Source organism: Neolewinella aurantiaca, assembly GCF_008014675.1.
GTDB lineage: Bacteria > Bacteroidota > Bacteroidia > Chitinophagales > Saprospiraceae > Neolewinella > Neolewinella aurantiaca.
Genome location: NZ_VOXD01000020.1, coordinates 57,672 through 115,342 on the forward strand (window position 1 = coordinate 57,672; position 57,671 = coordinate 115,342).

The 57,671-nt window shown below is 53.6% G+C and carries 36 protein-coding genes (2 of these 36 cut by a window edge); 18 read left to right on the plus strand and 18 right to left on the minus strand.

Translation table 11 applies throughout. From position 1 onward, the window contains the following. The 6 genes from FUA23_RS13665 to FUA23_RS13690 form a co-directional block, all read left to right on the plus strand. A protein-coding gene (locus FUA23_RS13665) for a hypothetical protein (RefSeq protein WP_147931311.1) crosses the window boundary here: on the plus strand, positions 1-600 show its 3' portion. 60 nt of this gene lie to the left of the window's left edge; 600 of the gene's 660 nt are visible here — the last part of the coding sequence; its start codon lies beyond the left edge, outside the window; it ends in the stop codon at positions 598-600. Between the two features lie 104 nt (positions 601-704). Further along, the gene (locus tag FUA23_RS13670) at positions 705-1,616 is read left to right on the plus strand and encodes a nucleotidyltransferase family protein (protein ID WP_147931312.1); all 912 of its coding nucleotides are present in this window, start codon (positions 705-707) and stop codon (positions 1,614-1,616) included. Between the two features lie 331 nt (positions 1,617-1,947). Beyond that, the gene (locus FUA23_RS13675; RefSeq protein WP_147931313.1) at positions 1,948-2,526 is read left to right on the plus strand and encodes an SH3 domain-containing protein; all 579 of its coding nucleotides are present in this window, start codon (positions 1,948-1,950) and stop codon (positions 2,524-2,526) included. A 73-nt stretch (positions 2,527-2,599) separates the two neighbouring features. After that, positions 2,600-3,514, plus strand: a complete 915-nt coding sequence (locus tag FUA23_RS13680) for a UDP-3-O-(3-hydroxymyristoyl)glucosamine N-acyltransferase (protein WP_147931314.1) — start codon at positions 2,600-2,602, stop codon at positions 3,512-3,514. Between the two features lie 190 nt (positions 3,515-3,704). Then, complete coding sequence (locus FUA23_RS13685; RefSeq protein ID WP_147931315.1) at positions 3,705-4,706, plus strand: rhomboid family protein; 1,002 nt, start codon at positions 3,705-3,707, stop codon at positions 4,704-4,706. Positions 4,707-4,712: 6 nt separating this feature from the next. Continuing rightward, positions 4,713-5,762, plus strand: a complete 1,050-nt coding sequence (locus tag FUA23_RS13690) for an endonuclease/exonuclease/phosphatase family protein (protein WP_187271025.1) — start codon at positions 4,713-4,715, stop codon at positions 5,760-5,762. A 45-nt stretch (positions 5,763-5,807) separates the two neighbouring features. Here the strand turns inward: FUA23_RS13690 and lpdA are convergent, their stop codons facing one another. The 3 genes from lpdA to FUA23_RS13705 all read right to left on the minus strand — a co-directional run bounded on the left by lpdA (position 5,808) and on the right by FUA23_RS13705 (position 10,086). Beyond that, positions 5,808-7,226 (minus strand): dihydrolipoyl dehydrogenase, encoded by a 1,419-nt coding sequence (lpdA, locus tag FUA23_RS13695; RefSeq protein ID WP_147931317.1) that lies wholly within the window; start codon positions 7,224-7,226, stop codon positions 5,808-5,810. Positions 7,227-7,381: 155 nt separating this feature from the next. Next, positions 7,382-8,866 (minus strand): PSP1 domain-containing protein, encoded by a 1,485-nt coding sequence (locus tag FUA23_RS13700; RefSeq protein WP_147931318.1) that lies wholly within the window; start codon positions 8,864-8,866, stop codon positions 7,382-7,384. 77 nt (positions 8,867-8,943) lie between these two features. After that, positions 8,944-10,086 (minus strand): DNA polymerase III subunit, encoded by a 1,143-nt coding sequence (locus FUA23_RS13705; protein WP_147931319.1) that lies wholly within the window; start codon positions 10,084-10,086, stop codon positions 8,944-8,946. A gap of 415 nt (positions 10,087-10,501) precedes the next feature. Here FUA23_RS13705 and pnuC point away from each other — a divergent pair, with 415 nt between their 5' ends. The 4 genes from pnuC (at position 10,502) to FUA23_RS13725 (ending at position 13,638) form a co-directional block, all read left to right on the plus strand. Next, complete coding sequence (pnuC, locus tag FUA23_RS13710) at positions 10,502-11,158, plus strand: nicotinamide riboside transporter PnuC (RefSeq protein WP_147931320.1); 657 nt, start codon at positions 10,502-10,504, stop codon at positions 11,156-11,158. A 31-nt stretch (positions 11,159-11,189) separates the two neighbouring features. After that, positions 11,190-12,245 (plus strand): AI-2E family transporter, encoded by a 1,056-nt coding sequence (locus FUA23_RS13715; RefSeq protein WP_147931321.1) that lies wholly within the window; start codon positions 11,190-11,192, stop codon positions 12,243-12,245. A gap of 120 nt (positions 12,246-12,365) precedes the next feature. Continuing rightward, positions 12,366-12,815, plus strand: coding sequence for a cytochrome B (locus FUA23_RS22325; protein WP_187271027.1), 450 nt, complete (start codon positions 12,366-12,368; stop codon positions 12,813-12,815). Between the two features lie 106 nt (positions 12,816-12,921). Continuing rightward, on the plus strand, positions 12,922-13,638 hold the full coding sequence (locus FUA23_RS13725; protein ID WP_147931322.1) for a class I SAM-dependent methyltransferase: 717 nt from the start codon (positions 12,922-12,924) through the stop codon (positions 13,636-13,638). A 44-nt stretch (positions 13,639-13,682) separates the two neighbouring features. Here FUA23_RS13725 and FUA23_RS13730 read toward each other — a convergent pair whose 3' ends face one another. The 4 genes from FUA23_RS13730 to FUA23_RS13745 form a co-directional block, all read right to left on the minus strand. Then, positions 13,683-14,045 carry a hypothetical protein gene (locus tag FUA23_RS13730; protein WP_147931323.1) on the minus strand — a complete coding sequence of 121 codons (363 nt, stop codon included), beginning with the start codon at positions 14,043-14,045 and terminating at the stop codon, positions 13,683-13,685. A 74-nt stretch (positions 14,046-14,119) separates the two neighbouring features. Beyond that, entirely contained in the window at positions 14,120-14,761 is a 642-nt protein-coding gene (gene pdxH, locus FUA23_RS13735; protein WP_147931347.1) for a pyridoxamine 5'-phosphate oxidase, read from the minus strand. Between the two features lie 299 nt (positions 14,762-15,060). Then, the gene (locus FUA23_RS13740; RefSeq protein ID WP_147931324.1) at positions 15,061-15,969 is read right to left on the minus strand and encodes a DUF3108 domain-containing protein; all 909 of its coding nucleotides are present in this window, start codon (positions 15,967-15,969) and stop codon (positions 15,061-15,063) included. After that, complete coding sequence (locus FUA23_RS13745) at positions 15,966-16,940, minus strand: lysylphosphatidylglycerol synthase domain-containing protein (RefSeq protein WP_187271028.1); 975 nt, start codon at positions 16,938-16,940, stop codon at positions 15,966-15,968. Before FUA23_RS13745 ends, FUA23_RS13740 begins: the two co-directional genes overlap by 4 nt. Positions 16,941-17,014: 74 nt before the next feature. Here FUA23_RS13745 and ruvC point away from each other — a divergent pair, with 74 nt between their 5' ends. Next, positions 17,015-17,602 carry a crossover junction endodeoxyribonuclease RuvC gene (gene ruvC, locus FUA23_RS13750; protein WP_147931326.1) on the plus strand — a complete coding sequence of 196 codons (588 nt, stop codon included), beginning with the start codon at positions 17,015-17,017 and terminating at the stop codon, positions 17,600-17,602. An 81-nt stretch (positions 17,603-17,683) separates the two neighbouring features. Here the strand turns inward: ruvC and FUA23_RS13755 are convergent, their stop codons facing one another. The 6 genes from FUA23_RS13755 to gltX all read right to left on the minus strand — a co-directional run bounded on the left by FUA23_RS13755 (position 17,684) and on the right by gltX (position 34,164). After that, entirely contained in the window at positions 17,684-18,082 is a 399-nt protein-coding gene (locus FUA23_RS13755; RefSeq protein WP_147931327.1) for a hypothetical protein, read from the minus strand. Between the two features lie 73 nt (positions 18,083-18,155). Next, positions 18,156-23,213, minus strand: coding sequence for a DUF4132 domain-containing protein (locus FUA23_RS13760; RefSeq protein ID WP_147931328.1), 5,058 nt, complete (start codon positions 23,211-23,213; stop codon positions 18,156-18,158). A gap of 109 nt (positions 23,214-23,322) precedes the next feature. Then, positions 23,323-23,739, minus strand: a complete 417-nt coding sequence (locus FUA23_RS13765; protein WP_147931329.1) for a hypothetical protein — start codon at positions 23,737-23,739, stop codon at positions 23,323-23,325. Positions 23,740-24,083: 344 nt separating this feature from the next. After that, positions 24,084-25,031 carry a PorP/SprF family type IX secretion system membrane protein gene (locus FUA23_RS13770; RefSeq protein WP_147931330.1) on the minus strand — a complete coding sequence of 316 codons (948 nt, stop codon included), beginning with the start codon at positions 25,029-25,031 and terminating at the stop codon, positions 24,084-24,086. A 5-nt stretch (positions 25,032-25,036) separates the two neighbouring features. Next, on the minus strand, positions 25,037-32,185 hold the full coding sequence (locus tag FUA23_RS13775) for a T9SS type B sorting domain-containing protein (RefSeq protein WP_147931331.1): 7,149 nt from the start codon (positions 32,183-32,185) through the stop codon (positions 25,037-25,039). Between the two features lie 440 nt (positions 32,186-32,625). Further along, the gene (gene gltX / locus FUA23_RS13780; protein ID WP_147931332.1) at positions 32,626-34,164 is read right to left on the minus strand and encodes a glutamate--tRNA ligase; all 1,539 of its coding nucleotides are present in this window, start codon (positions 34,162-34,164) and stop codon (positions 32,626-32,628) included. 348 nt (positions 34,165-34,512) lie between these two features. Here gltX and FUA23_RS13785 point away from each other — a divergent pair, with 348 nt between their 5' ends. Next, complete coding sequence (locus tag FUA23_RS13785; RefSeq protein WP_147931333.1) at positions 34,513-35,184, plus strand: polysaccharide deacetylase family protein; 672 nt, start codon at positions 34,513-34,515, stop codon at positions 35,182-35,184. A 123-nt stretch (positions 35,185-35,307) separates the two neighbouring features. Here FUA23_RS13785 and FUA23_RS13790 read toward each other — a convergent pair whose 3' ends face one another. The 5 genes from FUA23_RS13790 to rho form a co-directional block, all read right to left on the minus strand. Continuing rightward, positions 35,308-36,396, minus strand: coding sequence for a murein hydrolase activator EnvC family protein (locus tag FUA23_RS13790; protein WP_147931334.1), 1,089 nt, complete (start codon positions 36,394-36,396; stop codon positions 35,308-35,310). Positions 36,397-36,625: 229 nt separating this feature from the next. After that, positions 36,626-37,327: an MBL fold metallo-hydrolase gene (locus FUA23_RS13795; protein WP_246144221.1), complete on the minus strand. Its 702-nt coding sequence runs from the start codon at positions 37,325-37,327 to the stop codon at positions 36,626-36,628. A 280-nt stretch (positions 37,328-37,607) separates the two neighbouring features. Next, the gene (rimK, locus tag FUA23_RS13800) at positions 37,608-38,480 is read right to left on the minus strand and encodes a 30S ribosomal protein S6--L-glutamate ligase (RefSeq protein WP_147931335.1); all 873 of its coding nucleotides are present in this window, start codon (positions 38,478-38,480) and stop codon (positions 37,608-37,610) included. Further along, a complete protein-coding gene (locus FUA23_RS13805) occupies positions 38,477-38,932 on the minus strand; it encodes an ATP-dependent zinc protease family protein (protein WP_246144223.1) in 456 nt (151 codons plus the stop codon). Before FUA23_RS13805 ends, rimK begins: the two co-directional genes overlap by 4 nt. Positions 38,933-39,028: 96 nt before the next feature. Next, complete coding sequence (gene rho / locus FUA23_RS13810; protein WP_147931337.1) at positions 39,029-41,191, minus strand: transcription termination factor Rho; 2,163 nt, start codon at positions 41,189-41,191, stop codon at positions 39,029-39,031. A 928-nt stretch (positions 41,192-42,119) separates the two neighbouring features. Between rho and serS the strand changes: the two genes are divergently transcribed. The 6 genes from serS to ligA form a co-directional block, all read left to right on the plus strand. Then, a complete protein-coding gene (gene serS / locus FUA23_RS13815; protein WP_147931338.1) occupies positions 42,120-43,409 on the plus strand; it encodes a serine--tRNA ligase in 1,290 nt (429 codons plus the stop codon). A gap of 160 nt (positions 43,410-43,569) precedes the next feature. After that, positions 43,570-44,271: a zinc metallopeptidase gene (locus FUA23_RS13820; protein ID WP_147931339.1), complete on the plus strand. Its 702-nt coding sequence runs from the start codon at positions 43,570-43,572 to the stop codon at positions 44,269-44,271. Between the two features lie 187 nt (positions 44,272-44,458). Then, positions 44,459-45,025, plus strand: coding sequence for a ribosome recycling factor (gene frr / locus FUA23_RS13825; RefSeq protein WP_147931340.1), 567 nt, complete (start codon positions 44,459-44,461; stop codon positions 45,023-45,025). Between the two features lie 689 nt (positions 45,026-45,714). Next, positions 45,715-55,668 (plus strand): PKD-like domain-containing protein, encoded by a 9,954-nt coding sequence (locus tag FUA23_RS13830; protein ID WP_147931341.1) that lies wholly within the window; start codon positions 45,715-45,717, stop codon positions 55,666-55,668. 90 nt (positions 55,669-55,758) lie between these two features. Beyond that, entirely contained in the window at positions 55,759-56,811 is a 1,053-nt protein-coding gene (locus FUA23_RS13835; RefSeq protein ID WP_147931342.1) for a T9SS type A sorting domain-containing protein, read from the plus strand. A 271-nt stretch (positions 56,812-57,082) separates the two neighbouring features. Beyond that, a protein-coding gene (gene ligA / locus FUA23_RS13840) for an NAD-dependent DNA ligase LigA (protein ID WP_147931343.1) crosses the window boundary here: on the plus strand, positions 57,083-57,671 show its 5' portion. It continues 1,535 nt past the right edge of the window; only the first 589 of its 2,124 coding nucleotides appear in the window; it begins with the start codon at positions 57,083-57,085; its stop codon lies beyond the right edge, outside the window.

Here is a 57,671-nt window from a genome sequence, read left to right on the forward strand (position 1 = left end):
TACCAGAAGGTTATTCGTCGTTACGAAGAAAAAGAAACAGAGCTCGGCCGTCTTGATACGCTGGAATATTTCGAGCTTACGGTTTTCTATACGGACGCCCTGTACCAAACCGGTGCTTTCCGGCAGCACCAACTTATGGTCGATCTGGTAATCGAAACGAGTATCAGGGACAGCTTCGTGGAAGTTGAGGATTTCTGCGAAGACATCTATCAGTTCATGCTTTTCCGCAAAGCCGCCGCTGCTTATCGTTTACGCGATTTCGAAACGGCTATCCACATCGGCCGTGAGTTGATCCGGATCGATAGCGGCCGGAGATTGTATGTCCGCTTTCTCCGGACGGCCCTGTTCAAAGAGCAAATTAACATATTGCAATTCGGCCGTGCGGCGTTCATCTTTTTCACCTTGTTTGCTGCACTGCTGATTACCATCAACCTATTGTTTGTGGCCAACTTCAGCCCCGCGCATGTATCTGTTTTCAGATGGGTTATCGGCGGTGTTTTTACCTTAGGGCTTGCGTTGCTGGCGGGTAGCTACGGTTTTGCCGCATGGCGGGCCCACCGGCAGGCTTTCGGGTTTCAGCAGAACCAAGTGAACAAATAGGATAATTTGTTGCTGAATTAACAGGGGGTTAAACCCAATAAGAAAGCAGGAAGCAATTTTTTATAAAACCACCCTTACCTTTGCATTTAAACAAAGCATCGATTATGAGCAAGCCAACATTAGTAATTCTCGCAGCCGGAATGGGCTCCCGCTACGGCGGTCTGAAGCAGATTGACGGCGTAGGCCCCAGCGAGGAGGGTATCATCGAGTACTCCATTTACGACGCCATCCGTGCCGGTTTCGGTAAGGTCGTTTTCGTGATCCGCAAGGACATCGAAGCACCCTTCCGCGAAAAATTCGATGGCAAGTTCGGCGATCAGATCGAAGTTGCTTACGCCTTCCAGGGAATGGACAGCTACGTTCCTTCCGACGTGGACCACACCAAGCGCGAAAAACCATGGGGAACCACCCACGCCATGCTGGTCGCAAAAGACGTTTGCGACGAACCTTTCGCGGTAATCAACGCCGATGACTACTACGGTGTGAAGGGCTTCCAGAAAATGGCTGCTTTCCTCAACGAAGAGGCTGCCCCTGACCTGTTCTCTATGTGTGGCTACGTACTGCACCGTACCCTCTCCGACCACGGAACCGTTAACCGTGGCGTAGCGGTAGTAACGGAAGACCACATGCTCAAGGACGTAAACGAGCGCCTCAAGATTGAGCGCGGTGACGACGGTAAAGTGACTTACCTCGGCGACGACGACGGCCTGCGCCACGGCCTGGAGGACAACGACGTCGTCTCCATGAACTTCTGGGGTTTCCACCCCTCCATCTTCGCAACCATCGAGGCTGGCTTCGCTGAATTTGCCCGCGAAAATACCGGTAACCCACGCGCAGAGTACCTCATCCCTGAACTCGTCGATGGTATGATCAAAGACGGTTCCGCTAAAGTAAAGGTCCTCGTCACCGACGACAAGTGGTACGGAGTAACTTATCAGGAAGATAAGCCCCGCGTACAGGAGGCTTTCTCTAAACTGGTCGCCGATGATGTTTACCCCAGCCCGCTGTTTTCGTAAGTAAACAGTACATACAAAACACAAAGTGAATCCTCTTGAATGAGGGCAATCCACTTTCGCCGGAGCGCAGAATACAGAAGTCAGTTGCAGTTGAATATTGTACTGAAGGCTGGGTTCTGCGCTCTTTTTGTTTCCCGGGCGCGGCCGCAGGTGCAAAGGACCGGTTGAAGGAATAACGGGGATGTCACTCAGTGGCTTTTTCTGCCGAAGCAGGGTTGAAGCTGGTCAGTCTGCTTCCGCCTGAACATCTCGTTATGCGAACATAGTTTTATCCCGGGCGCACTTGAATGATTCGTCGCCTATCTTTGTGCCCGAAACCATCCCAAACCAAATGGCAACAAAAAAGACGAACAACGCCCGCCTCGTTCCCTTCATCATCATGTCGTTGCTCACCCTGATTTTTCTGATCTGGGCGATGCAGCAATGCGGACAAGACGACGGGGACTACGCTATGATTGCTGAGCGCGAAGCGCGCGAAACGTATATCGATACTATGCGTCGGGCCGAACAAGAGCGCCAAATACAGGCACAGATCAACGCGGAGGCAGAGGCTCGCGCTGCTGCGCTATTGCGTGCACGCACCCAGCCTCTACCGGGAGACAGCGTCGTCCGCATGCCTGCTGCTGAAGTCGTCGTGGAAAAAGTAACCACCCTGTATTCTACCATTAACGGCCTGAACGTCCGATCAGGACCCAGCCTCAAAAACGGAAAAATTGCCCGGCTGGGTTTATACGACGAGGTTGAGTTCGCAGGCGAAGTAACTGACTCGTTGTACACCATCGACCTGGGTGAAGTCAGCCCTACCGCCCCCTGGGTAAAAGTGAAGCTTAAGGACGGCAAAGAAGGTTGGGTTTTTGGGGCAGGAGTGTCGTACTATAAATATCAGTTGAAGGGAGTTATTACCGATTAATGTTGCTGTAACTTCTAATTATAAACTCCCGGTGGGATTGCTGATTGAGCTTCCGCCCGAAAACGACCTGGTTATGCGCTTACAAAAAACAATCACCGCTGCCGACCTTGCAGCCAAATTAGGGGCCACGCTCGTTGGAGATGGCGATCTGGTTGTGTCCGGCATTAACGAAATTCACCACGTGGAAAGGGGAGACCTGACGTTTGTCGACTTCCATAAATACTACGATGTGGCCCTTGGCTCTGCGGCGTCGGTGATCCTGATTGATCAGGTGCGGCCCTGCCCTCCGGGCAAAGCACTGCTGGTGATCGATGAGCCCTTCAGGGCGTACAACGGTCTGGTGCTGGCCGAGCGGCCGGAACGACAGATAGCGGGCAATGTGGACCCCTCGGCAGTTATTGGGGTAGGGGCCTGGGTTGCCGCCGGAGCAGTTATTGGCCCCGATGTGGTCATCGGAGCAAACTGCCGGATCAACCCCAACGCCGTTATTGGCGAAGGCGTAACAATCGAAGATAACGTTGTGGTCGGGGCCGGAGCGATCATCGGGGAAGAAGCCTTTTACTTCAAAAAAACAGCAGAAGGCTTCGTCCCCTGGCGCAGCGGAGGCAGTGTGTTGCTTTGCCGCGATGTTGAAGTCGGAGCCAATTCCACCATTGCCAGAGGAGTGTCTTCTACGACTACGATCGGGAAGGGCACGAAGCTGGACGCTCAGGTTCAGATTGGCCACGACTGCCGTATTGGCGAGCATTGTATCATTGCCGCTCAGGTAGGAATTGCTGGGAACACCACGGTAGGGGACTGGTGCATCTTTCAGGGCCAGGTAGGCATCGCCCAGAACCTCACCATTGGTGATCGTACGATCATTCTGGCGAAGAGTGGTGTTTCGAAGAGCCTCGAAGGCGGGAAGGAATACTTTGGTTATCCGGCACAGGAGGCCCGGACGGCCTTCAAGGATCTGGCGGTACTCCGCAGGTTACGCAAAAAGTAATTTGGCGCAATAAAACGAAGTGCCGGGTGTGGTCGGTTCCTGCTGTCGGGAAGTTTTGCTCATTAACTTTCTTTTGCACCTGCGACCGCGCCAGATTAAGCAGCTAAACCGGGAATCTGTAAATTTCCTTTCCTGCCGACACAACTATTCCTGCGCGAAATCTTTTCATATAAGCGCAACTATCCGATTAATGTTACAATCCATCTGGGACGATGTCCGCCGCGAATTCAGCTTTGGCAATATGATCAACAGGATCATCATTGTGAACGTAGCCGTGTTTTTATTCGTCAGCATCGTCTGGATGATTTTCACCGTTGCCGCAGGCCACACGCAGAGTCCGGCGTTCGATTCTTTGATGCATTGGTTTTATGCTTCCAGCGACTGGAAGCGTGTGCTGCTCCGGCCGTGGACGATGATTACCTACATGTTCTTACACCAGGGCTTTTTTCACCTGTTGTGGAATATGCTCTACCTCTTCTGGTTCGGCCGTATTTTCGGTGACCTGTTGGGTGATCGTCGGGTGCTGCCCCTTTATCTTCTTGGCGGCTTTGCCGGCTTCCTTTTCTATTTCATCGCGTTCAACGTGGGAAGTTTCGGCGCTGGCGGCAGCTACTTGCTGGGCGCAAGCGGAGCAGTCTACTGTATCCTGACGGCAACCGCCATCTTCGCTCCCGACTACAATATCCGGCTGTTCATCATCGGGAATGTCCGGCTGAAGTACATCGTGTTTTTCGCGATAATGATGCAGCTTATCGGCCTTGGCAGTCTGGACAATATTGGTGGCACCTTCGCTCACATAGGGGGGATAATTATGGGTATTTTGTTCGCCTTTTACCTGCGCAGGGGAACCGACCTTACCGAGCCTGTCCAGAACTTGTTGGCCTGGATCCAGAAAAAGTGGGCCAATCTGCTGGCACCAAGCAAAGAGCACAAACAGCCCGGGCCCCGCGCTGCGTACCGCAGCGGCCGCTCGGTAAAGGAAACCGCCGGGCCCAAGAAGCGCCCGTCGTTTATGCGCAAAGCAGGCGAAACCGCCCCGCGTGCCAAGCCGGCATCTAACACCTCTGCCCGCTCACAAATGACCCATCAGGAAGAACTCGATGCTATCCTGGACAAGATCAAGGAGCGGGGCTACAACAGCCTTACGAAAGAAGAGAAAGATTTCCTTTTTCGTGCCTCTAATCAGAAGTAAACCATTTTGGTCCGTAAGCTAATATCCCTTCTGGGTAACCTTCTGGCCGCCGTCACCGGAGCCGGATTGCTGGCCCGCTTCCTTCCTCCCGATTTCTGGTGGCCACCCTCCATCATCGCTTTGCTACTGCCGGGGCTTTTGCTCCTTACTCTACTCTTCGTGGTGTGGTGCTTCTACCGCAAGTGGCGCAAGGCACTCATCTTCCCGGTCTTGGTTCTGGTCGCAGCTTTGCCACTTGCCACGCGCCTTTTCTCTTTTGGTGCAGGAGGAAACAGCGGTGCTCGGGGAGATACGGTTACGCTGATTACAACGAACGTAAGGGCATTTAAGAACGACATTTGGGAGTCGGTGAGCGAAGAGTTGTCCTTCAGGTTTATCAACCAACGCAAACCGGACGTATTGTTGCTTCAGGAAACCAGAAACGATGGTTCCGATACTCCGTATTTTACGGAAATAAAGGAAGCTTCCGGACTGGCAAAAAGGCACCAGCCAACCCGTAGAACGGTAGCCACTTACGCCGACGAGCTTGACTTTGTGGCCGACAAATTTTCCGGCGCCGGTGGGTACAACGGCTTTCTGGTAACGGATGTGAAAACCAAACTGGGGACCATCCGGGTAATCAATGCCCATCTTCAATCCAACCGCATCACCAAAATGGCAGGCGAAGTAGGGACTGACGGCGACATGAAGAACGAAATAGACCGGGCGGAATCTATGTTGCGCAGCTACGGTGCTGCTGCTGCCATCCGGGCCAACCAGGCGGAGGAGATCCGGCGATACGTCCGTGAAAGCCCGCATCCGGTCATCATTGGCGGAGACTTCAACGATGTACCTTCTTCCTATACCTATCAACGGATTCTTACGCCACGGTTGCGCGATGCATGGGTAGAGAAGGGATTCGGGATGGGAACCACTTTTACCGGCCCGCTACCGGGTTTGCGGATCGATTTTCTACTGGTCGATACCAGTCTCAATCTGGTGGAAATGGAACGGTTCGATACCGGTTTCTCTGATCACCGCGGCCTCTCCGTAGAGGTGCAAAAAAGAAGGGAGTAAAGGTTGTGAAACCCTTACTCCCTTATTCACCGTTTTAGTTGTTCTTTAAACGTGCAGTGCTCGGTTACCGGTAGCTGCCAGCGCCGCCTCCTTGAAGGCTTCGGTGTAGGTTGGGTGAGCGTGGCTCATCCGGGAAGCATCTTCGGCAGACGCGCGGAACTCCATTAGAGCTACGGCTTCGGCGATCATATCGGCCGTGCGCGGGCCAACCATGTGCACGCCCAGAATTTCATCGGTTTCGGCGTCGGCAAGGACTTTAACCATACCTTCCAGATCCATGCTCGCGCGGGCGCGACCGAGGGCTTTGAAGGGGAATTTACCGGATTTGTACTTCACGCCGGCGGCTTTGAGCTCTTCCTCCGTTTTGCCGACAGCGGCAACTTCCGGCCAGGTGTAAACGACGCCGGGGATAAGGTTGTAATCTACGTGCGGCTTTTCTCCGACGATGGTTTCGGCTACAAATACACCTTCTTCTTCGGCTTTGTGCGCAAGCATAGCGCCAACAATCACATCTCCGATAGCGTAGATGTGCGGCTGAGCGGTGCGGAGGTGCTTGTCTACTACAATACGCCCACGGTCGTCAACCGGAACACCGGCAGCTTCGAGGCCGAGGTTGTCGGTATAAGGGCGGCGGCCGATAGCGATGAGGCAGTAATCAGCGTCGATTACAAATGGTTCGTCGCCCTCCTTAGCGTCCCGTTTTTCAACGGTCACTTTGGCTTTGGTCTTGGTCCCTTTAACATCGACCACCTTGTGTTTGAGGTGGAAGGTCATGCCTGTTTTCTTGAGCGCACGCATGAGTTCCTTAGAGCAATCCTTGTCCATGGTAGGGAGGATGCGATCCTGGAATTCTACTACGTCTACCTGGGTACCCAGGCGTGCGTACACGCTGCCAAGCTCGAGGCCGATTACACCGCCACCAACGATCACCATGCGCTTAGGAACTTTGGTGATGTTGAGTGCTTCTGTACTGGTGATTACCCGGTTTTTATCGTAGTTCATCATCGCCGGGGTGATCGGCTTGGAACCGGTGGCGATGATGAAGTTTTTGCCGGTAATGGTTTTGTCTTCGCCCCCATCAGATGCGGCGATATGAAGCTCGGTTGGGCTGGTAAAAGTGCCATGGCCGTAATGAACATCTACCTTGTTCTTGTTCATCAGGAACTGAACGCCTTTAACGGTCTGATCGACGACGTCGTCTTTCCGCTTAATCATCTGCGGCATATCGATGCCGAGGCTGCTCACCTTGATGCCGTGCTCCGAAAATTTATGGGCAGCGGCGTGGTAATGCTCTGAGCTGTCAAGCAGTGCTTTCGAGGGGATACAACCTACATTGAGGCAGGTGCCACCAAGGCGGTTGTTGTATTTTTCGACAATAGCAGTTTTCAGGCCGAGCTGAGCGGCACGGATAGCGGCAACGTAGCCGCCGGGGCCGGAACCGATAATAATGAGATCGTAAGACATAGCTGTTCTAAATTAGTCAGATTGGTAACGTTTCAGGTCCCGTAAGGTTATGGGGCGCAGACGCAGGTGCAAAGGTAGGATTTGAATCAAAACGGACCAGCAAAGTCCGCCGCTTTCAGGCCCGGAGGAAGATGTTTTTCCTCGCAGTGGAGGGCCTAATCCGTCTTTGGTGGCCCACCGCCCGTTTTTTTCCGGCGGGGAGTGCGCTTTTTGCGGGATGCTCCGCTGCCAGACTTATTCCCCTCTCCGCTTGCTCTGGGAGCAGAGGCTTTGGGTGAAGAAGGTTTTGCTGAAGAAGATTGTTCTCCACCCTTAGCGTTCGATGATCCCGAAGCATTGCTCTTTCCCTGCTTGTTGCGGTTGTTGGAGCGCGTTTTACGGCGCTTACTGTTGCGTGAGCCTTCTTTTTTCTCTCCGCCTCCATCGGGTTTTCCGGACGGTGCCGGTTTTTCACTTCCCGTTTTCGCTTCGCCTCCGGCGGGTTTACGCCGGGAGTTAGAGGACCGTTTGCTTTGAGTTCCTGATTTTTTCCGCCGTCTCTTCCGCTTCTCCAGCGGCTTGAGGTCTATGGCTCCGGTTACATCTTCGTACTCAAACACTTCGACCTTGCTCTCCACCACGAGCTGATGGCTGTGGAGGTCGGCGGGCAGGTCTCCTGCCCGGTTAATGGCGATTAGTTCGTGTACCTTGGCTACGGGGATAGGGTAGAGTTGGCCCCGGTTCTCTTTGTAGGTATAGAACATGATACCCTTGAAGATGTCGGTCTTGATCAGGATGGCGAGGCCGGCAGCGGTTTTGATTTTGTCGGCTTTCTTGGGGAAAGCCTCGAGCGCCTCCATGTAGGTGTCCAGCTCATAGTTGAGGCAACACTTCAGGCGACCGCACTGTCCGGAAAGCTTCTGCTGGTTGATCGCGATGTTCTGGTAGCGGGCGGCGGCGGTGTTTACGGCCGAGAAGTCACTCAGCCAGGTGGAGCAACAAAGCTCCCGGCCGCAACTGCCGATACCTCCCAAACGGGCGGTCTCCTGCCGCGGTCCAATCTGCCTCATCTCGATCTTCACCCGAAACTGATGGCTGAACTGGCGGACAAGCTCCCGAAAATCTACCCGCTCGTCGGCGGTGTAGTAAATGGTTGCTTTGCGGCCATCTCCCTGGTACTCGACGTCGGAGATCTTCATCTTCACGTGGTTCTGGCGGGCGATAGCGCGGGCCTTAACCAGGGTTGACTTTTCGAGCTCACGGCACTCGGCTACCTTTTCCATATCCCGCAGGTTGGCCCGGCGGATAATCGATCGGGTTACTTTAGTTTCGGGAACCTTCTTCTTTTTCATCTGAAGGCGAACGAGCTCTCCACTCAGGGTGATCCGGCCGACGTTGAAACCATTGTCGGTTTCTACGGCTACGTTGTCTCCGGTGAACACCTCCAGGTCGGCGGCGGCGTGGTAAAAGTCTTGTGACGCTCCATCTTTAAAGGATACTTCAACGATGTTGTTGGCGTAAGGATCGTCGATGCCGAGGTCGGCCAGCCAGTCGTAAGAGCTGCGTTTATTGCACGAGCTGGTTCCGCAGGAGCCCTTACTGCCACACCCCTTCGGGGTTCCGTCCTCGTTTGTTCCTGTTCCGCATGATTTGCAGGCCATTTCTTAGAGTATTTAGCGTTCAGTGTTCGGCCTTCAGTGCTGCACCTAAATGTGAGCGTTGAGGGCCGAAGGCTGAACTATGACGCCGTCCGAGCGCTGGGCTGTGGTTGGCGGAGTATTTGGTGAATACGGATGCCCGCATCGAGGAACAGAATCTTAGGATTCGCATTTCGCTCAACGTACTCGGTGCATTCGCTTATGATGTTGGTAATATCTGCTAACTGATCATGGTTAATGATCGGCAGCATTTTGCGAGCGCTCTTCAGCTCGTTTTCGGGCAGGCGAACGTTGCCGTCCGCATTGTCCGTTACGCTGAGCAGGAGGAATTCCCGCCAGAAGTGAAGAGCGTAGCGCAGGAAGTGTTTTTGATTTTCGCGACCAATCTTGGAGAACTCGTCGGTCCAGGAGGTCAGTTCGGCAGCGCTGCCTTTAAAGCAGGCACGCATCCAGGTGAGGAAGCGGGGGCCGTGGTCCATCGCTTCGTTGTCGGCCAGTGCGCCGGCCAGGTTGTAGTTGCCGTCGGCCAGCCGCGCAGCGGCTGTTGCTGCAGCCATTGGCATCCCCTGGGCTTTAAGGCCCTCGGTCATTTCAGCGGCAGTGGGTGGGCCCAGCTTGGTGAGCTGACAGCGGCTCAGGATGGTGTTCAGGATGAGCTCCAGCCGTTCGGAGACGAGCAGAAAGATGGTTCGTTCCGGAGGCTCTTCGATCATCTTGAGGAGTCGGTTACCCTCGTTACCCAGGTATTCTGGCAGCCAGATCAGCATGATCTTGTAGTTGCCCTCAAAAATTTTGAGGTTCAGCTTTTTGATGATGTTGGCGCAGGAGTCTCGGGTGATATTACCTTGCTTGTTTTCAGCGCCAATTCGTTGCAGCCAGTCGTTGGCTTCCAGGTAAGGGACCTCGGCCAGTGCTTGTCTCCATTGGGGCAAAAACGGGTCGGAGGTAACTTTGGAACCAACGGTAGGAAAAGCGAAATGCAGATCGGGGTGGACGTACTTTTCGGTTTTACGACAGGCCCGACAACTACCACAGGGTGTGTCTTTTGCTTCACCTTGTCGGTTTTCGCAGAGCAGCAGGGTGGCAACGGCCAGGGCTGCGGGCAAGCCTCCGCCGCCCGGAGGAGCCAGGATGATGTTGGCGTGGGGAAGACGATCGGCTGCGGCCATTTGCCGCAACTGTGCCAAGCCCGGCGGATGATGAATAAGTTGATTAAAACGCATTATCTGGTACCTGATGCTACTGCATTAAACAGAACCTCAGACCCGCACATAACTCTCTGGAACCGGTAGGTAACGGTGTTTCGATATCCAGCCGGAGGTGGAAAGAAACAACGCGAAACACTGCTCTTTTTCATCCTTTTATTGCATCCTGCGGCCGCGCATAGTGAAGAGGGCAGGAGTAAAGGTTTGATCTTCAGGTGTTTGCTAGGTACCTGTAAGAGCTATTTTTATATGTAGAACTCCCGAAGGAGGGCTAGATTAATTGATTGGCCCGAAGGCCACTACCGGAACCGGCCGCTGCGCATGCCTGATTTCCTGAGGAGTACAACGCGGATTGCTAGGCCCGGCGTATACTCCGTTGGCCAAAGGTAACAAGAAAATATGAGCTTGCTCAGCGTTCCGTAACTTGCCGCCGATGACCGAACTCTACGACCAGATTTTAGCCTCCGGCCCCCTGGATTGGCTGGCCCTGATTGCCTCTCTTGCTTACGTATGGCTGGCGGCCCGCGACAACAATTGGTGCTGGCTTTTTGCTGCCATCAGTACCTCCGTTTGGGCCTGGCAGTCGTTTGTGGTGTATCAGCTGATTTCCGATGGCTTTTTGCAGTTGTTCTATCTCGTCATGGCGGGGGTGGGAATATGGCGCTGGCGCAGGTCCAAAGTCGGGTTGAAGGAGCAAGGGACGTTGCGGAAAGACTTGCTCGACGACGAAGTGATCAAAAAGCCCCTTACCGCCATCGTAAGAATGACTGCTGCCGAACATGTGTACACAATCCTCTTCGGCCTCATCGGTGGCGGAGCCATGTACCTGTTTGTGAGCGGGGTATTCACTTCCGCAGCAACTCTGCCCGATGCACTGACGACCGCCTTTAGTATCGCCACCACTTTCCTGCTCGTGTGGCGCCGGGTGGAGAACTGGCTTTATTGGTTGGTGATCGATGCGGTCTATGTTTGGATCTACCTCAACACCGGCGCTGTCCTTTTCGCATTAATGATGGTAATAAATATCGGAATGGCCCTGTACGGGTACATTCACTGGCGGCAGGAAATGCGGTCAGCGAACACGGCTTAAGTCTGCGGGGTTGCATTTGTAACTATTTAACATGCAGGTAACTCAAAATTCAAAGCTCTACTCCGTCGTCCTCCGTCTGGCACTTCTCATCTTTCTGGTTGTAGTACTCTACTACGGCAAAAATCTGTTATTACCGCTGGTCGTTGCCGCGTTGTTGGCAATGCTCCTTAACCCCGTTCAGGAAAAACTGAAGAGCTGGGGAGCAAACAACGGAGTTTCGATTGCCGGCGCAATGCTGGTGCTGGTGCTTTTCTTTGGCGGGATATTCGCAGCCATTGGCCAGCAGGCAGTATCCTTCGGGGAGAACTGGCCGGAAACCCAGGAAAAACTCTCCACCAAGCTGAACGACATGAGGACAGAATACGGCTTGCAGGGCATCATTCCCAAAATGAGCAGCAGCAAGTCTGGCGAATCCGGTAGTGGAGAACTGATCGAGAAAATTCCGGTTTCCGGAGATAACGTAATGTCTTTTCTTTCGGGGAGCTTCGGCGTACTGGGAGATTTCCTGTTGATGCTGATCTACGTTATTTTGCTGCTCTCGCAAAAAGACAGGTTACGGGAGTTCGTCCTTCGGGTGAGCCCGGATGAAAAACGCGGGGTCACGCACAGGACCCTGAACGAAAGCAGAGACGTAGTGCAAAAGTACCTGCGGGGGTACGTGATTCTTATCGGAATTCTTTCTACCCTCTATTCGATCGGCTTCTTGATTGTGGGTATGGATTATGCCGTGCTGATTGCACTGCTCGTAGCCGTTATGGCTCTCATCCCGTACATCGGTAATATTATTGGCGGCACTTTTGCCGTTGCCCTGGCTTTTTCCAGCGGCGGGGATATGTCGGCCGTATGGGGCGTGATTATAACCATCAGCGCGGCGCAACTGCTCGAGAGTTACGTTCTGACTCCGATGATCGTCGGCGACGAGGTCAGCCTCAACCCGCTGGCCACAATAATCTGTGTGGTGGGGATGAGCATCCTCTGGGGACCGGTAGGGGCGATCATTGCAATTCCGCTCTTTGCCATCCTCCGTATCATCTTCAGCCACATCCCCGCACTGCACGATTACGCCTATCTCATCGGGCAGGAATAAACCGCTGAAAGCTGCTGTTTAGTTGGCAGAATAAAAAGGCCTCGTACAACATGGACAGGGATTACCAGCCACATTCTACCCACCAGATACTATCTTGCGGCTTCACACAAGTAAGCAACCATGGATATTCTTTACACTGCCCTTAAACATGCTCACTCCGGTCTTCGCTGGGTGGTGCTGATTCTGCTCGTTGCAGCTATTGTCAATGCTTTCGGTAAGCGAAGCGGAGGCACTGTTTATCCTGCTAAAAACAAGCTGGGGTTATTTGCACTTATCTCCGTCCACGTACAGTTGCTGCTCGGCCTGGTACTTTACCTTTTCCTGAGTCCGCTGGCCAATTTTGAGGGAGACATCATGGGTAATGCCGTTACCCGCTTCTATACAGTAGAGCACCTCGTGGGGATGGTCATCGGTATCGTCCTCGTCACCATGGGTTACTCTAAGGCTAAGCGTCAGGCGGGCATCAATAAGGGCTGGAAAACGATTGGCGTTTTCTATCTGATCGGCCTGATCGTAATTCTGGCTTCTATCCCCTGGCCGTTCCGCAACCTGGGAGCAGGTTGGTTCTAGGAATTAGGAAACTAGGAATTAGGAAACTAGAAACTAGGAAACTAGGAACTAGTTCCTAGTTTCTAGTTTCCTAATTCCTAGTTCCTACCCCCTAGTTCTACCCTCCATGGAGGAATACGACGACATAACTGCCCACCACTACGCCGCTTATCGTCCGCCGCTGCATTCTGTTATCCTGAAGCAACTGCTCGGAACCAACCGTTATGACGGGGCCGGGCTGGACGTAGGTTGCGGCACGGGCCACTCTGCCGTCGCCCTCTCAGGATTCTGTAGCTCCGTTCTTGCGCTCGAACCTTCAGCGTTTATGCTGAACGTTGCACCAGAGCATCCCTCGGTAAGTTACCGCAGGCAAACCATGGCGGAATGGGCAAATGAGGCACCTGCCCAGCGGTTCGAATTACTCTCTTTTGCGGGATCACTCTTCTATCAGGACGTCAAGGAGGCCGTTAACAGTTTCCCGAAATTGCTGAAAAAAGAAGCTTCTATTCTTGTCTATGACTTCAACCTCGAGCTCAGTCAGGTTCTTGGTCTCCTGGGCTACGAGCCTCCGGTCGGAGTGTACGACCACCAACGTGGACTCGACGATCACCTGAACAACAGCCTTACGCTCAAAACGAACTGGTCCGACAAACTGACTTTTAGTGCGTCCGGAACTGAAGTTGCCCACCTTGTATGCTCGGTAAAAGAGTGGCGGGAGGCGCTGATGCCAGAGAGCTCTTTCTCCGCACTATCCGATAAACTCCGTCGCTTGCTGCCGAACGACTCCTGTGAGTTGTCGGCCCGGTGCTACGGTAGGCGGTACGAATTCAGAGGAGCGTTGTAGCCGGCCGCGGCAGGTGAAAAACCATACTCATTGCTCGTGGGGAACTACTCTTTGGCTACAAACCCGAACCTGGCCCCCTCGGGGTCCACGATCAAAAAGCAAAGCGATTCGCTGTTCTTTTTATAAACTTCCCGGAAAGGGTCAATCTTCTCCGGCGGGATGATCGTTTTAGCGACCAGCTCTTCCAGAGTGGTGATGTTCAGTTGCCAGACGGTCCCACGATTGGTACCGATCTCAGTCACAAAAATCCCGGGAACCTGCTCGTTTGCCGTTCCGTTGAAAGCGAAGAAGATGGGGTAGTTACTTACACCTTCATCCACAACGGTTTCGGCAGCTTCGGCGAGTTGATCGCGGAAGGGCTGTACGTCGGTTTGTAACTGGACCCAGTCGTTTTTTAGTTCTGCCATTTTTTGTTGTCGGTTATCAGTTAGTTGCAAGGGCTTTGGCCGGTTACAGCCGGGGTCCTTCTTTCGGGCAAATTTTAAGGCGCTAAACGGACCCGCGTCCAGGTTCCATCTTCGTTCCGATCGTATACGAGCCGGTCGTGGAGGCGGCTGCGACGACCCTGCCAGAATTCGATGAGCGAAGGTACGATCACATAACCGCCCCAGTGTTCGGGGCGTGGCAGTTTTTCCTCATCGGCGTACTTGTCTTCTATTTTCTGTTGAGCTGCTTCCAGCACCTCCCGACCGGGGATGACCTCACTCTGGTTGCTTACCCACGCGCCGATCTGGCTCTTGCGCGGGCGGGACTCGAAGTAGTCAATCGAAACCTGTTCTTCAACTTTTTCCACGCGTCCTTCTATCCGGACCTGCCGTTGAAGTTTAAGCCAGTTGAACACGGCAGCGGCCTGCGGCCGCTCGGCCAGTTCATGGCCTTTGCGGCTGTTGTAGTTGGTGAAAAAGACGAAACCTTCATCGTTCATCTGCTTCAGTAGTACCACCCGTGCGGCAGGGGTGTTCTGGTCGGTAATGGTAGCCAGAACCATGGCATTGGGCTCGGGAATTTTGCTCTCCTGAGCCGTCTTGAACCATTCGTGAAACAGTTCGAAAGGATCGTGGGAAGCTTCGGATTCGAGTAGCTCGCCAGCCTGATAGTCTTCTCTTAAGTTGGTTGCGTCTATTGCCATGTCTTATTTGGTAGTGGGTAGAAAGTAGTGGGTAGGGCTCCGCTCAATGGAAGTGTTGCAGGAGATACTACATTGGGAAAACGTTGGAGGTGGCAAACCGTTCACAGAGATGTTTTCCCTTTTTCCGTCTGGTGCCACCTCTGTTGGGCAAAGATCTCAAATGAAAGAACCTGCACCGCCCAGGTGACAAAGAATTGCAAAGAAGAATCCAATGATTTGGGGAGGACGAGAGAAGCGAAGCGAGTGGTAAGTGCGGCAGCACTACCCTCTATATTCTGCCATCTACGAACAACCTACTCCACCTTAGCCGTCATCGGGTAGCGCAGGCCCTCGTAGCTTTGCAGCACAGCCTTTACGCTTCCTACACTAACGGGAGATTCGATCAGGACGGGCAGGCGGTTCTGATCATCGGAGACGTAGATTTTCATCTCGTCACCTTCTTTGAACACCTCGCCGGCGATGAGCTGAGGACTGAATTTCTGGGTATTGTACCGGCCACCGTTTCGGACCTTCAGTTTGGGCTCCGGACCAAGGTATTTGAGGGAAAGGGGATGGATTTCGCGGTCCATCAGAATTTTGATGGGGATTTCCTCTCCCTGCTTCATGTCCTTGTAGTCGAGGTTACGGGCGTAGTAGACGATCGAAATCAGGTCGTGCATACACTCGTCGAGGTCAATTTCTTGGTCTTCCAGATCATCGCGTGTACGGCCGCGCGAGCTGATGGCTTTACCGGCTGCCTGGTCAAAAGAAGTACGGTCGTAGCGGGTGTAGCCGCCTTCGTTCACGTCTTTGATGTGAATGCGTGGCAGTAGGGTTTTCTTGTCGAGGTAGCTCTCGTAATTATCGCGTACTTTATAAAACCACTCGTAGCTTTCGTAGGTCCGGCCACGGACCATGATGTGGTAAAAGTCGGGTAGTTCGTGCACCAGGAAAGTTACCTCTCCGGCAGCAAGCCACACAAAGTTCCAGTTGTAATAGAGCTTATAGACGACCTTTTCGCCGGGCATGAAAACCTCATTTTCCGTTTCGCAGATATCGGGCAACGCCATTGGCGGATGAAAATCCGGCGCGGCCGCAGGTGCAGAGAAGGGGTTTGAAGGGGCAAGGTAGGGCTCCGCAGAAAAATCAGCCGGCAGGGCGTTCGTCAGTAACAACGCCGGCAGGGCGAGCAGTAAAGTCAGGCGGGTAAGGAATTTTTTCATAAAGCTTCGTGTTTTCTGTAACGTCGGACGACTAAAAAATACCCGGGTAGGGCGGGTAGTAGAACATTGATGGCGAACAGGCTCGTGAATGCAGCCAGTGTAGCCACGGCTGCTTCGGGAGAATCGTTCCAGAGCAGCAACCCGAGTTCAGTGCGGGTGACCAGGTTTACACCCGGCGGCATCGGGATGCCCGCCTGAACGAGGTAAATGCCCGCAATACCTGCTATTCCTTTCAGTAGCGGCAGTTCTAAACCGAAGAACCAGAGCAAGAGGTATAACTGTGTACAATAAACGATAAATCGGAGGCAAGCGTACGATCCGGCACGCGCCATTAAGCCGATTTTAACTTCCCCGAGCCCTTTACTCAGCTCCTCTGTCCTCACCCTGAACCTGCTTTCGAGCCACCTGAGTACCCTCAGGAGTAGTGGCATCCCGCCCCACCAGCCGATAGCCAGGAGTAGTGGCCCGACCGGCCACAACCACGCTACGGGAAAAGGCAGGCGTTCGCGGAGCAGGGTATCGGCGGTCCACATCAGCCCCGGCCAGGCCAACAACAAAAAGGCGACCCACTGGCAAACACTGCCCAGTACACTGGAGGTAATAACGCCGGGCCATTCCGAACGGTCGGCTACCAGTAAGCGGCCGCCAATTTCACCAATTCGGTTCGGAGTTGCGGCACTCAGGCTTACCCCGGCCAGCATCGTCCGCCACGTCCGCGCGAACGGCCACGGCAGAAAAACACGCAGCAAAATATACCACTTACGTGCCTCCAGCCACCAGTTCAGGGGCATGAGTACAACCGCCAGTACCAGAAATTTCCACTGCCCTGGTCGCCCGAGCGCGGCCCGAAAGGCCGCCCAGTCCAACTCCGCACTTAACCGCCGGAATTGCCAGGCAAATGCCGCCAAAACGGCTACACTCAGCAGGCGAAGCAGCCATTTACGAAGGGTTTTATTCTTAGCTTTGGTCAAATTATTTGTTGGGGATGGTGATTTAAACTGTACTTTGTGGTTTGTTTGCCGCTCCACCGCTCAAAACTACAACATTGCCACTACCACCGAAGAAGAAAAAGGCCGAAGCCGCCCCTTACCGCATCCTCGGCGTCGATCCGGGTACGGTCGCCCTCGGCTTCGCCGTAGTGGAAATCCATCCGAAGTCGCGCCGGGTCATGGAACTCGGGGTCCTGAAACTGGGCAAAATGCCCGACCACGCCGAGCGTCTGGCTACTATTTACCGTCGCCTGACCCAGGTGATCGGTACCCACAAGGTATCCGTGATGGCCATCGAGGCGCCGTTCTTCGGCAAAAACGTGCAGTCGATGCTCAAGCTCGGCCGCGCCCAGGGCGTCTGTATGGCCGCCGCGATGGGGCAGGACGTAGCGGTGACTGAGTACTCCCCCCGCAAGATCAAGCAGTCCGTTACCGGCAACGGCAACGCCAGCAAGGAACAGGTGGCCGCTATGCTCGCCAATGAGTTCGAGCTTGATAACTCCCGCTACATGGAAGACGCCACCGACGCGCTCGGCGTCGCGATGTGCCACTACTACCAGACGCGGGGCGTGCTCGGCGGGGGCAAGAAATTCTCGGGGTGGGAAGGGTTTATTAAGGCGAATGAGAAGCGGGTGAAGAAGTGAATCCCCGGATTGGGTTGAGCGCCTCTGGCGCGATTCAATAATGTGAAAATCGCGCCAGAAGCGCTCAATCCAGCAAATAATCTACCCACACTCCTCCACTAACTTATACCGTTTAGGCGCATCCTCATCCACCAGCACCATCACGGTGTCACCAGCAACAACACCATCAGCAAAGTATTTGTAGACTTCTCCGTCGTTGAAGATCTTAATGACCGACGTTGACTTTCCCGCCACGGTGTACCCAAGCTCGACGTTGTAAATTTTGATACTCCGACCGTAATGACTGTCTTCCGATACCGTTGAGGTAACGCCCAGCACCTTTGCCTGTACTTCAATGCCATCTTCACACACGTCGGGATCACTCAGGAACTGGTAGAAGGCCAGGGCCAGAAGCCCCAGGAAGACAAACCACAGCCACGGAATACCGGCTTTCTCCTCCGGTGGGGGAGTCTTTTTTCTCTTCTTCTTTCCTTTACTCATCAGGTATTTGTTTGACTAATCTCAGGCTCAGGCTGAAGCCTGAGAAACCGCAGCCTGAAGGCTGCCGAACGGGTCACCCCAGTATCTGCCCCAGCACCGTAGGGTCTTTGATCCGGTCATCCTCCGCCAGCAGCTTCATCTTCGAGATGATTTCCGCGGATTTCGGATCGTCGTCCAGGAAGGGGAGGAACATACGGCCACGGTGCTGGCTCTGCACCGCAATGATGTTGAGCTGCAAGCCGCTCTTGCTCACCATGCCGCTGCCGAGGTGGATGTTGTAGCTGCCGTGTTTGCCGTCGATCACGATGTGCCGTTCCTTGACTTCCACGTTGTCGGCTTTGAAGAGGCGGGCCGTCTCGCGGGCCAGCGCGCCGCGCATCTGTAGGGTAGAGTGGCTCGCCTCGGGGTCGACACCGCCGACGTGCGCGACGCTCACCACCAGGTCGATGTCGCGCATCACCTCGCTGAAGAGGACGGGGTCGAGGTCTTCGAGTTTCAGGGTTTGTCCCTTGCGGCTGTGGAAAGTGACGCCTTCGATGACGGGTACTTCCACGTCCGAGGGGGAGAACCAGTCGGCCATTGCGTACATCGTAGCGATCACATTTTGCTTGTGGTAGACTTTTTGGAGACCTTCGGAATCGCTGATCGTCCAGCCGCGCCCGCGGAGCAGGGCGGTTGCTTTGCGCGGCTGAATCTGATGTCCCTGGTAACGCAAAGACTGAATTTTGGCTTCCTTCTCATCTTTCGTGATGAGGTACAACTCCCGGAATATCTGTTTGAAGGGCTGAACGAGTTGCTGGTCGAAGGCAAGTTTTTGGTACAGGTCCCATTCTATCAGTTGGTAGAGGTGCGCAGGGTGCGCAATGACTATTTTTTCGTCCGGCGTGGGGAGGTGGCTTTTCCCCTGAAGGCCGACAAGTTGGTTTTCGCGCCAGAAGCCAGTCGCGCCGGTTTCCTCAGAGTAAAGAACCAACTTGGACAGCAGCGGACGAACGACGGGGTGGAGACTGATGCGTATCAGGTCTTCAACGGTAAAGGTGGTGCCGTTCAGCATCGCGTTTTCTAACGATGTCCGGGTCCGGCTGAACTGTTTGCGCAGGTACGTTTTGTGCTCCTTCAACTCCACGATCGCTTTATGCTTGCGCAGTTTGGCGGGAATGGTTTTTTGGGGTTTGCCGTCTTTAGCGACCAAAATATCGGGCCTGCCGTCTTCGTCGATGATGAGTTGAACGGTTACCTTATCGATCCCGATCAGGCTGCGCTCCATGATGCGGCGGGTGGTTTCGGCCTCCATGATCCAGCCGAAGCGGACGGTATCTTCGTGGCCCGCGTTGCGGGCCAGGTTATCGAGCCCGATGCGGGCAGCGGTTTTTTCACTCTCCTGGCGCTGCGCGCCAAACTGCTTACTGTCCTGAATAAATTGCTGGAGCAATTTGTAGCGGTTCAGAACGTCTTTTTCCGGATTGGTGCGGCTGAACGGAATCAGGCCAAGCGCCTTCACGTACACCTTGTCGCGCTTCTCTTTTATCTTCTTCAGCGTTTCGGTGATCTTCACTTCGCCCAGCATCACGGCGCTGTATGTTTTTACCTGGCGGTGGCCGTTACCGTCCGAAATATACTTCGAGGCTTCGTGCAGAAGTCGCCAGTTTTTGCGGCCAACGGATTGGTAAGCGGTGTGAAACCAATCGATATCAATTGCTCCTTCCCGGAAGTCTGCTTTCTCGATCGGGCTGAACTGCGAAATGATCGTTTCTTTATGCGCGTTCATATAACCCGAAGCGTGGGCATGAAACCACCACACGGCAATCTCCAGATCGGGGATGTTGAGGTATTCACCGATCCAGGGGCACCACTGGGGCGCGTACATGGCCACTTCGAGCCAGCGTGCGGTGGTTACCGGACTCTTTTTGGCGCGGGCGCTGAACGCGGGTGCAGTATCGGTTTCCAGGGCAAAACTCTTCTTCAGGATGGCACTGAAACTCTCTTTTTTGGAGGTCTCGCTGCCGTAGGAGTAACCACGGTGGAGGGTTTCTTTACCGAGTCTTTCTATCGTTTCGAACAGGTAGTTCATGCCTTCCACCATGGTGATCTGGTTGACGTAGCGGGTCGCGTCGGTCGGAAGGTCTCCCCGTTGAAGTTCCAGTTCGAGCAAGTTGTCGCGCAGCGGTGGCATGATGTGCTCGGGAACGACGAGGTCGTCGAGCTTGTCGCGGCGCAGGTAATTGCGGTTGCCGTTCAGGAGCTGGAAGATGGCATTGAGGTGCAGGCTCTGCAGCAGCAGGTCTTCGTCCGTAATCAATCCCTTTTCGTGAAGGAAAAGGTTGATCCAGATTCCCGGTTTGGGGTAGTTGTTGTTGCGGCCAGGGTTAACGAGCGCGAGCGCCTTGATGCTAACTTCCAACTTTGTTTGCACCAGCGTGCGCGCCATCAAATACATTTTTAGGTCCCACAACCGCTTTACTACCGCAGGGTCTTGCTGCTCGAGCCGTAATAGGGTGGGGTTGGAGATGTTGCCGGGTACGGCTTCCTGAATGTGGTTGGCCCAGAAGACGGTTGTTTCCCCTCCCCATCTGGTTTTTACGGAAACGGGGTGTTGCAGGTCGGCGGGTATGCGGGCAATCATGTCCTCCAGCAGGTCTACCTGAAAGCGGAATATCGTTGGCTTGTCGCCGAAGGCCTCCAGGAACCAACCGAGCATATTTGCCAGGCGATTCATGCTGTTTCTTTTCTCGGCGGCTTTTGCGGGCAGGCCCTCTTCGGGAATCCGGATAGCATACTGGTTCAGAAACGGCTCAAACGGTCCGGTAAGGGAACGGTAGTCGTCCTGTCGCAACGCCTCGATGCCGAAGAGCAATTCGAAATCGTTGAGGTTGGAGCGCTGGTACCACTCCAGCCAGACTTCGGCCAGGGGCAGGTAGTTCAGCTTTTCCCGGGCAGACATACCGAAGGCTTTGGAATCCGTAAGCCCCAGGGCATTCTCCAGCAGGACCAGGTCGCAGTGTTGCTGGTTGTACCACATCTCGTATTCCAGCTTACCGTGCTTTTGCAGGAGGCCGAAGAGCTCCTGAAACGCAGCAAACATTTTCTGAGGGTTCACCAGCTCGGGCAACAGGAAGGAGTTTCCGCCGGTTACCTGGTTTACAATGCTTCGCGCGGCCGATTTCAGTTTGTTGGCCAGGCCTCCGGCAGCGTCTTTTTTGAACTGTATTTTTGGCTCGACCAACGGGCTGAGTTTATCATGGTCGATCACCCCGAAACCATTGGCGAAAGAGATTTCGTTCTCCAGCGGAGCATCGAATTTTGCCAATAGTACCTCCTCGTTTTTATTGAATTTGGTCCGCTCGCGGTACAATCCGTTTTGGGCCAGCACGAAAGTGGTCAGCTTATTCGCGTCGTAAAGGACGGTCAGGATCTCCAGGGCGGCCAGGCGCTGGTCTACGCTCCTGGCTACGATGAGCTCGGAAACGATTGCTTTGAGCGTTGCCTCTTCCTGGCCCAGAATAACTTTTATGAGTTCGCTGCGCAGTTCTTTGCCTTTTCGGCGAAGTAGGTCAATGATGAGTTTTCGGTCTTCATCTTCCAGCTCCAGTGCGCCCAGAAAGCGAATGCCGGTAGCCATCACTCCGCTGTTACGATCAGAAGACGCCTGCCGTATCAGTTCGCGTTTCCAGTCTTCGGCGGCTGCAGCCTTTGCCTTCTTTTTATCGATCGGGGTTCCGTAGCTCAACGACCAGCTGTAGTTGTCCGGGAAGATTTTGCGCATCAGCCGTTCGCGGGCTTCGGACGGTACCTTGGTGATGTCTTCGCACAGGCGGCGGAGCTGCTCCGGGCCGGCGCTGCCAATGAGCCAGTTGTAGAAGTACATTGGTGTAGCGGACACAGAACTCCAGCTGAATACTGTGCCGGCAAATGTTTTGCCTTCTTTGGGGAGGTTGTCTCCGTAGCTTACGATGCGGTCGTAGAGGCTGGTGGTCAGCTCCATTTTTTTGGGAGCATTGAAGAGCAGCCAGTAATCGGTTTCGAGGTCTTCGCCGAAGTGATCCTGGATGTAGGCCCCAACATTTTTGTGGGAGAGCCCGGTCTGGTGTAAAAACATTAGCGCAACCAGGCGGCGGGTCTTGCTTTCACCGCCGATGATTTCTACGGCCTGTTCTATTGCCTCGTCCACATTGACAACACCGATGCTCCAAAGGGCGATGCTCAGCTCCAGATTGTCCTGGCTGTTGGTGATGGCTGCTGAGGCAGCGGCCGGGTCGGAGAGGAGGCTGTCGGCAAGAGTCAATGCCCGTTCTATTGTTTTCTTTTTAGGTGCTTCCCAGCCAAAGCCGAACCATGTGTCGACGGCCCGGATGACGGAACTGAAGCGCCCCAGGTCGTTAGCGAGAATTAACCTGACGAAGTGCTGAAGTGCACCAATAGACGTTTCGTCAAGGCTTTCCAGGACGGTTTGCCGCAGGCCCTCCTGCCGCTGGGCGGCAAGGAGAAGGTCTTCGACGAGCTTCCAGTTTTGCGGATCGTTCGTTGTGAGCAAACCCATGATTATGCCTTTGTTGACAATGCCTGTTTCGTCTTCGCCGGCTATGATGTCGGCGAGAACTTCACGCAGGGAGTCTGCAGTAGACGGAGTATTCAAGGCTGCGGTAAACCAGAGTGCGAGATTAGGAGCCTGCCACTGTTGGTAGCCTCCGTACCGGGCGGTCTGGAGGATATCGAGTTGGGCGAAGCCGATTTTGCCGACCAGGTACAACTGGCGCATTCGTTCGAGCCGACGTTCGAGCGGATTAACCTCCGGCTTACGGCGGAAGGGGCGGCGGGAATACCCCGACTGGTAGGGTAGTGTTTTGGTTATTTCCCAAACAACCGGTACGAGGTGCGCCTTAGGCGCACCGTATAGAATCACAGCCAGCTTTTTGCCGTCATCAGATAGCCAGGGGTTGAACGAGGGGTCTTCTCCGAAGGCCGTCACAAAAACTTCGTGATCTGGCTTGCGGTTGGAGTCGTGGTGTACCCTGGAGATTAGGATGTTCGCTAACTGACGATGGGCCTGACTCAGATGGCTGAAGTGTTCCGGTTTGAGTTCCGGTGACTGGTGTTGGGTCAGGAACTTAGATGCTTTTTCTGCAGGAATCATTTGGTGTGGTTCTGTGGCTCCCGGCCGGAGGCCGGGTTCCGCAAAGGAATGATCTCTTCACGATAGCCAGTATTACAGGTGTTGTGTTGAATGGGGCAAAATAAGAGGGCTACCAGAGCAGGCCCGTAAGAAAAGTGAGGCGTATGAAAGTAACTTCGGACCCTTCGGAAAGAATGATCTCCTGCTCCAGGTCACGAATCTCGTCGTCGTTCAGGAAAACGAGGAATACTCCATCGGCATGGGCCTGAAGGGCAACGGAGATGGCCTGGTCGAGATCGGCTTCTTCGGTATTCGCTACTTCTCCGAAACCGACTTTTCCGTCCTGAGACTGTTCCTGAATTTCAGCCGGACTCAAAAAAGCAAAGAGCTTGGGCTCGGTGCGGGAGGCATTGGAACGCTCAACTTCGTTGGTGACGGTTACGCGAATCAGATCAGAAAGTGTCTTAACCTCCGTTGGGATTCGGTAAGGAACGGTATGGACGCGCTTTTTGCCAAGCCGTTTTAGCCGAAGGCTTATTTCAGTCATAAACAAGGGTATTGTTGAGGAATCAACCGGAGGTGTAAATATATAACTTTATTGTGAATTGTGTGAAATTATGTAATCAATATTGTGCATAAATATGGTGCTTTTAGGCAATAGTAGGTCTGTTGCACGCCGCGGAGGGACACATGCTTGGAATTGTACCGTAACCATACGTCGTTGAAGCCTGTGATTTATCGTGCATGCCAACCGGACGAACGATGGGGCAAAGAACTGCGTCTTCTGAGAAACTCCCCTTGCACCTGCGACCGCGCCCTTATACTTCTTTTCGGCCGTTCAGACGAATGGTGAAATCCCTGACAGGAGTTCCACAATTGCTTGATGGGGCACTAAAGGTTGCGCGGGTCTACTACTGTGCCTGCAGCACTTCTACCCCCGATAGAGTAACCCACTACGAGTTCGATACTGCCACTTTGGGAAGTGTTGAGTTCGCTGAGGCCGAGGTCGTAAGCGAGGCACATTGATAGTTTTTCGGACAGGTAGAGTCCGCCCAAAAGACTGGCGCTTTCCCCTCCTCCGTTACCGCCGAGACGGTAAGAAAGTCCCGTAAAAAGGTTTTGGCCAATATGAGCGGTGAGGTTGAAATCTGCATCGAATGGTGCACCATTGACAAATTTGGCCAACATTTGAGGTTCAAGGGCGAGTTTTTCGGACAAAGCGAATTTGATGCCGCCCATGAAGTAGTAGTGTCTGGCTTCGCGGGAAATAATCGTGGCTTCATCGCCCAGGTCAATGTTGCTTTCCAGCAGCCGGGGCAGGCTGAAGCCAACATAATAATTCGGGCCATCTACGTACAAACCGGCCCCGAAGTTGGGGACGATCTTGGACTCAGTAGCGCCGGGGATGGCAACATCAACTCCTCCGCCCTGGGTAGGGCGGGCGTTCTGGTAGTCGATATTGAAGTAGCGGGCGGAAGCTGAAATGCCGATGCCCAGCCTGGTTCCCCGCCCGATGGCGAAGCGATAAGCGTAGCTGCCTTCAACATTATACTGTTGCTCAAGACCGATGGTCACCCGGCTGAGCCGGGCGGCAACGCCCGTACCGGATGCTGTAAGCGGAGTGTTGAAACTGGCCACCTGACTGCTGGGTGCCTCATCGAGGCCCAACCATTGCTGCCTGGCGGCAACCTGAAAGAGCGTTGATTCCGGAGAACCGGCCACGGCGGGGTTGAATCCCAGTTTGTTGTACATGAACTGCGTATACTGGGCGTCTTGCTGGGCGCAAAGAACAACGGAAAAGAACAGCAGTGCGGTAAGTAATTGGTAAGCTCTAGTCATGGCTCTTAGCGTTCAATTCTGACAGAACCGGTGTCGCCGTCGCGGACACCGCCAAAGTCAATGGTGTAAAAATAAGTAGCTACCGGAAGCTGACTTCCCTGATAAGTGCCGTCCCAGTCACTCTGGTAGGGTTTGCCACTACGGAAAACTTCGTCTCCCCACTGATTGTAGATCGTAACCTGACTCTCCGGGTATTGGTCTGTGTTCAGCAGGCAGGGAATGATGAACCGGTCGTTCATGCCATCTCCGTTAGGAGTGAAAATATTGGGAACTTCACACTCGGCATCGTCACCGATCTGAAAAAATACTGTTGCGGTTGCTGATGAACAACCCAAGCTGTTCACGGTGTAGTCAACTGCCAATTCGCCGGCGAAATTAGGTGGTGCATTGAAGGTGAAGGTTCCGTCGCCGTTGGAGATGAGGCTGGCTCCCATCGGTAGTTCTCCGAAGACGATACTTGTACCGTCGGGGAGTTCGTCGTTCTCCATCGGGTCGAAGGTTACGCTGCCCTGGAAGGCAACATCGTAGCCGTCGTCTCGGGGGCGGGGTGGCTCAGCGTAAGTGATTATTATGGTGTCCCGCGAGCGGTCGCCGCAGAAGCCTTCGTCCATTTCCCAAATGAAGGTATTGGGGCCGGGTGTCAATCCGATTACCGATGTGATGGGGGATTCGGGATCGACAATGGTAATATCGGTTGCAGGAGAATACCAACGGCCCGTTGATCCTACGGTCGGTGCATCGGCAGAGAGCACGGTGGTACGGTCATCATTACAAACGGTTTCGTCGCTTCCGGCAAAAGGAGTGGGGTCGCTTACGTTTACAACAACTACGTCTTCTTTTACGCCACAGTTGCTGGTGACGGTCCAGGTGAAAGAGTAGACATTATCTGGCTGGAGACCACGGATAACGGTATTCGGATCGGTAGGAGAAACGATGACCACGCCGAGGATGTCCTGAGCCAGGGCCTGGCTCCAAACTCCGCCGCTGCCGGGCATAGTAACGGCCGTAGCGTTGAGCTGAACATCTTCCCGAATGCACGCCAGCACGTTGTCTCCTGCATTTGCTTCCTCGCCGTCGGTGACGGTAAGCGTGATTGTGTCTGCAGCGTAGTTGATACAGCTGCCGTTAGAAAGCGTCCACGCAAACTGGTACGGCCCGCCAAATTGAGTGAGGCCTTGCACCGCGGTGGTCCGGGAAGCAGGGTTGATGATCGTGACATCTCCTGATCCGCTGACCATAGACCAACGACCTGAGCCTGCGCCACCGGGAGCGGCTTCGAGCAGAAAAATTCCTTCACATATCAACGTGTCCCTACCGGCATCCGGTTGGAAATCATCGGTGTCGTCCAGCCGGATGTTGACCGGGGCGGAGAGCGCGCTGCTACAACCGTTCAGACTGGAACGAACGCTGAAGCCGAACAGGCCTCCGCCTTCGAAGAGACCGAAATCGGTAATTTCCAGTTGCAGTGAACTGGTGGGCTGCCCCACCTGAACCTGTCCGTCTTGAATGAACCAGGTGTACATCGCGCCTTCCGTTGCGGTGTTAGGGTTCACGCTTAGAGTGAGTGATGCATCAGGGTCACCCAAACAAATCGGATCGGCGGGTTGGGCCACCGGTACCCCGGGAGTGGGAAGTACAGAAACCTCAACGAACACCGTATCCGATGAACAGCCATTCTGGGTTGCGACTACACTGTAGGTCCCCGCATGCACTGCGGCGTCAGCACTAACGATTGTTGGGTTGGGTAGGCTGGAACTGAAGTTGTTCGGTCCCCGCCAGGCGTATGTTGCTCCCGCCAGATCGGTAGCCTGGAAGTTGATCGGCTGTCCACTACATGCTGGATCGTTGGCGGTAACGGTAATGGCAGGGAAGGGGGTAATAGTAATCGTCCTCCCTTCGGAAGGCAGAGAAGTACAGCCTCCGCGCAGTACCCGAACGGTGTACACGCCGGAGATGTCTGCTTCCACATCCTGCAGAGATAAGCTGTTGGTCGAGGTCGGAATAACGGTTCCGTCACCAAGTCGCCAGAGGTAAGTTACCCCCGCACCGAAATCGTTTGTCATGAGGTCGAGATCCGCTCCTTCACACACAGAAGTAACTCCGGATGGGGTAAAGGGGGTAGCGGGTTGCGCGGGAGCAAAGTCGAATTCTACGTTCATGCTGAACCGACGTGAAACACAACCGTCTCCGTTCTCTACCTGCAGGGTATAAGTACCGTTAGAGGATAAGCTCACGTTCGGGATAATCAGGGTGTCGTTACTGCTAGTGCCTTCCGGACCAGACCAGCGGTAAATGTACTCGCCCCCTGCAGGAAGAGCAGGGGTAATGGAGGCTGATAAACTGACGAGTTCGCCACCCGTAAGGCAGGTGCCCGAAGAAACGTTGATCGAGTCGATCGTGATGCCGGGAAGCACCTCTACGTTGAGGGTGTCGCGCGCAAAACAACCGGCAGGAGAAGTTACGGTAAGAACATAAGCTCCGTTGGCAGAAGTGTCGACGTCAGGGATGTTGACCGCAATCCCCTCGGCGGTAAAACCATCGGGGCCGGTCCAGCTGTAGCTACTGCCGGCAACGTTGCTGCCACCCTGTAGAATCAGATCGTTGCCCGTACACACCGGGTCAGGGATGGTGAAGACCATAGGAGTGGGGCTGGCCCCAAGGTTGACTAAAACCGGAGCGCTGGGCGCGGAAGGGCAGCCGTCACGCTGGATGCGCACCGTCCACTCGCCGGCAACCGAAGAGGAAACCGGAGCAATTCTCAGGACCGGATCTGCTGTTTCGAACAGCAAACCATTGGGCCCGGCGAAGATGTAATTCGTTCCGTCTGTATCCTCAGCTTCCAGAATAAGGGTATCGGAAGGGCAGACAGGGCTAACGGGCAGCAGACTGGTTCCTGCTCCGGCGGGGAGGACGGTGAGCTCGAAGGTCGCTGGCTCACTGAAGCAACCTTCTGAGCGGACAGAGCGCACGCTGTAAACACCAGCATCATCCATTTGTACGTTTTCGAGCGAGATGGTACGCCCCTCGAAGCTGAAGTCGTTCGGTCCGGTCCATACGTAGTCGAGCGAGGCCATTCCCTCTGCTGAAATGGTAAAGTTGCTCAGTTCGCAGGCTTCTGCGGCGGTGGTGGCGAGGCTTACGGTTGGTTGTGTAGCCGTGCCAACCGTTTCTACATTGGACGGAGCCGAAGCACAGCCGTTCACGTAAGCGATGGCGTAGAAATCTCCGGAAGTGGCACCGTCGGGGAAAGGTGCAGCAAAGGTGGCAACCGTACTTTCGCCAAGGTAAGTGCCAGCCCCCGGCTGGCCACCAAACCACTCGTAACGGACCTGGCCCGAATAACTGGAAACTGACGTAAGTACAGCGTCGTCGCCGATACAAACACGCAACGGAGCTTCGATCACGGGAGCAGGAGGAATGTTGCCAATGTCTATATTCACAACGGCTTCGGAGCTACAACCGGTTAGCCCTCGGATGGTTACTCTGTACGCTCCTTCCTGACTTTCGTCCACACCCGGGATCACGGGGTTTTCCTGAGTGCTGATCAGGTTGCCTTCGGGAGAGAACCACTGGAAGGTATAAATAGTCTGTCCGGGTTCCGCTATAGTCGGAGGGTTAGCAAACAGCCGCAGGGTGTCTCCGCCACATATCGAAGTACTGGCAGTAGGCGCCGGTGGCAATGGCGCAATGCTCACAATGGTGGAGCAGGAGCTCTGGTTGCCCGATGCATCGGTAAGATCGAGGGTCACGTTTACGGTCTCGCCGTACTGCTCGCAGGAAAATACATCAGGGCTCAGCCTCATGCTGTCGATCGAACAATTGTCGGTGCTGTTACTCCCGATGGTGGCGGGATCTACGGTGATGGGGATAAGCCCCGAAGGATCAACAAAAACAGTAGTTGGTGTACAAACTGCAATAGGGGGGGTCGTGTCCTGAACCATAACGGTGAAGGAACAGGTGTCGGCATTACCGCTCATGTCCGTAACTATGTAGGAGAAGTCGGTAACCCCCTGGTTGAAAGCGACGTTGGGGCGGGGAGTGCCCGGGTTGGTCGGTTGGGTTTGAATGACGGTAGCACCGGTTGTGAAGTATTGTGGGAACAGCGTGCGATAGCTTGCCGTTACGGCAACGCCTGAGAGGCCATCGTCGCCTCCTTCTGAGGAGATAGCGGCCGGGTCACAGGGAGTTACCCCGTCGCCTTCCTGTCCGGGCGGAACGGTCACAACCGTAGGACGCAGTTCGAGGCGGAGGTTGCCGTTGGCATCGGTTTGTGCAAGAATCATGTGGGCGGCGGCGCGCAGGTGCAAGGTTCCTTCTTCGGAACAGCTGGCATCGCCCCGGGCGGTAGAGCCAAGGACGGTTCCGTCAGGCAAGAGCACCGAAAGGCTGGCCCGCGGGTTGCCGAAGTTGCCGAGGAAGCGTACGTCGAGATCAACGCTGTCTGTCAGCGTTGAAGGGATGTCGGTCAGGTCCGCGAAAATAGAGCCGGCCTGAAAGCTGTTGAGGTTAGGATCGTAATTAAACGGGAAGAGAGCCAGCTGACCATTGGCCGGGAAGGTTTCCGTTGTAACGGTGTAAGGCGTACAGTTGTCCATTACACTTACTGGCAGCGGAACTTCCAACAGGTACTGGCAGCTATCAGGACTAAGGATCACCTCAATGTCGTCGGGGCAGGAAACGACGGGCGGCTCCTGGTCTTCTACAGTAACCGTAAAGCTGCATTCGTCTACGCTGCCACCACAGTCGGTTCCCCGGTAAGTAATCTGATGAAGGCCCGCGTCGAGCCGGGTCACCACGGTTTCAATGGGGTCTACTACGTTGAAACCATTTCCGTCGATATCTACTTCGTAAACGATTTCAGTGAGGCGGAAGGCGGCTTGCTGAAGGTGGATGTAAGCCCGGCTGCCACCGTCGCAAAGATTGTTGATGGCAAATGTACCCGGCTGCCCTTCGGGGATGTTCGGTTCAAGGCGGAAGCTTATTACTCCGTCACGGGCAAAGCGGGTAAACTGAAATGGTGTGATACTATCCAGCGTAACCACTGTTTCACACTGTACCGTTCCCTGTTCCGTAGTACCCAGGAGGGTGCCGTCTTCAGCGTAGATGAAGAAGAACTCGTCGTCTCCTTCGGCGTCTACGTTTTCGAGGGTGATGGTGTACCGGCCCGTAGTGAATCCATTAACGGGCAGGCCGGTTGGGATAACAAGGTTGAACTCCAACGGGTCAACCGGTACGGAGCCCAGCTCCGCCTGATTCGTCGCTGCACTGGTAATCTCTACCGTGTCGCGCAGGTTCAGCTGAAAGGGTGTTCCGCTGGAACACTGGTCCTGAATCGTAGGTGCAGGCAGCACCACTTCCGCAGAACAGAGCCCGGGCTCCGTCGGGATAACCTGACTCTCCGGACAGTCGAAAATGTTGATCGGCTGTTCGTCGATCTGACGATACTGCATGGTCGTGGTCGTTGTGTTACCACAACTGTCGGTAACAATGATGTCGACCGAAATCCGGCGGACGGTTCCGTCCGCTTCCATACAGTTGATCTCGGGGAGCAGGGGGAATTCATTTGTGCCTGACTCAACGAGGGTGATGGCCAGCCCGTCTTCACCGGTACAGTTGTCGGCAAAACGGGCCCCTCCGAGCTCGCTCAGCCAGGTGTTGAAGCGGAACTCCTGGGTCACAATACTATTACAACTCGTGATGAGATCAGAAGGGGCTGTGATGATCACCGGTGCACTGGTGTCAGTTACTGTGATCATTTGGGTGAAAAACCCGTCGTTACCACAATCGTCGAAAATCCGCCACTCCCGGGAAACCATGAAGTTGCCGGGGCAGTCGCCGGGGATGATTTCATCTTCGTAAGAGAGGTTGACAGTTGGGTCGCAGTTGTCGAGGAGGTTAAAGGGCATTCCCGTTACGGCGGTATTCTCGTAATCGGAACAACTAACGGAAACCTGAGACGGTGGTGCGTCGAAGCTCGGAGCCAGTTCATCTCTCACTCTGATCTGTTGTACCCGGATACGGCTGTTTCCGCAGAGGTCGGTCACCCTCCATGTTCTGTTTACATTGAAGCGGGCGGAGCAGGTCCCAATCGGAATAATTTCGTCGGAGAAGGTTACCTCCAGTTCGTCTACTGGTGTGCAGTTGTCGCTGAGGTCAGTCGGCCTGCCCGTAAGGTCGAGGTCGTTTGGGTCCTGGTTGCAGCGGAGCGTTACAAGGTTAGGCCGGACGAAATCCGGTACTTCATTGTCCCGGATTTCGATCAGCTGGCGAACAATGGTCGTCATGCCGCAACGATCGGTTGCGATCCAGGACCGACGAAGGTCGTAGTTGTACTCGCGGCAGGAGCCATCGGTCAGTTGCGTAGTAGTTTCGGTAAACATCAGGGTGGCTGATGTGTCGCAGTCTTCAACGGTCACTTCGGGGATGACGGGTATTTGATCTGAGCAACTGATCTGGAAGGAATCGTTGATGGCACCGATAATAACCGGTGCTACCGTATCGACGGTGAAATACTTGAAGGCCACCGTAGCGGTATCGCCGCAGAGGTCCGTAACGGTAAAGGTGACTTCGAGGGAGTCGTTGCAGGAGAAGTCAATTAAGCTGGCGGGGGCATCATCAATCAGAGAAACGATCGGAGCGCAATCGTCCAGAACGGCAGCCGCTGTTGCAACGCGGCGATCGCCAAGCCAGCGGTCATAACTGTCAGGGTCTCCGGCAGCATTCACCGATCTGCAGTCTACAGTATCCCTGAAAGAAGGCAGAAGTGAATAATCGAAAGACGGAGCGTTGTCTCCCGGAGCGGGTCCGAAAGCAATCACCTGCTCCTGGCGGATGGTGTTGACTTCACCTTCTTCTTCCCATATCCTGAGGACGCTGCCTCCGCTACAGGGAGCATCGGGAGTACTCAATTCGTCGTATGACTGAACAAGGATGGTGTCGAAGGCACCCGGCCCTAAGACGACGGCAGCGCGTAGCTTGGAGGAGACGGGTATGTCCCCAAAGCAAGATACTGAGGTGTCATCCGGAGCATCATCAATGAAGATGAGTGCACCGGTCTGTGCACTGAGTGCCTGGGTAGATATGGTGAAGAAAAAGATGGTGACAAACTGCAGCAAATGCCACCTGTTGGTTGTGCAAACGGGATTACGGTTCATGCCGTGGAGGAGATTACGATGGGATAATACGGGGGGAAAGGAATGGTAGGAAGCCTGAGACACGGCTACGTGCTCAATTCCCCCGCATGGTGCGGAGCGAGTAAATAGTCATTGGGATTGAAAGCTTAAAAATCGGTTTGTAGATAGCGGTTGGGGATTGGCCGCGTAGAGTTACGCAAATATACGAGTGATTTGCTTATCTAGTTTCCAGGATTCACAGGAGTTACACCGACTGTTCCGATGCAGGAGGGGGTAAACCAGGATTAAGGGGCGGTGCGGACCGTCTATCCGGCGAGGGGACTCCTGCTACAAGTCATTTTCTGCTGAGGTTTTCCGCATAAGGGCTGGCACGGGAGGGGTTAAGAAGCGGAGACATCTCCGTTTCTTAACCCGCCATGCACCTGCGGCCGCGCCCACAATTTTAATGCTGGGAAAAAAGCTTAGCCTTCCTTGATGGACGTAAACAGGTCGTAGCTGTCGCTTAAACGCTGTACGGCAGTTTCCTGACCGATCGCTTCGAGCATGTCAAAAGCATCGGGCCCTTGTACTGATCCACTGAGCGCAATCCGGATGATCGGAAGCACGGCGCCAAAACCAAGTTCGTTGGCCTCCATGAATGCAACCACGGCAGCTTTGATGGAAGAGGCGGTCCAGTCGTCGTGCTCTGCGAGCACGTTCGCCAGGATGTCGAACTTAGCGCGATTGTCTGGTTTCCATTTTTTGCGAATGGTCTTTTCGTCGTAGGCTGAAACGGGGGCGACAAAATAGCTGCCGTTACTGAAAAATTCGGGCAACAAATGGACGCGTTCTTTCAGTAAGCCTGCAATCTGTGCTGCTTTTTCGGAGGAGAGCTCAAAATCGTGTTTGCTGAATTCGGACTGTACAAGAGGGGCGAGTTCAGCTTCGCTTTTTGCGATGAGGTACTGTTGGTTAAACCATCTTCCTTTTTCGATGTCGAAGCGGGCTCCGCTTTTATTGATGCGCTCGAGGTCGAACGCCTTGATCAATTCTTCGAGCGAGAAAATTTCCTGCTCGGTACCTGGGTTCCAGCCCAGGAACGCCAGGAAGTTTACGAGTGCTTCGGGGAGGAAGCCATCTTCGCGGAAGCCTGCGGCAACTTCGTCTTTTTGTTTGTCTTCCCAGCGCAGGGGGAAGACGGGGAAACCGAACTTAGCACCGTCGCGCTTGCTCAGTTTGCCTTTTCCGTTCGGGTTGAGCAGCAGCGGGAGGTGAGCAAATGTGGGCATGGTGTCTTCCCAGCCGAAGGCGCGGTAGAGGAGTACGTGCAGAGCAGTGCTCGGCAACCATTCTTCGCCGCGGATCACGTGGGTGATTTCCATCAGATGGTCGTCCACGATGTTGGCAAGGTGATAAGTAGGCAGGCCGTCGGCCTTCATCAATACCTGGTCGCCCAACTCTGAGGTCTGGAAACTCACCTGTTCCCGCACACTGTCGGAAAAATTGACCGTGTTGCCCGGATCGATGCGGAACCGGACCACGTAAGGCGTTCCGTCGGAGAGCAGGTTTTCGACCTCGGCTTTTTTCAGGCTGAGGCTGTTGCGCATGCTCATCCGGGTAGAGGCATCGTAGCGGAAATTATGGTTGCCCGCTTCTTTTTCGGCCTCCCGGCGGTTGTTCAATTCTTCTTCTGTATCGAAGGCGTAATAGGCTGAACCATTGGCCAAAAGTTTTTTTACGTATTCTGCGTAAATATCCCGGCGCTCACTTTGGCGGTAGGGACCGTAATTACCGCCTTTTTGCGGACTTTCGTCTGGGCTGATACCACACCATTCCAAGGCTTCCATAATGTAATCCTCAGCACCCTCAACGTACCGTTTCTGGTCGGTATCTTCTATTCTGAGGACGAAAACGCCACCCGTTTGGCGGGCCAATAAGTAATTGTAGAGGGCGGTGCGGAGACCACCAATGTGCAACGGGCCGGTGGGAGAGGGGGCAAAACGGACGCGAACGGGGTTCATGGGATTGTAATTAAGCAAAGGGGTAGTTGTACGAATTTTTATTTTGCAGGCAGCGGAATAAACTACAAATACGTTTCTTCGTTAGATAGTTCATCCCCAACAGCACAGGCAAAGGTAGCGGATTCGTTTTGCACAATCACGTAAGCCGCACCAAACCTTTTTTTTGCTTTACGTCTGAACCAACACCGGAAGTTTTTCATGGGCCGGTAGTAACACGTTTTTTTCAGTTTGTCAAGGCGGAACATAAGCACTAAAGATGCACAACCTATTCAGGCAGAGAAGGAAACTTCTGTGGGCCTGGCGGGCGTTGTAATCTCATAATCCAACCCAAATTATCTCCCCCCGAGCATGTATCTTATTAAAACACCAAGCGTAATTCAGAAACTCTTCCCAAGTTTTCACTGGAAGGTGGATACCCCTAAAGAAACTCCGGTACTTTACCTGACTTTTGACGACGGCCCCATCCCACAGATAACTCCCTGGATTCAGGAACAGCTCGCTGCTTTCAACGCTAAAGCTACTTTCTTCTGCGTAGGCAATAATGCTCGTCGCTACCCCGAACTCATGGAGGCCACGCTTGCCGCGGGGCACTCTGTCGGTAACCACACGATGCATCACCTCGACGGGTGGAAGTCAGACAACCTACCTTATTTTCATGACGTTCGTCACTGTGCTCTGCAGGTGAAGAGTTCGCTTTTCCGGCCGCCCTACGGGCGGCTTAAGCCCGCACAGGCTCAGTTCCTGACGCGCCACTACGAAGTAGTAATGTGGGATGTACTCTCCGGAGACTTCGATCCGGAATTGACCGCCGAGGACTGTTTCAATAACGTAGTGCGCAATGCCCGCTCCGGGAGTATTGTCGTTTTTCACGACAGCCTCAAGGCCGAAGACACCGTTCGTGCGGTGTTGCCGCGCCTGTTGAAGCACTACGCAGAGTTGGGTTACAGTTTTGAAGCACTCACCCCGGAGTTGCTCACGCAAAGAAAAGCCGAACTGGCACCCCAACTGCAGACCGCGTAAAGACCTAATTTCTTTTTTGTTACTCAATGCTAATTGGTATGGCCGTGCTTCCCCTCCCGGGGGGAAGCGTGGCCCTTCTTTTTTCAGGGCAGGGGAGAGTAAGGCGCCTGGAGAAAAAATGCCCTACCTGATAAGCCAGGAAGCAGGGTTCAGGGGGGTCTTCCCTTTCCATATTTCAAAGTGAAGGGCGTCTCCTTCAGCTGTGGTGAGGCCCAGTTGTTGTCCGGCTTGTACCTGCTCTCCTTTGGAGATTTGGGGGTGCTCGATATTAGAGTAAACGGTGTAATAACCTCCGTGGCGGATCATGATTACGTTATGAAGGCCAGGGATCTCCCGCAGGCTGATAACCTCTCCGGCAAAAACGGCTTCCACGCTTTCGCTTGCTCCTGCATCTATATCGATACCACTATTTTGAATTTTGACGGAGGGGACATCAGGGTGGGGCTGTGTACCAAAGCGGCGGACGATCTTGCCCCGTACTGGCCAACCCAACTTCCCTTTGCGCTTGTTGATGGAGCCACCCACGGTGTTGGTCATAGAGGCAACTACTCCTGTTTTACGGTCAGTTCTGGTCTTGCGTTCGTCGCGGGCAATGGCTCTGCTGATAGCCGCCCGAATCTCCTGATTCAGGCGTTCGCTCTGCTGTTGCTGTTTCCTTACTTCGGCCAGCAGGCTTTTCTCGCTGGAGGACAATTTGTTGACGATGGCGGTCTGGATAACGAGCTCTTCGCGTAGTGTGCCTGCCTGATCTTCGACGGCGTAAAGCAGGGAGTCTTGTTCTATTCGTTGTTCTTCCAGCAAAGCGATGCGCTCGTTCAGAGACGCACGCGTTTGCTGAATGAGGCGGGCCTGGCGGCGTCGGTATTCCCGGTACTGCCGCAGGTAGATTGCCCGCCGGAAGGCATCGTTAAATCCGCTGGCGTTGAGCATAAAGGCCAGCCAGCCATTACTGAGGCGGGCACGGTTGGCGGCCCGCAGGGCACTGCCGTATTCCTCGCCCATTCGGTCCAGGTCTTCACTCAGTGAAACGACGACGTTGGAGTCCCGGTGCAAGCGGGCAGCGTTGCGGTCTGCTTCAGCGTGCAGTGTTTCGAGCAGCTCCGTCCGTTGTTCTATTTGCTGGCGCAGCAGGCTGGCTTGCCCCACGGCTGCTCCGCGGCGGGCCTGCGTGGCCGCCAACCGCTGGTTGGTCTGGCGGAGTTCTTTCTGCAATCGTTGACGTTTTGCCTTCAACTCTTCGGCAGACTGAGCACAGATACCCCCAGCTGCCAGCACCAGCAGGCAGAGCAAAATGAAAAACCGCTTTGTAAGGAGCTCTTTTTTCAAGTCATGGGCTTATGTGCGCAAGATACGAATATAGCCGTGGAGGTTCAGCTCGCTCACAAACGATGCCGTCGACGGCGCGAACGCGGGTGCAGGGTGAGCTGAAAGGTAACGGATCTTACACCAGAAACGGATTGCTCTGCCGTTCCTTTCCGATGGTCGTCGAACCTCCGTGACCGGGGTAGACGATGGTCTCGTCCGGCAAGGGCATGAGTTTCGTCAGAATGGAGCCGATGAGGGTCTGGTGGTCGCCGCCCGGCAGGTCTGTCCTCCCGATTGATCCGTCAAAGAGCACGTCTCCGGCGATCAGGTAGTGCTCGGCTTTGTTGTAAAAGCAGATGCTGCCCGGCGAGTGGCCGGGGCAGAACAGTACGTCGAAACGAGCATCGCCGAGGGTGATGCTTTCTCCTTCGGCAATGAAGTAATCCGCAGGCGGAGAAGGAGTCATGGGCGGCATGCCGTACATGTTCACAACAACCGGAGCCGCCTGAAGAATGTCCTTTTCCAACTCGTGGATGCCCAGCTCCAGACCGTACTTCTTCATCACGTAATCGTTACCGAAGATGTGGTCGAAATGGCAATGGGTATTGATCAGTTTGACCGGTTTCAGTTGAAGTTTTTCAATCGTTCTGCTCAGCTCCTCTTCTTCTGCATTAGTGAAGCATCCCGGATCGAAAATGATCGCTTCAAGGCTGTCGTTGTCGTAAACGATGTAAGTGTTCTCCGCTACGGGGTTGAAGGTCAGACTTATTACGGTTGTCATTGCCAATTCTTTACCGGAGCAGTTCGTCTGCTCCGGGAAGGCGAAGTTAATCAACATCTCCGGTGAAACTTTTGTGAAGCCTGGCGAAGCGTTAGATAAGCGATATGGGAATGGCGATAAGCGATTTGGCTGCCACTGTTGGAAATCCGTCAGAAGGTGGTTTCGGTCCTGCCTGTTGTTTTTCATTTGCAGCAGGCGCTGCTTCAGCAGCCGGCTTACTTGTTCAAGGCTCCGGCTGAAGCGCGGTCCTACGGGAGGTAGATAAGGGCAGTTTTGAGCGTCCGGATTCTATCGATTATCCAGGATTCCAGCGGGGAGCACCGGGTAAGCTAATGGCCTAAGCGTTGCGCTCCACGTAACGGATTATCTTCTTGGCGATATCCTTACCGGTAGCTTTTTCGATACCCTCCAGCCCGGGAGAGGAGTTGACTTCAAGGACCAAAGGTCCTTTCTCTGATTGGAGTAAGTCGACACCGGCAACGCCGAGACCCATTGCCCTTGCGGCAATCAAAGCTGTGTTTTCCTCCTCTTCGGTCAGTTCGATGATGCTGGCCGTTCCTCCCCGGTGGAGGTTGGAACGGAACTCTCCTTCTTTCCCCTGGCGTTTCATTGCCCCAACGACTACGCCGTCGACGATGAATACCCTGATGTCGGCTCCTCCGGCTTCCTTGATGAATTCCTGAACGATGATCCGTGCTTCGATACCATTGAATGCTTCCATTACGGAGCCGGCAGCATTTTGTGATTCAGCGAGAATGACCCCCAGGCCCTGGGTGCCTTCCAGTAGCTTAAGGATTACCGGTGCTCCGCCTACGGAGTCCACAACATGCTCTACGTTTTTGGAGAAGTTGGTAAATACCGTCTTTGGTAATCCAACCCCTGCGCGGGCAAGTAACTGCAGGCTTCTGAGTTTATCCCGCGAGCGGACCAGCGCCTGAGACTCTACCGCGGTAAATATTTTCATCATTTCGAACTGGCGCACTACAGCCGTTCCGTAAAAAGTGACTGAGGCTCCGATCCGCGGAATCACCGCATCGATATTCTCGAGGTACCCTCCCTGATAGTAAATCTTGGGCTTCTTCTTTTCAAGCTCTATGTTACATTTCAGATGGTCGATGACCTGCATCTCATGGCCTAGCTTTTTGCCAGCTTCTACGAGCCTCTTTGTGGAGTATAAATTAGGCTGCCGGGAGAGTACAACTATTTTCATTGGAGGTTATTTTTGATTGTTTTCAATTTGCTGGAAAGATTGTATTTAGAAGAGTCAACTATGAATTTTCCCATCAGGAATTTACGCCCGATCAGAATAGGAAATCTCATCTCTCCCCGTTCGCTCAGGGAGAGCTCTATCGGGTAAAGTTTGTCGAAAAGAAATATCTTGGTCTTGATGGCATAGCGCTTCTCGGAGCTGCCAAATGAGTTTTTTACCTGCTTTTCCGTGAAGTGCTCTGTCGAGTATTCTTTGTTGTCGTATTGCTCGTGGGAAGGGTCGAGCAGGGTGAAAGTGAGGACTTCCTTTCCGTCCACTTCCTTCACTTCTGCTTTATGACAATGGATCGCTGAGGTGTAAGCTCCGGTGTCGATTTTAATGGCGAGGTCCTCAAGGCCCAGCTCCGGGAAATCACCTTTGTCTTTCCTTCCTATAATCGTCTTTTTCTTCAAAATGCCTTGGCTTTTCATCGTCAAAAAAGAAAGCCCCTGAACCAATTTAAGTCGATTCAGGGGCTACTGTCGTTTAATTGCGTGTCAGGACAGGCTCTAAGAATTCATTGATGCAATGAATTCGTCGTTGCTGTTTGTACTCTTCATGTGCCGCATCAGGAACTGGAAGGCTTCTTCCGGTTTCATGTCTGCCAGGTGATTGCGCAGGACGAACATGCGCTGCAGTACGTCGCGGTCGAGGAGCAGGTCGTCGCGGCGGGTACTGGACTTGGTGAAGTCGATGCTCGGGTACATCCGTTTGTTCGCCAGGAAACGATCGAGCTGGAGTTCCATGTTACCGGTACCTTTGAATTCCTCGAAGATGACCTGGTCCATTTTTGAGCCGGTATCAATCAGAGCTGTTGCCAGGATGGTCAGTGAGCCACCGCCATCGATGTTACGGGCTGCACCGAAGAACTTCTTCGGCTTCTGAAGGGCGTTGGCTTCCACACCTCCGGAGAGTACCTTGCCGGAGCTTGGCTGAACGGTGTTGTAGGCGCGGGCCAAACGGGTGATGGAGTCGAGCAGGATACATACATCGTGGCCGGACTCAACCATACGTTTGGCTTTTTCGAGTACTACGTTCGCTACGCGAACGTGGTTTTCGGCCGGCTCGTCGAAGGTGGAGCTTACCACTTCAGCTTTTACGCTGCGCTTCATGTCCGTTACTTCCTCGGGGCGTTCGTCTACGAGTAGAACGATGAGGTAGGTCTCGGGGTGGTTCTTGGCAATGGCGTTCGCCACGTCCTTAAGCAGGAAGGTTTTACCTGATTTAGGCTGGGCAACGATGAGACCACGCTGACCTTTACCGATTGGCGTGAAAAGATCGATAAGGCGCATGCCGTAGTCTTTACCGTCTGGTCGGCCGCTAAGGGTGAACTTCTCGGTAGGGAACTGAGCCGTGAGGTAGTCAAAAGGAACGCGATCACGCATCCGCTTTGGTTCTACGCCGTTGATGAGTTCGACTTCCAGCAGGGCGAAATACTTTTCACCTTCTTTTGGTGGTTTTACCGGCCCCTGTACGGTGTCTCCGGTACGCAAACCGAATTGCTTGACCTGTTGTGGGCTGACGTAAACGTCGTCCGGGCTGGTAAGGTAATTGTAGTCTGGGCTGCGCAGGAACCCGTAACCATCGGGCATCATCTCCAGGATGCCTGAAGAAGAAACGAGGCCGTCGAGTTTATACTCTGGCTTGCGCTCCGGCCGGTTGTTGTTGCTGCGGTCCTGGCGGTTGCTGCGTTCATTGCGGTTGCTACGATCATTTTGGTCACGATCTTCGTAGCGTCCCCGGCGCTCGTAGCGTTCCAGGGGTTCTCCTCCCGAACGACCACGGCCGCGTACAGGAGTTTCGTTTTTATCGTCTTTGTTGTTTCCGCTGTCCTGGGGTTCACGTGGGGTACGGGTTCGCCCTCTTCCACGTGTTTCTCCGCCGGACTGGTCGTCTGAGATCTGACGGCTACGTCCACGCCCTCTTCCGCGGCCCTCTTCTTCCGGAGCGGTTTCTTCCTGGTTGCGTCCCCGGCCCCTTCCCCGGCCTTCGTTTTCAGCAGGAGCGTCGTCCTGGGTACGACCCCGGCCGCGACCCCGATTTTCGGCAGCAGCGGCAGCGGCCTCTGCTTCGATGGTTTCGATGTTACGGGCACGACCTCGTGGGCGTGCTTCTTCTGACTTGTCCGTGGCGTCATTACTGGCTGCACGGCTGCGTCCGCGTCCGCGCCCGGTGTCTGGCTTATCTGTGGCGTCACTGCCGGAAGAACGACTTCCTCCGCGGCTGCGTCCGGTGTCGGCTTTTTCCGTAGTGTCGCTGTCATTAGAGCGGCTGCGTCCGCGTCCGCGACTTGGAGCGTCTTCGGTGCTTTCTTCTTTGCTTGCAGAGCGACTGCGTCCGCGTCCGCGGGTAGGCTTTTCGTCTTTGCTGGCATCGGACTTGGCGCGCGAAGAGCGTGAGGTCCGGGTTTTATTACTTTTATCGTCTTTACTTTCCTCTTTTTTCGTGGCGGCAGCAGCGATAGCTGCTGCACGGCGGTTGGGAACGCGGTCGGTGTCTGAGGCGGCAGGCGGCTCAGCAGCGGAGGAAGTGCCCTTGAGGGCCTGTTGGTCGAGGATGGCCAGAACGAGGTCCATCTTCTTCATTTTTTGGTAGGATTTGAGACCCATTTTGTTGGCTAGTTCCTTTAGTTCAGGAACCACCATGGCTTTCAGTTGCGCTATGCTAAACATTAATTGTTGATACTAAAAAGGTGAATTGGGGGAAAGTTGGTGCGCAGATGAGCAGTTGCGCGCTGATGGGAGAATGTTGCCGGCTTACTTTGGTAGATGTTTGCGCTTCCTTCCGTGAATATGAGGAAAAACGCTTAACGTTTAGATATTACGTCTTGAAAAGTGGCAACGTGTTGTTGGTGTGGATCGGGACAACAGAATAATTGCCAGTGTGATCCTTGCCGCAGAACTGCGAACAGTGCAAAGATAAGGGTTTTATCTTAAAGTGTTGTGCTTTTTTTCTGAGGGCGTGTGCAATTGTCAGTAAAGCCCGACACCTCTTATTCTGCGGAATGGATCCTTTTGAACCATATATGCCTAATTCAGAGTGGTTTGGGACTTTTTTACTCGCTATCGCGATCCCTTACTTCGTTGAAAAGCCTCGCCGAAGCTCTGGCTTCGCCTACGTTTTTTGCCTTGCCAGGAACCGCGAAGCGAAACGTCCAGTACTATGGCTGAGTACAAAATGACGGGAGTGACTGATTTGGCAGGAGTTACGAAACAACTTCGTCGGGAGGGACACGGGCGCACAGGGGGAGAAAAACCAGCAGTTGTGACCCGGCGATTTTTTTCCCCGGCAAACGCTCCGGTTCCGGTAATCATGATGAAAAATGAGGCCCGGAAAGAGAAAAGCCATTGCCGAAGCGGATATACCTATATATATCGTTAGTAGCTGTATTACCTTTGTCTGTCCGTAGGGCGGATGCCCGGGCAACTATCCTGTCGAGCCGTAACGTTGGGGTACAGGTAGCCTGAAGCCTGGCCGTTTGTTGCATTGCTCCTCAATCAGCGATCTCTGCATCCTGCGGCCGCGCCTGAAAGACCTCTTGCCCGAATGACGGCAAACTTCAGGCAGACCGAAAATCTAACAACTCAACAAAATATATAAATGCTACTTCTCAACACCCTCAGAAACGAAAAAGCCAACGTACTGGCCGGGCTCGCCAAACGCCAGGTTCCTGATGCGGAAGCAACAATCGACCGTATTATTGCTCTCGACGACCGCCGTAAGGCCGTACAAACAAGTACGGACAGTCTGTTGGCCGAGCGTAATAAGTTGAGTGGCGAAATCGGCAAACTGATGAAAGCCGGCAAACGCGAAGAGGGGAATGCTATGCGTGACTCCGTCAACGCAATCAAAGAAGAGATTGCCAAAGGTGAGGAAGAGCTCGATACGGTAAAAACGGAACTGGAGGACCTTCTCCTTACGCTGCCCAATGTTCCCCACGATCTCGTTCCCGCAGGTGTTACTGAAGAAGACAACGAAGTTTTTCTGCCCTACAACGGAGAACTGCCCACCTTGCCCGAAGGAGCAAAGCCACACTGGGAACTGGCCGATGAGTACGGCATCTTCGATCTCGAACTGGGCGTGAAAACCACCGGGGCAGGCTTCCCCGTCTTTACTGGTCAGGGTGCGCGCCTTGCCCGTGGTCTTGTGAACTACTTCCTGGACCGGAACACCGCCGCAGGTTACACCGAATTTCAGCCACCTCTACTGGTCAACGAAGCCACCGCCCGTGCCACCGGCCAGTTGCCCGACAAAGAAGGGCAGATGTACCACATCAACGGCAACGGAGACGACTTCTACCTGATCCCTACCGCAGAAGTGCCGCTCACCAACCTTTATCGTGATGTAATCCTCGAGGAAAAAGACTTCCCCGTAAAAATCACTGGCTACACTCCTTGTTTCCGTCGCGAAGCAGGCAGCTATGGTGCCCACGTTCGTGGCCTCAACCGCGTACACCAGTTCGATAAGGTCGAGATCGTTCAGATCGCTCACCCTGAGAAAAGCTACGAACTGCTCGATGAAATGGTCGCCCACGTTGGTAAGCTGCTCGACGAGCTCGGTCTTCCTTTCCGTATCCTCCGGCTCTGTGGCGGCGACCTCGGCTTCACGAGTGCAATGACCTACGATTTCGAGGTGTGGAGCGCTGCGCAGCAGCGCTGGCTGGAAGTGAGCAGCGTGAGCTGTTTCGAAACCTTCCAGAGCAACCGCCTGAAACTGCGCTACCGCGCCGAAAAGGGCACGGAACTGGCACACACCCTCAACGGTAGTGCCCTCGCTCTGCCGCGCATCATCGCTGCGTTGCTGGAAAACAACCAGACCGAGGAAGGTGTTACCTTACCTGAGGTACTGCACGGGTACCTCGGTATGACCAAACTTCAGAAAGTAGTATAGTAACGCTCTGTGTGACGACGTAAAGAGCTTCCCTCCCCGTTGGCCTCATTACGTAAACCTGTAGTTGACCCGGGTCAGCTTCATATGTGACATAGAGAGCTCCCCATCGTCCTAAGATTGCGGTGGTAACTATATTACCGTACAACTAAAATATTACCATATGTTTTCCGGTGGATACATAACCTACATAATTATCACGATGATTTTTGCCGGTATCGGCAGTCTCGTGAGTAAGCGGCTGAAAAGCAAGTTCAAACAGTACAGTAAGGTACCTATGACCGGTGGCCTTACCGGAGCGGAAGTGGCCGCAAAAATGCTGAGCTATTACCGGGTTGACGACGTAAAAATCGTCCAGGGACAAGGTTTCCTGACCGATCACTACAACCCCGCTACAAAAACAGTCAGCCTTTCGCCCGAGGTGTACAACGGCCGCCACGTCTCCGCAGCAGCAGTTGCGAGCCACGAATGCGGGCACGCCGTTCAGCACGCCGAAGCTTACGCCTGGCTTGGTTTCCGTAGCGCAATGGTACCGGTGGTACAGGTGGCCAGCCGCATGCAGAGTGTGATCTTTATGGCTGCGATAGCGCTGGCATCTAGTGCGCTCGGGCCTACGGTCATGTTGGCAGCAATCTGTGTCTTCGGCGCAACAACCTTGTTTGCGGTAATCACCCTTCCGGTAGAATTCGATGCCAGTAGACGTGCACTTAACTGGCTGGACGAAAGCCGCGTTGCTACCGGCGTACAGCATGCCGGCGCCAAAGATGCACTGTGGTGGGCAGCAATGACCTACGTAGTAAGCGCGCTCTCTTCGGTTGCGGTGCTGGGCTATCTGGTGCTGAGCTACCTGGGCTCACGCGACTAAAACTAAAGACGTAAGGTTGAAGGGAATAAAGGGCGAAGACCTTTATTCCCTTTCCTTTTCCTGTTAATTCCTTTACTTTGGGCGCGGCCGCAGGTGCAAAGATCTGTTTGCGAAAAGCAATGAGCCGAACACAGGAGCCTTAATCAGACTTCATTATACTACCACGACAACCAAACCACTATCCGCCATGGACGAAGAACTATTAAGCGAACAACTCGAAGAAGCTAAAATGCTAATGGACGAGGCCATCGAGCACCTCGAACGCGAACTCCTCAAGGTACGTACCGGTAAAGCCAGTACCGCCATGCTGAACGGCATCATGGTGAGCTACTATGGTGCAAAAACTCCTATCCAGCAGGTTGCCAGCCTTGGGGTGGCAGATTCCCGCACGCTTACCATCAAACCATTCGATAAATCCGCAATGGGAGATATCGAGCGCGCCATCTTTGAAGCCAACCTGGGCGTTACGCCCATGAACGACGGAGAGATGGTTCGGATCAACATCCCGCCACTGACGACCGAGCGCCGTCAGCAGCTTGCCAAGCAGGTCCGGGCAGAAGGGGAGACCGCAAAAATATCTATCCGCAACGCGCGCCAGGATGCAATGAAAGCCATCAAAGACGAAGTGAAAGGTGGCTACCCCGAAGACGCTGGAAAACGCAAGGAGGATGAAGTCCAGGCCTGGGTAAACAGCTACAACAAGAAGATCGACCTCACCGTCGAGAATAAGGAAAAGGATGTAATGACTTTATAAATCGCTACGCCTTTTGTTCAATTGAAACAGCCTTAACGAAGTCCTTCGTTAAGGCTGTTTTTTTGTCTTATGGCTGGGTTGTGGCTTTTCAACGTGAAGCGGCTGATCTCCCTATATCACCTGCCTCAATTGAGGTACGTATTTCTACCTGTTTTCATGTATTTCTACCTGTTTTGCTGAGAAAACGGCTGTTTTGGAGGCTTAAGTGGTCTTTTTATTTGGCCAGAACGTTATTATTCCGTACTTTAGTAGTGCAAACGTATTTGTTTAGACGCGTAAATATCGGCGCTAACATCGTTTGGTTCTGTCTTTCCCCGAGTTTGCCTCCAGACTCACCTGCTATAAACACTATTACACCCGAATCTGGGTTTAGACGACACTCTTCTACTTCAATTTTCCTCTCGTTTTTTAATTGAGTTCACATTCGGTGGACAGCCATATCTATGCCCCTCTGGATACATATGGTTGACCCTGAATATCACTAATGGGATTACTATGGATTAAAGCAACACATGTCATTTTAACAAGTCTGGTTTTTCTCTGCTGATGGAGACTGAGATGACGCAGGTCATTCGCTACCCCTCTGTCTGTATTTACCTGACGGTCACAAGATGTGATTGTGCTGAATGGATTCTTAGCGCCCTTTCATAAACCCTTTTTTCAGTCTTTCTAAATTTCAAAACGAGACCATGAGAACACATTTTACCCATACATCCCGGTTGCTACGGCCGCCCGGACACATCCACCTCTCCCTGCTTCCCCTCCTCTTACTATTGTTGTTGCCAGCCTGGGGATTTGCGCAGACAACCTGTTTTACCGGCCTCAACGCCGGAGATAATGCGTCGTACTGTGAAGGAGAAACCGCTACCTTAGACGGCGGTTTTGGCACCTATACCGGTGACGCCGCAATCGGAAACCCTGAGGCCGTTTGGTCTATCGTGAGCGGTAGCGGAGAATTCGAAGTAAACGGCTCCGTGCAAGGAGACGGTAGTACTGCCACTGCAACCAACTTCGCCAACTCCGCAAATAATATAGCGGGAGCGATAGCCACCTTTACACCGGACCCCGGGGTAACATCGGTTGTCCTCAGACTTACTGCCAACACCAGTGAGCCTGGCTGTAACACCAATGAAGCTGAAGACCTGGTCCTCTTCTTCGATCCCATTCACAATGTTCCTGTTGATGCGATTCTCGAAGGCAGCCTTGTGATCAACAACGGAGACGAGTCATCCTCCAACACCATTAATGCTGAGACCGGTGATGTACTCACACTAATCATCGACGAAAGCGTCGTTATTGACAACGGTCAGCAAAACGATGATGTCCCCCTTTTCAACGTTACGTACGGTAATGTCGGCGGATTTCTTGGTCTGCCCCCCGCAGGAGACTACGACCAGGGAGATTTCGACAACCTGTTCGCAGACCTGGAGCTGACAAGCATAAGTTGCGAGGACGCCACGATCACTGTATCCCTGTACACCTACTATGACAGGGACGGAAACGGGGAATTATCCGGTGACGAAGAATGCCCCGGCCCGGTAACGACCATTGATATAACGGTGGCACCCCGCCCCGAGCCCCAGGCAACCATCGGCGCAGTCGATGATATCCTGACGGTTTGCGAAGACGACGAGGACGTGGAGTTTATAGTCACCGGTACACCGTTTACCCAGGTAACTTACACAGTAAGTTACGACGGCGGAGCTACCGTACCCGCAGGCCCCCAAACGCTGGAACTGGATGCCACCGGTTACTCCGGTATTCTGGTACTGGACGCTAACGCCGGCACTGCCGGCGAGGACATCGTAGTAACCCTGATTGGACAGGAATTCCTCACGGGACCGCCCTGCCCGGTAACGATCAGTAAGCCGCTTACGATTGAAATTGAGGCTTTGCCACAAATCACTATTTCATTGCTTGATCCGGATGATGCAGTCATTTGCAATGCAAATAATGAAGGTCCTCTTACTGTTGGAATCATGCTGTCAACAACAAGCGGTGTAGGCTCTTATACTTATACTACTCAGGAATTTGCTGACGGTAACCTGGTCTATACGAATCCCCCCATTACGAGGTTCTTTTCAGACCCTGATAATGACGGCATTGCGACTGCTGTTACTAATTTCATTTTCGAAAATCCCGTTCCCGACGGTACAGTAATGACTTATCTGATAATGGGGACCAGCATCGTGAAAAATGACCAGAATCCCGATTGTGTCAATGATGCACCAGACTCGGAGGTCTCCATCCTCATCCAGAAAGAATCCTACGTAGTCGCCGAAATCAACGACAGTGAAGGCGGAACGATTACCCTGAGCGATTACTCGGGTTCCAGTGCCGGTGACGTGAATGAAGCTGAAGTAACCTTCTGCGACGGAGAAACCTTCACGCTCGATGTAACCGACCCTACGATAAACAATGCTTTCGCCGACATCATCGGTTCCGAAGCACTCCTCCAGGTAGGTATCGGTGATAGCGATGGCCTCATCTCCGCCGGAGGTGCCAGCCTCGGTATCTTCAACTTCACGGACAATACCTTCTCGGTAAACGAAGTACTGGACATTCCTAACAGCCAGACAGTGCCCAGCACTTTCAGCATTACCCTTACGCCCTTCATGGACAACGACGCTGATGGCTTATTTAACGACGGTGGCTCCACAGACGACTGTCTTGGAAACACTCTTACCGTTACCGTAAACGTGCTCCCCGCACCAACGGTTACCGTGGAAGTTAGCGAGGAGGAAGTCTGTGCTGGAGAAACCGTGACCGTAACCATTACTGCCTTTGAGTCTGGCGTAGCCAGTCTTATTTTGGACCAGGGAGGTGATCCTATCCTGATTGATGTGGATGTACCTGTGGGCGCTGACTTCACCGGAACGTACACCAGCGAAGAACTTACGGCACTTACCATGTTCACCGTCACCACTTTCATCGGTGATGACGCAAATTGCTCTGCTACCGTCAATCAGATGGTGATGACCGAAGTAGAACCACTACCCGAAGCTTCCGTAGCCGCCGATGTTTCCGTCTGCGATGATGAAGACGCAACGATAACCTTTACCGGAAGCGCAGGCAACAATACGGGCTTCACCTTTACCTACTCCGTAAATGGTGCCACGCCGGTAAGCGTTAGTACCGACGGTACTGATGCAACGGTAGAGGTTACCTTTGAACCCGGCGATCTGCCTGCGGGCGAATCAACCATTTCACTGGTCAGTGTTGCCAATAAGGGCGGCCTGGAGTGCCTGAACGATGCTGAAGGAAGCGTGATCATCGGAATCGAGGACGAACCAATAGTTAGTTGTGATGCTGACGATGAACTCATTTGTAGTGGAGAGGATTACTCGTTTACCCTCACCGCTGGCAGCGATGAAGAGTCAGCTCTTGGTAATTCTTTGTACTACTCCGTAGCTACAACCACAACAACTACGGTTAGTACCGGATCCGGATCAACTGAAGATGTTCAGGAGTCGACTGAGGTTGTAATCGGCGACGCCAGTGGTGTAACCATCTCCGGCTCAACCGAGAATATGTCTGGCTTCGACCAGACTATCGTGATTTCAGTTACGCCCTTCTACGTTGATGACTCCGAAGATGATATAACGGAGATCGGCGACGCTTGCACGGGTGAGACGGTAACTTGCTCCGTAACGGTTAAGACCATGCCAATGGTCACCTTCGGCGGTACCGAAGCCGTCTGCGAAGGAGACGTTGCGGCAGTCATTTTCACCGGCCCGCCAAACGGCCGGGCATTGGTTGAAGTACGCAACGAAGAAGGAGATGTCATCTTTCCCTTCGTGCCTGTCTTCTTCGACGACGGAGGGACTTCAGTCGTCTCGGTTCCCAATGCTCCTGCTACTTTCGAAGTGGTCTTGACGACCGTTGCCGATGGACCTGTTTTGGGTAATCCGGACGTATGTATAAACGAGGCGGATTTCTCTTTCACCGTAAACATAACCCCAAGCCCCGGAGCTGAATTCGATGAGGAGGGAACCACCGTTTGTGAAGGAGATACCCCTGTTGTCTCACTTACCGGTACGCCTTTCGCTCAGGTAGAAATCGACTCCGATAACGATGCTAACGACCAGGTCGTCAGCCTCGACGAAAACGGTGAAGGCTCCTTCACCGTCACCGCCGGTATGGATGAAAACTTCACCATTACCCAAATCTCCCTGACCACCGAAGACGGTAATGGAGATGATTTTACCTGTACCGCTGAGGGTGACGATGAGTTTGAGCTTATCGTCAACCCGGCTCCGACCGGAGCGCTTATGACCAACGCAATCTTATGCGCTGGTGAAGCACCGCAGCTGAAATTCAACATCATTAATGACGTCGCTGGTCCTTTTACCATATTCGTAAATAACATCGAATTCAACGGTGTAATGAGCGGAGATGTGCTGGACTTTACGGGCACCGACTTTGAAACACTGGAAGTTACTACTCTCTTTTCTCTGCAGTCCATCTCTGAGGAAGGGCAAGGGTTGATTTGTAGTGACCTCTTTGACGACGAGCCGACAGTCTCTGTTGTTGTAAATCCCATTCCGGAAGCAACTGCTGGTGAAACACCGGAAGTAATCTGCTCTGGAGATGAACTACAACTAAGTGTGACTGGCGCTCCCGCAGCAGGTGCAGAAGATAATGACCTGATGTTTGAAGTAACGGCCAATAACGCTATCGGTGATCTTACAGCTGGCGAATCCATCACCTTGGATGCCGCTGAAGCCGCTGATCTGAACACGGCTCTGGGGCTGACGGGACCATTCATCAATGGTAGCAACACGGACCCCGAACCAGTTTCACTTACCATCGTCCCCTTCTTCGAAGGAGGTGCAGGTACCGGAGACAATGAAGGCTGTGCAACAACCGAAGGGTTTACGGATGATTTCGCTCCTGGGCTGTTTACACTTAACAGTGTAGCTAACAGTACGGCAGTTGTGACCGCTACAACACTCACGCTTACCTCCGGGACGAACGGTGACAACGGTTCGTTTGCTGATGCCTCTGCGTCGGTTGTAGTTGCTGAAGCAGGACAAGTTAATTTTGATTACTTCTATGATGAAGAATCAACCTCATTAACTGGAGGATTCGATGTTATTCTAATCGATATCGAAGGAAATGAAGTTCTCCGTGCAGGAAATGGTACCAATGCGCTCAACACGGCATCCGGTAATATTTCAGAAATGGTCATGCCTGGAATGACGATACTCTTTTCGATTGAAGGTGATTTCTTCGACGTTCAATTCAGAGAATCTATACTTGAGATTACTAACTTCTCTTTTGTACCTCAATGCTCACGCTGCGAAGGCGATGCCGTAAACATTGACTTTGAAATCCTTCCCGCCCTCTTCGCCGATTTCTCCTCCGCCCCCGAACGTGTTTGTGAGGGTGAAAACGCTGAGATATGCATTGCCGGTACGCCCGACGCGACGGTGACTGTATTCTACGACGGTATTTACAACGACGTAAAACTCGACGCGAATGGTGACGGTTGCTTTAGCACCGTTGGTGGCCTTCTTGAAGATACCGATTTCCTTATCCTGGGCCTCACAACTCTGGACGATACGCCCCAGTGTTCCTTCACTTTCGAAGATGGTCTCTGGCCCACAGCTCCCGTTCTGGTTACCCCAACGCCAACCGCCACGGTTAGCCTTGAACCAAATACGGTCTGCGCCAACGACGAAGCAATTGCTGAAGTAACCGGTACGCCCAATGCTACCGTGACCTACACCTACAACAACATTACCAATTCGGTATTATTGGATGGCGATGGTGATGGAGAGATTCTGTTGTCTACCGTAAATGAAGGTACGGGTAACATCGTTTGTCACGTTGTGCTAACCAGCATCAGCGTTACCGATCCGGCTACTGGCGTAACCTGCACCAACGACCTGAGTGACTTCGTTACCCTCACCGTACGGCCACTGCCAACCGGTGAGATCACCGCCGGAGATCCGGCTTGCTTCGGTGACGCTGTGCCCATCTACTTCCTGCCGGTTTCTGACCTCGCCAACAACTACCGTCTGCGGATCATCGGTCCCGATGGCGAAAGGAATATCAACGTCGTTGCCAGTGCCGACGAGCCGGTCTTCGTTTTCGACGCTACGGTAGCTGGTGACTACGACCTCGTTCGCATCGCCGATGCACGAATGGATCCTGATGTCATCAACTGTGTCAACGAAGGTGACCTGTCAACAACCACGGTTATTATCGAAGAAAAGCCAGAGCTCAGGGCCGCCATCACCGGCACCGTTGGTACGGCGAACCTGGACAGTGAAAGCCCCATCTTCAATACCTTCCGGGCCCTGGCCTGCGATGAGGCGACCGTCAATGTGGTCTTTGGTTCTTCTACGCCCGTATCCCAAACTATGGGTGGGATGAAGATCAACGTAGAGGTGAAAGCAAATGACGACGATCAGGCCAACGTTGGCCCCGTCGACACAACAGTGATCACCTTCGAACAACTCAACGATGAGGATTTTCTCGACGGTATTCTGGACAATGTCGCAGACCTGGATGTCTCCAGCATCGAAATCGTCCTTACGCCTTTCTTCGAAAACGGCGCGGACGCAGGTGCATTGGAAGCTGAAGATTGCCCCGGTGGCTCCCTGAGCTTCTTCATCGACATCCTGCCAGCCGTTGCGTTCGAATTCGACGACAGTAAGAGCAGCCTTACCGTTTGCGAAGGAGACGACATCAGTATTGCCGTTGCCGGTAGCCCCGGCGCCGAAGTTATGTTCACGGCCGCCGGTTTCACCCTTACCGGAGATTCTGAAGATGGAGTTGTTATTATCGATCCTTCTGGAGAAGCCACCATCACCGGCATCGCCGGTGAAACGGGCAATGCAACCGTTACCGTCAACATGGTAATGCTGACAACGATAGAAGGCAACATCAGCCGCCAGTGTATGCTCATGGACCAGGGTGTTAAAACCATCCTGATCAACGAAGTTCCCGAAGCAGAACTCAGTGTCTTCCCCGAAGGCCCAATCTGCAACGGCGACTCTGTAGACGTGATCGTTACCCTGGTCAGCACAACCATCGAAGACGGAGGAAGCTACACCTTCCAGGTGGGCGATAAACTGTTCTGTACGACGGTTGGTCCTGACGGTAAGGCTGAATTCAACTCAGGCCCCCTGACCGAGACAACCACCTACGAACTTACTTCGATAAAGAACGACAGTACCGGTTGTGAGCTCAACGACGGAACCGTTCTCAGTACTATAACCGTAGAGGTGGAAGAAATCCCCGATGGTTCTATTACCGGCACCACCACCAGCGGTGATGTGGATGTGGCCGAAGCGGACTCTGCTGCAGCATTCATCATCTGCGCCAATGAGCGTATCGATTTTGAAGCACTGGTTGCGAGCGGTGCCATCTTTACGGACGGTGCTGAAAGCTACGTTTCAGTAGTTGTCGACACACCTCTTGATTTCTTCGGCCTCGGAACGGGAGAGAGTACAGTAGCTATGCCCGTTGGGAACTTTGCGGCCGCTTTCAGCCGGACCTTCAATATGATCTCTGGCTCACCCGTAACGATCACCCTGGACGCAACCTTCTACAACGAAACTGCTCCGGGTGAAGGTGCAGCTCTCGACGATGAAGAGTGTGACGGTACAGCGGTGTCCATCACCATCACCATCAATCCGAATCCGAAGACGGTAGATGTGATGACCATGACCTGTAGCGGTGTTGCGCTGGATTATGATTTGGACGAAGCCATTACCAACGGAGTAGCTGGCGCAACGTACACCTACACCGTTGCCAGCGACGACGTAGACGTATCCGGTCTTGACCGGACAGTTGCCAGCGACGCCAACGTAACGGATGTGTTCGACAACTTCTCCGCCGGAGAGTACACCCTCATCTACACCGTTACACCCTACGGCACTGATGGTGACGAAGACTGCCAGGGCAATGACTTCGAACTCGTCGTTATCGTTAAGCCCGAGCCGGTCATTACCGCTGAGCAAACAACCATGGCCTGTAGTGGCGATGAGACCGACTGTATCATCAGGACCGACAATTTTGACCACGGAGACATCACCCTCGGAGATCCACTCTCTACGGTAGTATTTACGCTTGACAGTGTCAGGTACAGCGTATCCGTCGGTGAAGACTTCGGTCCGGTTCTGAACGGAGGCGTGAATGAGAATGCAGCGGACGGAGATGTAGGAGATTGGCTACTCATCGCCGATGATGCTTTCTTTAACACCACCAGCGAGAATGTCACTGTTACTTATTACCTCACGCCGGTATCCTCAGAAGATGACGGAAGCTGCGTCGGAGAGCAGGAAATCATCGTTGTGACCATCAAGCCTGAGCCGGTTGTGGCCAACACACTTATTAAAGTGTGCTCTGGGTCCATCTTCGAGATCGACATCGTCCAGGAACTTACCGCCAATGGGGTAGGAGACCTGATCAGTTTCGAACGCCGTTCTTTGGACGGTCGCTATGGAACGCTACGTGCCTTTGACCGCAGTGGCGACTTCGATACTGAAGGCGACGCCTCGGCAGGACTGTACAATTTCTTTGGCCCACAAGGTGAAGCTATGGATTGGAACTACAGCGGTGAACCGTTGGTCTTCGATGATGGTGTAATCCGGGATAGTCTCGTGAATTTCATCGCCAATGGCCCCGTAAATATCTTTTACGATATCACGATCGCAAACGGAACAAACGGTGCTGATGAGGCTTGCGAAGGAAATACCTTTACCCTCCAGGTACAGGTTCTTACCCCTCGGGAAGCAACGCTCGATCTGATCAACGGAAACTCTGCCATTTGCGCGGGTGAGCCTATCCTGTTGAACACAACGTTCAACGGTACCGGTACACCAACCTATGAGTTCAGTGTTCTGGAAGCCGACGCAGGAGTCGATATCACACTTGACCCCAGCACCGCTGGTGGTGAGGTTCTCGTGGACGGCACCGGCGAAGGCAACGCCACCATCATGGTGATGATAACCGATGACCTCGGCTGTGTCGCTATGGCCACACGCGTCGTTAGCGTTGGCTCAACTCCGGAGGAAATGGAAATCGTAGGTTTTGAGGACCCGTGTACGGGAGACCCCAACTTCTACAACATCGACGGAGCCGACGGCAGTACCTTCGAGTGGAGCCTGAGCAACCCGGCCATCGGGACGTTCACCAATGCTCCCGCCGGAGATAACGTCAGCATCACCTTCAATAACAGTCAGGGCGCAGGTCCTTTCCAGTTGATGGTGACGGAGACTACGGCTGCTGGTTGTACCACAACGAGCTCACTGGAAATAACCATTGCTACCGAAACAACCGCCGACTTCTCAGCGGTACAGGACGAAGCAGATGGCCTGACCTTCAGTTTCTCTGAACTCGCAGGTGGTGGCGTAGAAGCTTACATCTGGGATTTTGGCGACGGAACTACCAGCAATGACCCGAATCCAGTGCACACTTACGCTCCCGCAGATACTTCCGTGATGGAGACTTATACCGTTACCCTCACGGTCCTCGGTTGCTCCGGGCCAGTTGTAGCATCGAAGGACGTCACGATCAATTCTACCGCTGAAGAAGACGTCATTCAACTCTTCGAAGGGATCAACTTCATCAGCTTTGATGTCGCTCCCGATGATCCCCGTTTTGATGCCATCTTCGCCGGCGTTTCCGGTGTCCGTCGTGTGACTACAGTGGATAACGGTTCCGCAACTTTCTACCAGCCGGGAGCAGGGCCTTTCAACTCTCTGCAAAATGCCGAGCCAGGTTACGGATACGTTGTCATCATGGAGAATGATGCAACGCTTACCGTCTCCGGAGAACCCATTGACGATAGCTTCATCCGCCCGATGGGCATGGGTATCAATTACATGGCTTTCATTCCCGATGGACAGATGGCCGCTGCTGATTTCTGGGCACCGTTTGAAACCTCTCCGGACTTTAAGCTGGCCCGAACTTTCGGTAACAACATCACCCCGAACGTTCAGTCTTACTTCCCCGGTTTCGGTCCGTTCAACAGTATGCAGTATACCTACAACGGTATTGGTTACCTCATCCTCAACCGCGACGACTCCGCACCCCGTATGCAGCATTCAGAGGACTACGAGTTCGTTTATGGCACCGTAACGGGCGTAGATTATACGTCCGGTGATCGTGTTGAGATTCTCAACGAAGCAGGTAACGTAGTTGGTTACCTCAGCCCCGATCAGACGGGACTCTTCAAGGCAACACCTCTGTACGGTAAGGTAGAAGGCGAAGATGGTTCAGTTATGGGAGCCGTTGAAGCAGGAGAGCAACTCTCCTTCCGCTACCAAAACCAGGTGATTGATGCTGGCCTCTACTTCCAGGGACAGTTCGCCGGAACGGAACTCAATCTTGACTTCACCGATGACGAAGTATCCGAAGAGCTTACCGTCCGCGTACAGCCCAACCCCGCCTTCGAGCACACCACACTGGTGCTTGAACTCACCGTTGCTACCGAACTGTCCGTCGAAGCCCTCGACGCGACCGGGCGTGTAGTTCGCACGCTCCTGCCCCGGCAGAAACTCACCCAGGGAACAACCACCGTAGCGTGGGATAACCTGGGAGACTTCCCCGCCGGTATGTACCACATTGTCGTGATTCGTGATGGACGGATCGCCCCTGAATTGACCCAGCGCCTGGTTAAGCGCTAAAGCCCGTTTCGTATTACCACGTCCGTAGTCTCTGATGGCTGCGGGCGTGGTCTTTAACCTTTTACTTCAAAATAAAGAAATACCCATACAATGATCAACTTCCACTTTTCTGAAAGAGTAGGTTTCACCTTCCTTTCTTTAGTCTTAATTTTTCTCACCCCCTTAGCTGCACAACCCGCTTTATTCGACATGGAATGCCCCGGAGATGGCCGCAATTCGCAACCTATCCAGGCTACAATTGAAATCAACGGAATGAACGCCGTTCCTGGTGAAGATTTCGTTGCCCTGTTCGATAACGATGGTTTTGTTATCGGTACAGGAGGGGTAATAGAGGATGCCGTTTTTTGCAATCGGTCGGTAACGCTGGTCAACTTTGGTGTTTTTGGCGTGCCACCAAATGACGACGCAGGTTGCCCGGATGGATTCGGCGCAAATGACGACGAAGTCCTCTCCGGACTGATCTATGACGGAAGCGAAGGCGAGTATTACGTCCTTCCCGGCGATCTTACTTACGCTGCCGGCGAGTTTTTTATCATTCCGTCTGATGACGGGGAATTGTGTACCCCCGTCAACGGCACCGTTCTCCCCGTAGTCCTCACCGCCTTCCGCGGTCAGGTAGCCGGCCCTAAGCACATTCGCCTGAGTTGGGACGTGGCCCGCGAGGAAAACGTCTCTCACTACGAAGTGCAAAGAAGCCGCAACGGCCATGAATGGACTGCCCTGGATGATGTGGCCGCAGCTGGTAACAGCGAAACCGCACGCCACTACAACTTTGATGACCTGACCCCCGAAGGTGTGCGTCAATTCTACCGCCTCCGGATGGTAGACCTCGACGGAGCTGATGAATTTTCAGGAATAGTAATTACCGAACTGGAGCAGACCGGAGAGCGAACCGTAAAGACTTTCCCTAATCCCGCCAGCTCCGCTACCCGCCTGAGTATTCAGTTAGGGGGAGCGTGGAACGAAAACCACCCCGTCAACGCGGGGCTGTACGACCTCAACGGACGTGTCGTTGCCGACTATGCATTCCTTCACCCCGGTACGACCTCCGTAGCGCTGCCCACAAGTATTAAACCAGGCCTGTACCTCCTCCGCGTAACCCAGGCGGATGCCGTCTTTACCCACAAAATCAGTTTGCGCTAGACAACTTGTTTTAGGTGTTGATGAAAATCACATATACGTTGAGAGACTAACGAACAGCATTTTATGCAAAGACCTATTTTTGAAGTAGGTTACGAAGATGGTCGGGCACGAGAGGGCTCGGCCATCCTTTTTTTAGTGCATGAAGCAAAGGCTATAACGGAGCCCTTAACCGTTCTTTGCACCTGCGGTCCCGCCTGATGACGATGATGGGCAACGATCTCGGGAAGCAGGAGCAACCGATTACTGAGAACTCTTTTCTACCTTCGCATTTATGCCAACACCCGCCGAAAACTACGCCCGTTCGAAAGCCTATCTGGAAGGCAAAGTCTCCACCTCCCCGCAGGAGCAAGCCGAAGAACTCAAGCAACTGCTCCGTTACCACGAGTGGCGCTACTACGTGCAGGATGATCCCGTACTGAGTGACTTTGAGTACGATACCCTCTATAAACAACTCGAAGCGCTGGAAGCCGCCGACCCTAATCTGGTGACGCCCGATAGCCCGACGCAGCGCGTCGGTTCCGACCTGACGGGAGACGCCGCCAGCGTGCCCCACCTCGTCCCGATGCTCTCCCTCGGCAACAGCTACAACGCCGAAGACCTGGCTGAATTCGACAAGCAGGTAAAGCGGATGCTGAATATGGACGAGGCTGCTCCGCTGCCCTACGCCGTGGAACCAAAGTACGACGGCGGCACCATCGTATTGGTCTACGAAAACGATCAGCTCGTTCGGGCCGCAACGCGCGGCAACGGTGTACTTGGCGAAGAAATGACGCACAACGCTCGCGTCATCCGGTCGATTCCGCTCACCGCAGAGTTCAGTAAGTACGGACTGCATAAGGTGGAAATCCGGGGCGAGGTGA

What these genes read in the sequence shown, in the direction of transcription:
- FUA23_RS13795 (WP_246144221.1), bottom strand. Translation starts at nt 37,327, where the DNA reads ATGTTGATTAACTTCGCCTTCCCGGAGCAGACGAACTGCTCCGGTAAA.
- FUA23_RS13730 (WP_147931323.1), bottom strand. Translation starts at nt 14,045, where the DNA reads ATGGCAGAACTAAAAAACGACTGGGTCCAGTTACAAACCGACGTACAG.
- rho (WP_147931337.1), bottom strand. Translation starts at nt 41,191, where the DNA reads ATGTTTAGCATAGCGCAACTGAAAGCCATGGTGGTTCCTGAACTAAAG.
- FUA23_RS13670 (WP_147931312.1), top strand. Translation starts at nt 705, where the DNA reads ATGAGCAAGCCAACATTAGTAATTCTCGCAGCCGGAATGGGCTCCCGC.
- FUA23_RS13775 (WP_147931331.1), bottom strand. Translation starts at nt 32,185, where the DNA reads ATGAACCGTAATCCCGTTTGCACAACCAACAGGTGGCATTTGCTGCAG.
- gltX (WP_147931332.1), bottom strand. Translation starts at nt 34,164, where the DNA reads ATGAACCCCGTTCGCGTCCGTTTTGCCCCCTCTCCCACCGGCCCGTTG.
- pnuC (WP_147931320.1), top strand. Translation starts at nt 10,502, where the DNA reads ATGACCGAACTCTACGACCAGATTTTAGCCTCCGGCCCCCTGGATTGG.
- FUA23_RS13725 (WP_147931322.1), top strand. Translation starts at nt 12,922, where the DNA reads ATGGAGGAATACGACGACATAACTGCCCACCACTACGCCGCTTATCGT.
- FUA23_RS13715 (WP_147931321.1), top strand. Translation starts at nt 11,190, where the DNA reads ATGCAGGTAACTCAAAATTCAAAGCTCTACTCCGTCGTCCTCCGTCTG.
- FUA23_RS13760 (WP_147931328.1), bottom strand. Translation starts at nt 23,213, where the DNA reads ATGATTCCTGCAGAAAAAGCATCTAAGTTCCTGACCCAACACCAGTCA.
- FUA23_RS22325 (WP_187271027.1), top strand. Translation starts at nt 12,366, where the DNA reads ATGGATATTCTTTACACTGCCCTTAAACATGCTCACTCCGGTCTTCGC.
- lpdA (WP_147931317.1), bottom strand. Translation starts at nt 7,226, where the DNA reads ATGTCTTACGATCTCATTATTATCGGTTCCGGCCCCGGCGGCTACGTT.
- FUA23_RS13680 (WP_147931314.1), top strand. Translation starts at nt 2,600, where the DNA reads ATGCGCTTACAAAAAACAATCACCGCTGCCGACCTTGCAGCCAAATTA.
- FUA23_RS13820 (WP_147931339.1), top strand. Translation starts at nt 43,570, where the DNA reads ATGTTTTCCGGTGGATACATAACCTACATAATTATCACGATGATTTTT.
- FUA23_RS13740 (WP_147931324.1), bottom strand. Translation starts at nt 15,969, where the DNA reads ATGAAAAAATTCCTTACCCGCCTGACTTTACTGCTCGCCCTGCCGGCG.
- FUA23_RS13755 (WP_147931327.1), bottom strand. Translation starts at nt 18,082, where the DNA reads ATGAGTAAAGGAAAGAAGAAGAGAAAAAAGACTCCCCCACCGGAGGAG.
- frr (WP_147931340.1), top strand. Translation starts at nt 44,459, where the DNA reads ATGGACGAAGAACTATTAAGCGAACAACTCGAAGAAGCTAAAATGCTA.
- rimK (WP_147931335.1), bottom strand. Translation starts at nt 38,480, where the DNA reads ATGAAAATAGTTGTACTCTCCCGGCAGCCTAATTTATACTCCACAAAG.
- FUA23_RS13785 (WP_147931333.1), top strand. Translation starts at nt 34,513, where the DNA reads ATGTATCTTATTAAAACACCAAGCGTAATTCAGAAACTCTTCCCAAGT.
- FUA23_RS13705 (WP_147931319.1), bottom strand. Translation starts at nt 10,086, where the DNA reads ATGCGTTTTAATCAACTTATTCATCATCCGCCGGGCTTGGCACAGTTG.
- FUA23_RS13700 (WP_147931318.1), bottom strand. Translation starts at nt 8,866, where the DNA reads ATGGCCTGCAAATCATGCGGAACAGGAACAAACGAGGACGGAACCCCG.
- FUA23_RS13685 (WP_147931315.1), top strand. Translation starts at nt 3,705, where the DNA reads ATGTTACAATCCATCTGGGACGATGTCCGCCGCGAATTCAGCTTTGGC.
- FUA23_RS13675 (WP_147931313.1), top strand. Translation starts at nt 1,948, where the DNA reads ATGGCAACAAAAAAGACGAACAACGCCCGCCTCGTTCCCTTCATCATC.
- serS (WP_147931338.1), top strand. Translation starts at nt 42,120, where the DNA reads ATGCTACTTCTCAACACCCTCAGAAACGAAAAAGCCAACGTACTGGCC.
- FUA23_RS13770 (WP_147931330.1), bottom strand. Translation starts at nt 25,031, where the DNA reads ATGACTAGAGCTTACCAATTACTTACCGCACTGCTGTTCTTTTCCGTT.
- FUA23_RS13830 (WP_147931341.1), top strand. Translation starts at nt 45,715, where the DNA reads ATGAGAACACATTTTACCCATACATCCCGGTTGCTACGGCCGCCCGGA.
- FUA23_RS13835 (WP_147931342.1), top strand. Translation starts at nt 55,759, where the DNA reads ATGATCAACTTCCACTTTTCTGAAAGAGTAGGTTTCACCTTCCTTTCT.
- FUA23_RS13765 (WP_147931329.1), bottom strand. Translation starts at nt 23,739, where the DNA reads ATGACTGAAATAAGCCTTCGGCTAAAACGGCTTGGCAAAAAGCGCGTC.